The organism is Paenibacillus sp. 4624 (genome assembly GCF_050435065.1).
Classification (GTDB): domain Bacteria; phylum Bacillota; class Bacilli; order Paenibacillales; family Paenibacillaceae; genus Paenibacillus; species Paenibacillus amylolyticus_D.
Genome location: NZ_JBNDJR010000011.1, coordinates 1 through 57671 on the forward strand (window position 1 = coordinate 1; position 57671 = coordinate 57671).

Sequence of the window (57671 nt, forward strand, 5' to 3'; positions counted from 1 at the left end):
AAATCTCCACACCCTTAGGTTTCCCTGTCGAACCTGATGTGTACAAAATATAGGCTAATCCTTCTGGCTCAGAACGATCCACGATGGCACTCCCTTCGGTCATCGCGGATGATGCCAACCGAGTCTGTACATTCAAGCTTGGAATGTCATGGGATTCCCACGTTCCCGATGTTGTATTATCAACAAGTAACAACTGGGCGTCCGAATCGGCCAACATATACGCTAAACGTTCTTGCGGGAAATACGGATCTAGAGGCACATAGGCAGCCCCGGTTTTCCAGATAGCCAGAAGTGATACAACCAGATTAGCAGAGTTCCGCATACTGACAGCTACCTTTGATCCTCGGTTCATACCTTTGGCACACAAAGCAGACGCACACTGATCGACTTTTTGGGCAAGTTCCTGATAACTAAACTGCTCCTGATGATGCTCTACCGCAATGCGGCTTGGATAGTGCTCAACCATCTCTTCAAAACGCCGGATTGCAGTATACCTGCCTGAATTTTTTCGCTCAGTTTGATTCCATTGATAAAGCTGTAGATCTCGTTCTTCACCAGTAACTAAAGGAATATGATCAATTTTGGTCGTTGGAGTTGTCAAAACAAATTCAACGATATGTGTAAAATAATTCATCCATCGACTTACCGTAGCTTCATTAAAGATATCCGTTCTATATTGCAACTCTAGTTTGAGTCCCTCCTTGACCTCAGTTGCCAATAAAGAGAGATCTACATCCATGTAATAATTTTTAGTCGAACGTAATTGGATGTTCATTTGATCCGTCAGAAGACCATCTTCTAATGGGATAAGTTGAAATTGACTATTGTATAGTGTAGGTCGATTAAAATCCCGCTCTAATTTCAGATCCTCAACCAATAAATTAAAAGGATATTCACTGTTTGAATAAGCCTCTATTGTCATATCTCTATTTTTCTTTAATACATCCAAAAATGACGGATCACCTTCAAAGTTCATTCGAAGGATTAAATTATTTACGAAAAATCCCACAACGTCTTCAAATTGCATTTGATGTCTTCCCGCCTCTGGTGTGCCAATAATCAAATCCTTCTGTTGGCTAAGCCTAGTTAGTAACACACCATATAGAGATAAAAGGGTCACAAATAAACTAGTGTTATGTTGTAATGACATTTTTTTAAATTTCTCTAGTTGAGCGTTAGGAATAAAGCCGTCTACCTGACTAGCGCTAAAATTGGAAGTAACCGAACTTGCGTAGTCAATAGGCATATTTAAAGTAGGTAGTTCCCCTGTCAATTGATTAAGCCAGTAGGTTCTCATACCTTGCAATTCTCCATTTTCAAATCGCTTATTCTGCCAATTCGCATATTCTTTATAATGGTACACAGTTGCATTCTTTACAGAAGGGAACTTATTATTCTTTTCATAAGACTCATACAACTCCATTAAGTCCTTAACGATAATCTGCCAAGACCAGTAATCACTTATGATATGGTGCATACTCATCCAAATAATAAAATGATTAACGGACACTTCGGTGACTTGTACTTTGAATAAAGGTCCTTGTTCTAAATCAAATGAAAAGCTCTTCTCTTCGCGTTCAATTTGATCAATCTTCTTCATCTGAGCAGTCTGATTCAGTCCTGAGATGTCTTCGAACTTCACCTCTATGTTCGCTTGGGCAGTAATCCGTTGAGCCGGAACCCCATCGTTGAGCACAAAGGTTGTGCGAAGCGATTCATGTTTATCTACCAAGGCTACAACCGCTTTTTGGAAAATAGCTTGGTTCATTTCCCTTTTAAAATCTAAAGAAACTAACATATTATATGAATGATTGTGTGGTTCTAACAAATTTAAAAAGTAGAGCCGATGTTGCGCGTTCGACATCGCATAGGATGTAGCTGGCTCTAGTTTCTCTATGCTTTGTTGCTCATGACCCTCAGTGGTGGAAGTTTGATTAAGAAAGATAGCAAGCTTCCGGATCGTCTGATGTTCAAAAAGAGACTTAATTGATACATCAATCCCTAAATGTTGTTTAAAACGCGAGCGAACTTGAATCGTTTTTAGTGAGTTTCCACCCAATGAGAAGAAGGGTGCCTCAACGCTGATTCTTTCTAGACCCAATACATCGAACCATATTTTTGTAACCGTATTTTCCCAATATCCCTCCGGGGCAACATAATGTTCCTCCGAAAATGAGTTATCCCCAATGAGAGGCAAGGCTTTCCTATCAATTTTTCCATTTTGGTTAAGAGGCATTTCCTCCAGTATCATCATTCGTTGCGGTATCATATAGACGGGTAATAATGCTCCCATGTAGTCTCTTAATTCTTTTTCACTAATATTGGAGTTTAAAACAAGATACGCTGCAATCTCATGTTCCCCATGATCCCTTGCTTCGGCAACCACAATGACTTGTCTTACCTCATCATGTTTCAGTAACACCGACTCAATCTCACCTAATTCAATGCGCAAGCCTCTAATTTTGACTTGAAAATCACTTCTTGAAATAAACATAAGCCTGCCTTCTGGCGTATATCTTCCCAAGTCTCCCGTTTTATAAAATTTTTGCATATCCTCTCCGTGCAGTTTATAACTAAAAAAGGCAGCACCTGTACGTTCGATGTCATTTAAATATCCTCTGCCTACTCCGATTCCGCTGATATATATTTCGCCGTTACATCCGATAGGAACCATCCGTTTCCATGAATCCAATACGTAATGCTTCATATTGGGGATCGGCTTGCCTAATTCAACATAATGGTCATTATGGTGATAATTCTTGTCAATAACGATATGGGACGTATCATCTGAACATTCAGTAGCCCCATATGTATTAACAACTTTCACATCCGGGTAGCTACTCTGCCAGCGTTGCAACAATGGAACCGAAAGGCCTTCTCCTGTTGAAATCATATAATGCAGATGTTCAAGCTTGAATTGGTTCTCTGTTGCACTTTGAAGAAATAATTCACTAATTGCAGGCACCATCTCAAGTACATTAACTTGGTATGTGCATACCGATTCCAACAAACGGAGAGGATCCATTGCAACCTCATTTGGATATATAATAACCTGTCCCCCAACCATAAGAGGGGCTAAAAATTGCCACACAGAGATATCAAAGCAGTGGGAAGCATTCTGCGCAACAATACTCTCTTCATTCAAACCCAACAAGTTGATTTTGGCATATAAATGGTTAAGCATGCCCTCATGTTCTATCATGGCTCCTTTGGGCTGACCTGTAGAACCCGATGTAAAAAACACATTTGCTAGATTGTTGTTGGTATGAATAACATTTAAATTATCCGTTGGAAAACGATAAAGGGGATGATCCCCCTCTATGGTTTCGACTACTGTTTGAATGGTAAGAAACTTTGGCCGTTCGCTCGAATCCTGAAAAACATCAAAATACCGGCTTTTCGCTTGATGATCAATAAGCATAATAGAAATATTTCCATTTTCCACAATATGCTGCAAACGCTTATCAGGATAAGAGATATCTAGTGGTACATACGCTCCTCCTGCCTTCATCACAGCAACTATACTTGTTAGCATTTCTATACTTCGATCAGCCCATATGCCTACTAGATCATCTGGCTTGAGATGTTGATCTCGAAGCCAACCTGCCAATCGGTTTGCTCTATCGTTTATCTCCTGATATGTCAGTGACTTCTCATTACATACGACCGCAATTTTATCTGGATATCTTCTTACTTGCTCTTCAATAATCTCATTTACCGTATGGCTAACTGAAAACGGAGCAATATTACTTTGATTAAAGTCATGCACTAAGCGTTTACGCTCAGTCTCTGGCAGTAAAGTTAACGTATCAAGACAATGATTCATTCCTACAACCACACTTCTCAGGATGGTTTGAAAATGAAGCATGATATGTTCTAGTTGTTCCAGTGATGCTCCGCTTGAATTATGAAATTCAATATTCCATTTCGTCCCCATGGTAATGAAGATTTCCAAAAAGGACTGGCTCTCCTTAAACAAAACACCATGTGATTTCTCTATAGATCGGTCATGATTAATCGTTAAATTTGTATCAAATAACAATCTGTCCTGTTGAGAAGAAGTATTATTTTTGACCATCGTAACTGTTGTACTACCGAAAGTTCTTATCGATTTCAATTGGTATTCCACATCTTGAATTACATCGATACACTTCTGACTGGAGTCCAATCTGACTTGTATAGGTAAAGAATGACTAAATGACCCTATCATCCCATCGGTGGTGGGGAATGTTTCTAAATCTGCTGTCAGAGTCGAGCCGCAAGCGACGTTTACATCTCCTGTATACACATGTAATGCGAGCAACCAGGCAGAGTACACTATGCTATTCAAAGAAGTGTTATGTTGACGGCTACACTCTTTAATCAAATCAACCAGATCTTCCGGAAGGTCTGCATTCATTTTTTTATATATACTTTGGTTTTCAGAACTTGATTGAGTCTCAGGCACTTGGAGAGCTGAAAAGGAGTATTGCCCCATCTTATCGGACCAATAATCCTGAGCAGGCTTCCCATCTTGCTCTGCTTCCCATTGAAGATAACTTTTTATATCCCCGTAACGTAAGTCCTTATCTTGAATCGCCTTCGCTTGCACCATCCATTTGTCAAATAAAAGCTCACAACTATACATATCTATGCTGAGAACATTAAATGTCCATATTAAAACCGTTCTCGCTTGTCCAAAGGTAAGGATAGCTACTCTATGCAAGGGTTCTTCGCTTATAAGAAACTCACCTCTGTACTCTTTTGCAACAAGTTCAATCTCAACCTGTTGATCTGCCAAAGATACAGCCTCTCTATCCATCCAATGCAATTCAATAGGTATCGATTTGAGTACAACTTGTACCGTTCTATTTTTTAAAGAACGAAAAATGGTTCGTAGTGCAGGTGAATCTTCAACCAATGTATCCCATGTCCTTTGGATTTGGCTTCTGTCTATATTCAAGGGGAGTTCGAATACAAGCTGGTTTACAGCATGTTGTTGTAAATACTCTTTTTGAATGTGAGATAATTCCAGAACTTCTGAAACATTTTCTTTCGATAGATAGTTCATGAAATAGATACACCCTCTGCCGGTAAATTTTTTAGTTGAACAGTTCCTGCAACAACGTATCATCATTTAACTTAACTTGTGATAACCTCATGCTCGGGGAATTCACCATTTGATCGAGAACTTGCTCCATCTGCTCAAAAAAATTCTGGATCGTATCTGTACAAAATTTAGTGTGGTTATAATAGATTTCAAACAAGAGTTGATCATCATTATCAAACAAATAAATCAACAAATCTAATTTTGTTTTTTCATTGTGATCCATTTCATAATTACCAACCGTGATATCCATTCCCTTGGTCTGAAACTCATCCAAGTTGCAGAATCGAATATCAATCTCATCGTTCTGAAGTTTCGTCGTATGGGCATTTTGTCCGATCAGACATACGGAGTATAACGACTTAATCTGGTCATGCATAACATACTGATCCTGCATAACCAAATCAAAAGGATACTCTTGGTTCGTGTATGCTCCAACACATGTATCTGCGACTCTTTGTAGAACATCTTGCATTGTTGGATTTCCAGATAACTCAGTACGCATAGCAACCGGATTAATGCATAAACCGATCATGCCTTCCAAGTCTGGATGTGTACGGCCAGAAAGAGTCGATCCTATCGTTATGAGAGTTTCATCCGTTACATGAGCCATCCAGATTTTCAAAGCAGCGAGGACTGTAATAAAATTGGTAGTTCTCCCACTTGAAACGTTTAAATCATATATTTTTTTAGTCAATTCGGGTGTGAGGGTGTATCTGCATATCTCTGAGATCGTTTCCTGTTCTTTTATCTTCTCCTCAGAATCGCCTGGCAATTGAAGGACAGGGGCAGATCTCTGCAACTTTTCTTTCCAATATTCCCTCTGTTTCTCAACTCGTTTAGTTGTAATTTGCTTATGCTGCCATAACGAAAAATCTGCATATTGACGAGGTTGAGCTATTTTATGAGGATCTTCTCCTCGAATTAAAGAGGAATATATTTTGAACAAGTCATTCAAAAAGGCATAATGGGACCAGCCATCATGACCAATATGATGTACTGATAGCAAAAATATAAATTGTTGATCAGCTAAATGATATAATTTCATACGGTAAAAGGATTCCACGGTTAAATCAAATTCTGTAATTTTCTGTCTCTGTGCGTCTTCAGCAATACGCTCACGCTGTTCCTCATCTGAATAATGAGCCAGATCTGCGTACTCAAAGGGAACCTTCAAAAGATGATGAACTTTTTGATAGAATACTCCACCTACTTCGGAAATTGTGGTTCTCATGATTTCATGCCGCTCAATTAAGATGTTTACAGCCTGCTGAAAAATCTCGATATGCAATCCATTTTTAAATTCATACAGATATACGTCGCCGTATGCATGCCCAGTAAACTGTGCCCTAAACCACACTCTTTCTTGAGCGTTCGAGAGAGGATAACAATGGGGTTCAAGTAATTTATTTTCATTTTCCGCCAAAAGTATATCTCTACTAGGGATAGGTGTATATTCTGTTCGATCGGAGCCTTCGCAGTTTTCAATATATCTACTCATTGCACGAATGGTTGTAGAAATAAACAATTCACTTAAAGGAATAGATATATTAAATTCTTTATGAATTCGAGAGAAAATCGTTGTGGCTTGTAATGAATTCCCCCCGAGTTCAAAAAAACTATCGTGTACTCCAATCTTTCTAATGGATAAAATCTCTTTCCAAATTGCAGTTAATTTTTCTTCAGTAATCGATATATTTTCCGAGTTTGATTCAACTGCTTGAACGGAATCATCCTGTTGTGATATGCAGCTATTTAACGTGTGCTCCTTAGAAACTAACGCCTTCATCCTGTGCTCTAACTCGTGGTCAATGATAATGTTTTCTAAATGCGAATCTTCGTTTTCCGTGATTTTGGAAACAAGTTCATTAAAATAACTCACCCACAGATCTATCTCATGCTCCTGAACAAGCTGTGTATTTACATCTAATTCACACCAAAGCTCTCCGTTTACGTCCATCACATTCATGAAGAGATCATATTTGGAGTACTGAATTGGAGTTGGAATGAGTTTAACATCCAGATCATGCAATTTTGTTTTTGAAATCGGCCTGTCCATGTTAAATAAAACATTTAATTCAGGTACATGATTAAAGTTTAATGAGTCAATAAACATAGAGAATGGGAACTTCTTCACGTCTTCTAGTTCCTTTATCGCTTCTTTGAGGGATGCTAAATAATCCCTAAAAGAGCCTCCCTTGTTTACTTTACTGACCACCGGTAGAACGCTTGCGCAATTCCCAATCAAATTGTAATTTTGCATTTGTGCCTGACCAGACACAGGGATACCTATAACAAGTTTTGAATAGCCTGTTAAACGATGGACAAAGACTTTATATACAGCAAATAAAGTAACAAAAAGACTGTTCTGAGAGTGAATACTCAATTTTCTGAGTTTGTCAGTTACCGATTTTTCCAATTTGAAATGAATCCTTTTACCCTGAAATTCTCTCTTTAACATGTCTTCGGTAATCGACGGAATGACAATATTCTTAACCGGTTCTGCAAAAATTGATTTCCAATACTGTACTGCCTTTGTATGTTCTAAAGTATTAAACTGCTTCTCACGCCAATCTAGATATTCTCTAAATTGACCCGGCGCAGGTAATTCAATAAGATCATGTTCATGGCTGCAATACGCGCTATACAACTTATGAAGTTCGTCTACAACGACAGAAATGGACCAGCCATCGGCAATAATATGATGAAAAGACATAACAAAAATATGATAATTTTTTTCCATTTTAAGCAAGTGGTATTTCGTCAGCGTAGAGTCTGGACTAAGTTCCATCTGGTTCTCACTCTCTTTAGCCATCCATTCCTTAAATACGAGATCTTTCGCTGTTCTTAGGTCTGCTGTAAGATCTGTGGTATTAATCTCTACATTTTTATCTGTTAAGACCATTTGTTGCTCTCCACTGTGGTCTATAACGGTTCGAAGCGCTTCATGTCTACCCGTGATGGTCTGGAGGGCCTTCGTTAACTTCTCCACATCTATAGAACCCTTCAATTCCAGAGCTACTCGTTCAGTAAACGCAGCAGACTGGTGCTGCCTTGCTTTGGATGCAAACCATAATTGTTTTTGTTCACTTGTAACGGGGTAAACTTCACTTGTTTTTTCCACTTCCCTTAGTGGACTGTCTAGGTCAGGCTGGTGTTGAAAGAACGTATTTCTTTTTAGCTCATATATACTCATATATACAGCTCGCACAATTTTATTTATATCCTCTTCAGTATGTGCTGTTGATAAAAAGCAGTTACGCCCCTCCCAAATGTATACGCCGTTTTTGATCATTAGATAATAGAACAGTTCAATATCCACAAACGATACAAACCTGAAGAGTGATCCACAGTTGACCATATGAATAGGAACGTTTTCTTGTTTAAAGAACTCGTTCAAGGTATGCATAAGTTTATTGGTGCGTTCGTTTAATTCCCTTTGCAGACCCGGCCCTCTGTCCTTTAAGTACTCTAACGTTTTCAATGCCGCCTTCATTGTTATCGGATGAGTACAGAATGTCCCGCCTACAAATGTTTTGATCTCAGCATGAGGCGGATAGGAATCATCCCCAAATTCCCAATATCCTCCATCTACTGCATCCAAATATTTTGATTTTCCCGCAACGACACCGATTGGCATCCCACCACCAACAACTTTTCCATAGACAGCGATATCAGCTTCGATATCATACCATCCTTGGGACCCCCTAATATCAATCCGAAAACCCGTGATAACTTCATCAAAAATCAAGGCTATACCAGACTGCTCTGTTAAGGTTCTTATCTCTTGGATAAAGGCCTTAGGTTGTAGATCGGGTCTGCGGCTCTGGATTGGTTCTACTACCACTGCAGCAATTTCATCTTTATATCGCTCTAAAACTTCTAACGCATGGGGGCTATTATAGTTTAGGATGAGAACATCCTTTAAGTAACTTTCAGGGATACCCGGGGCCATCGGCAACGCCTCTCCATCATCTGCATTCATATCGGCAACGCCAAGAACTCCGTCAAAGGTTCCATGATATGATCCAGAGAATAGCACTATTTTGGAACGTCCACTCTGTGCTCTAGCCAATCGGATAGCCACCATAATCGCTTCAGTTCCAGAATTATAGAAAGCAACCCTTTCACATCCTGTTATCTCTCGTATTAGCTCGGATACCTGACCAGCTATATTAGACATAGGCCCAAGAGGAGCGGGTTGGCTGCTAATTTCAATTTTCAACTCATCTGTTATAAATGAGGGATTATGACCAAACAAATTCACGCCAAACCCCATCGTAAGATCAATGTATTCATTACCATCCAGATCCCATAGTCTCGAACCCATTGATTTTTCTGCAATCACGGGGTATACCATTTCTTTCATATATGAACGAAAACCTGAGGCATTACGATTATTAGCATGTACTTTTCTATAAGTCTGTGTATATTTTTTAGACTGCTTTGTTTTCTTGGTATATTCTTCGATGAAAGAATCCATAAAGTGCTGCTGCTCTTTAGACAGACCACTTTCGGAACGAATAACAATAGGTTGGAATGGTACAAATACCTTTTGTTTGGGTTGCAGATCAGCATGAAGCGTAGTATCTCTATGCTCCTTAATATGTTCAATGCTTATTTCTCCGCGATCACTGTTGCTGTTCATCGAAACAGATGTTGAAACCTGTTCTACAGCACCACCCTGTTCCATTCTCATTAGATCTAATTGTTGAGTGAAAATCTCATTTAAATTTTTCTGGTGATTATTTAACAGATTAATTTGCTGTTCCATAATACTTAAGAAGCTTGAATCAGTTGAGCGACTTGCCGGTGCTGATCTAATAACATTTTTCGGAGTTATGATTTGAGATGCTTCTTTTGAGTGTTGAACATCATCTGATTCCATCAATGGAGCATGCTCCATAATATATTTATTTAACTTGTTCAAACTAGTAACGGATTCAAATAACAAATTTACGGGAATATCTACTGAGAATTGTTTCATGATACTGATTTTGACTTGATTCAACATAATAGAGTCGATACCCATCTCTAAGAAATGGGAGTCTGTGTTGATCTCATCCCTGGAGAATCCAGTTATTTTTTGAAATATATCTTTAAGAAGCTCTCTATGATCCGCAGTATTTTTTAATGTTTTTTTCACACTTCGATCCTCCTCCACCACGGCCTCATTACGAACCATCTTCTCTCTTGAAGTTTCAGTTCGTTCTACCCAGCATCTCTTTTTCATGAACGGATACACAGGCAGCGGCACTTTGTTTGGTTTGGAATCTCCTTTAGACAAGTCGAAATTTGCACCTTGGATATAGCATTCACGTAAGATTTCTATATCTTTTTTGTTTATTGGAGTCCGGGTGTCATATTTGCCTAAGATCTCGCTTGCTTGTTTAGAAAAATCCTGAATAAGTGATTGCTCATCCACATGTTCTTTTGGAATGAGTCCTCCTGCAATTAGAACTTCTGTTAGTTTCGATCTCAACTCTTCAAGTGTGCGCGCGACAATACCGATCCGCAGTGGGAAATGAGTTCTACCTATATTAGCCGTATAACAAATTTCTTTTAGTGTGTAATTAACATTACACCAAAGAAATTCCGTGTATTTTTTCACCAATTCGTACAACGAGTCATGAGTCTTAGCTGACAAGGTAAATAATTGATAGTCGTCTACTTCAGTGGGAACAGGCTGCTCCAGGCGGTTGTATTCTTCCAAAACAACATGACAATTCGTACCACTGAACCCAAACGAACTTACTCCACTGCGTCTAGGGATGTTATTCGTTTGCCAATTTGTTAAATTTGTCGGAACGTACAATGGAGTACCCAAGAAATGAATGTTCCGGTTAGGTTTTTTAAAATGGGTTAGTGGCGGTATTTCTGTATGCTGCAAACAAAGGATGGTTTTAATTAGACTGGCAATACCCGCTGCTTCATAAAGATGTCCAATGTTGGCCTTGACTGATCCAATTCCACAGAACTGTTTGTTGGAAGTATGTTTCTGGAACGCATGACTTATCGCGTTAATCTCTATAGGATCACCTAAAGGAGTACCTGTACCATGCGTTTCAATATATGAAATGGTCTCTGGTTCAATCTCAGCGTTCTGCCACGCTTTTAAAATAAGATTGGTCTGAGATTCTGTATTAGGAGCGGTCATACCTACGGTTGCTCCGTCCTGATTAATTGCACTTCCTTTGATCACTGCGTGGATATAGTCCCCATCCGCAACGGCTTGCTCCAACGACTTTAACAAAATAGAGGCTACTCCTTCTCCAGTTCCCGTACCATCTGAATCATCATCGAAGCTTCTAGCTCGATCGTCTGAGGACTCCATACCAATCCCTGACTTGATTGGGAGGAGAAGTGTCCTTACACCTCCAGCAATAGCCAGTTCACTCTCGCCTCGTATAATGCTTTCACATGCCATATGCACAGCTACTAGTGAAGAAGAGCAGGCCGTGTCGATTGTTATTGCTGGCCCTTTAAAATTCAGTAAATATGAAATTCGACCTGATATGATGGAAGAAAGGTTACCAACAGCATATTGTGCTATGGAGGCGTTATCACCTTCCATTACTAATTGCTCATAGGTTTGGCCGATTTTTGACGCCCCAACAAAGACACCGACTTGACGTCCGGATAGCTGTCCTCCTCCATATCCCGCATTTTCAAGGGTGTGCCAGGCCGTTTGTAAAAATAATCGTTGATTAGGGTCCATAAGTTCTGCTTCTTTGGGTGTCATTCCAAAAAATGAATAATCAAATTTATCGATTTCTTTGAGAAATCCTCCCTCAACAAATGTGAAATCGTTGTTCTTTCTATTAATGAACTGACGCGCATCCTTAGCTCTCTCCTCACTCAATGGACCGATCGCATCTTGCCCTGTAGCAACTATTCTCCAATATTCATCTAAATCAGCCGCTCCAGCAAACTCACCTGACATTCCAATGATCGCAATATCACTTTTCTTAAAGTGCGGGAGGTCATTAACTTCCTTTTGTCGCTTTGTTTTCGATTTAACATCTATTTCCTGACTTTCAGTACCTAAGAGGTAATTCGCTAACTGATTAATCGTTGGATACGAGAAAAAGTCAGATGTCGGAATAACGATGTTCAATTCATCTTCTACTTGAGTAGCAATTTCCGTTAATTGGATAGAAGTTGCTCCTATTTCAAAGAAACGATCATGTTTGTTTACATCATGGATCGACAATACATCTTTAAAAATCTTTACAAGTTTATTTTCGAATTCTTCAACTTGTTCTTTGGGACTTTTTTTGGCTGCTCGAGTTTCCTCATCGACTGCTTCATTGCTGGGTACAGATTGGGATTTGTACATACCACTAGAGTATTCGTCAGCTAATTTGTATCGCTGCACTTTCCCACTGGTCGTTTTAGGTAACTGCCGAACAGGTACCACATCTGTAATTTTCCATCCGGTCTGTTCATTGATATAGCCCTTTAATCGTGCAGCATATGCTGAGAAATCTTTGGAAGAATCTTTATGCACCACGAAAAGAATGATTTGATCTTCATTTGTCGTTGTGTCGTAAACACCACATGCAGCCACTTTCCCGAGCTCAATATTCTCGAATCCTTCAGCGACTCTTTCTATATCATGTGGGTATACATTCTGACCATTAACAAAAATAATATCTTTATATCTTCCAATCACATACAATTTCCTATCTACAAAAAATCCCAAATCCCCTGTTCTAGTCCAGCCATCTAACGTTTTGAGTTTGGCGGTAGCTTCCTCATTATGATAGTAACCCTGGGTCACATTTTTTCCTTTTATTTGAACATGTCCGTAGAACCGATCGGGGACTACAACATCGTTATCATCTGTGATCCGTAAATCGCAGTTCTCAAAAACAGTGCCCACATGAACCACTGATAAGCCTTCTTCTTGATCGTCAGTTACATGTATTGCGTTACCGATAGTTAGTAATTTTCTATGAAGTAACAACGGCTCGGACGTTAATTTCCCTGCTGAAACTCCCACCGAGGCTTCAGCTAGTCCATACGCTGCAAACATAGCGTCTGCTCTCAACTGATACGGGGCTAAACATTGCATAAAATTCATACTAACTTGATGCGCTATCGGCTCCGCTCCATTTAGAATAATTCTTAAACTTGAGAGATCCCAATGCTCTGCATTTTCTTTTTTGAATTTTGAAAACAAATACTTTAAACCAAAATTAGGAGATCCTGTAAAGGTTATTTTATGATCGCTAATTTTTTTCATCCATAACATAGGACGGCGAATAAACGTCGAAGTAGCAATCAGATGCTGATTCAGGCCACTAACTAAGGGCAAGAGATGATATACGATTAATCCCATATCATGTGTTAACGGCATCCATGATAACGTCGAATCTTTTGCTGTAATACCTAATTGGGTCGTAATATCTCTGATGTTATACATTAAATTCTGATGGGTTAAAACGACACCTTTAGGTGTCCCTGTTGATCCAGAAGAGAATTGAATAAACGCAATTTCTTCGCTTGTTCGGGATATACCAGAATGATGTGGCTCATGAGCTCTTGAATCTTTGTGCTCATAAAACAACACCCTCTCATGCATGCTCAGAGTATACGGATCAATAACCGATTTGGACAATAGTCTGTCCCATATCGATTGATCTGTGATTATGTACGGATTTTTGAGAGTCACCCAGACCTCGAATAATTTTTTTCTATGCTCGTTATTATTTCCTGTCGCCAAGGGAACAGGAATGATACCTCCAAGAATACATGCCCAGTAGTAGGTTACAAATCTGTTCATGTCCTTCTCTTCGAAATAAAGAACCAATTCATCATCAACGCTTACCCCTTTGCTATTGAGGAAGTCCAACGTATGAAGTGCTTCGAAATACAGTTGTTTATAAGAAATGAATGTTGTATCGCTGTCCCCATTGATGAAGTTAATACCGCGATCTTCGATCTCACTAACTCTTTTAAAAGCCTCTATTAAAGAAGTAGGAAAATTCATTTCAACAACTCCCACTGGAATTTTATTTTATGCATATTCTCTCAGCCATTTATTTTTGAAGTTCTCTTGTTCTTCCGAAGGAATATTTTTCAAAGCAAATACCTTCAATATATATTGGATAATTTGTCTATCACGATTTGAATTAAGGGGATCATTGTTCTTCAAATCATTTATCTTTTGATAGATTTTATGAATTTCATTATAATTCGCATCAGAAGAGTTATAGTTTTTCATCACCACACTGTGATCTAGTAATTGATTAATAGAAGAAAAATCAGGTCTAGTCCTCCCAAAATGATCATTCTGATTTTCCATCATCATTTTCACCTGATCAACGTCTTTACTTGTACAAAAGGATACATATGGGAAATGTTTCTTATCATCATCTATCATATTACCCAGCACTTTCCTCGGACCGATTTCGACAAATGCTTTCGCACCATATTTAATTATATTATCCATTGTTTCCTTCCAACGGACTGGTTTGGTAATTTGTAGAACAAGCATTTTTTTCAACGTATTCACCGTATGAGGAAGAGCGTCTATATTTGATAGAACTGGGAAATTCCCTTTGTTCACTTTTATATTACTTAATACATCAAACATATTATTCGCCGCATTTTGCATCGTATCGTTATGAAATGCGCCTGAGTTATTAATCACTTTATAGTGGATATTTTTATCTTTAAGATGGTCTATAAACATCTCTGTAGCTTCGATCGTTCCTGAAAAAACCTTATTTGATTTTGAATTATGACATGCGAGAGTTAAATTTTTCCAAAGTTTCTTTGTACGATCATAAATTTCTTCTAAATCTGAGTCATCGGAATGCATCACCGCAATCATTCGCCCAGGAAATTGTTCTGCAGCTGCTTGCATTAATTCGCCTCGTACTTTTACAATGTTTAAAGCTTCTTTGAAAGAGATGCATCCACTGCTTACCAGAGCGGCATATTCTCCTAAACTGTGACCAGCAGCTACAGAGGGACTCCATCCGATTTCTTGATGAAAAACTCGAAATGCTGCAATGCTGACAGCAAGAATCATGGGTTGTGCATCCCGAGTATTATCCAGGTTATAATCCGGCCTCCAGCATTTTGTTATATCCATCTTGATGATTTCACTTGCCTCATCAAGTGTCTGGTTCGCCAGGGAAAATGATGAGCACAGTTCCTTTCCCATACCTATATATTGAGAGCCTTGACCTGGGAAAATTAAAGCTACTGACATCGTATCCTCCCTCTTTCCTAGAAATCTATTTCCTACGTTTTATCCTGCCAATATAGAATGTATGATTTTAAGCGCTTTTTTGATATCCGTAGAGTTGATCCCTGAATGAGTAACCATTCGTATTCTGTTCGTGCCTAGTTCTGCTAAATTTAATCCCCTTTTTGTCGCTTCTTCGATAAAAATCTCTGTTGTGAGTTTAGATGCGTCAACACGAAAGAAGACAATATTAGTATCAACGTTTTCCGCTTCTAAGATCACTCCAGGTATACTGGCCAAGCCTTCGACCAACATCCTCGCATGTTCATGATCCACAGTTAATCTGTCCATGTATTCATCTAACGCAATTAACGCAGGAGCTGCTATGATTCCTGCTTGCCTCATACCTCCTCCCAACATTTTTCGAATTCGGTACACTTTATTGATAAACTCTTTTGAACCGGCAACCATAGAACCGATCGGAGAAGATAATCCTTTAGATAAACAAATTTGTACTGTATCTGCAAATTTTGTAATTTCTCTTGGTGCTACTCCTAATGAAATTGCTGCGTTAAATAGTCTTGCTCCATCCATATGGATTGGTATCTTTTTCTTGATCGAAAAAGCTTTCAACTCTTCAAGATACGATAGGGGCAAAACCTTTCCCCCCATTCGATTATGCGAGTTTTCAATACAAATTAGGGATGGAAGCGCGAATTGAGGATCGTCTACATCCTTAGGAAACGTTTCTTCCAAGTCTTGGATACGAAGTGTTCCATCGGACATGGTGGGAATTTTTTCGTACATAATACCGCCACATACGGATGCCCCTGCAGCTTCATAGATATAGATATCACTTTCATCCCCTACAAGGATTTTTGACCCCCTCACACAATGTGCCATAATCGATGACAAATTTGCCATAGTACCACTAGGCATCAATATGGAAGCTTCTTTTCCTAAGATTAAAGCAGTCTTCTCCTCCAGTTCTTTGACTGTAGGATCTTCACCGTACACATCGTCTCCGAGAGCTGCAGTTTGTATCGCTTCCATCATCCTTGATGTAGGCAGGGTAAAGGTATCACTTCTAAATTCAATCATATTCTGCTCCTTATCCATTCGAGATTAATGTTCTTTGGTCAGCGGGTAGTGGATCGACGGAATACGTTATCAACTGTTCGATTTGCTTTAACAATTGCTTTACTTCTTCATAAGAATTGCCGGCAACAATAACATGTCCAATTCTATGCGAGAAATTTTCAGGTACCTGTACAGCATCCCCTTCATTTACATAGACAGAGATACTTTTCACTTCGACCATCCCTTGAATTGCCTTCAGGTTATTAATGCTGCGCAAGATACCGGATTCCTTCACTGTTAGAAAATAGATTCCTGAGACTCCCAGATTCTCGTTCTTAAATTCTGGTTTTATACCCACAGAACAGAGAATCTGGCTATTCAGCAAATCTATGCCAGTAGAGTTTCTGACAAGCTCAGGTATCATACCTCCAGGCAATCGAGCATTCGTTTCGATAATATATGCCCCTCGATCGGTTAGTTTTATCTCAGTATGTGAGGCACCATATGTGAATTTAACGGCTTGAAGTGTGGAAGTGACCATATCTATAATGTGATGTTCCGTTTCTTTAGACATTTTGGCTGGGAATATATGCGCATGTTCGACAAAGTAAGGGCTTCCAGTTACCGTTTTCTCCGTAATCCCAATACACTCCGCGACACCATCCCATGAAAACATCTCAACACTAAATTCAGGCCCTTCGATATACTCTTCCACGAGTACAGTTTGTACCGTTCTTTGACCACGTCCATTGAACTCCATTTTCAAAATTTTCAGAGCATGTTCCTCTAATTCTTCCCATGAAGAACAGAGAAGTACATTATTGGATCCACTGTCATCTGCAACTTTACATACACAGGGAAATTCAATTTTCGATTGAAGTGAATACAACTCAAATTCTGATGTTATGATGTCGTATTTAGGTTGTTTCAAGCTGTAAGCATTGAGTTTTTCTCGAAAAAGAGCTTTATTCCGGCAAATATGTATTGAATCACGACTATTACTCTTCAGTTCAAAATATCCAGCCATTTCAGCAGCCGTTTCTAAGTAAAAATCACTTGTTGTCATAATTCCTACTATGGATGGGATATTCTCTTTCATCAGAGCCTGATACAAACTCGCTTTATCATTTGTCTCAGCCGTTATAACAGCACAAAGATCATGATTTAAATTACGATACATATCTGGATTTCTAGCCATTAATACAGGTTCGTAATTTAAATCCCTTGCCTTTTGCAATGCCTGCATTCCCGTTCCTGTTGTATTCGATTCAATAAAGACAAGACATTTACTAGCCTGATTCTTTGGAAGAGAAGCATAAGACCATGAATCGGCAACCGTATTTAACTCGATACATTTAGGCTCCGTTTGTATTCTACCTATAAGTAAGTTATTTTTTCCATAGTATTCTTGGTTATAGATACTGTTGGCATATCGGTCGCCCCGATCAGGAAAAATCGCAACGACATTACAGGATTCCTCCGCTTGTGCTGCTAACCACTTGGCGACATGATAAGCAGAGCCAGAACTGTTTCCTGCAAAAATTTGCTCTTGATACGCAAGTTGCAGAGTTGCATTAAATGCTTCCTCATCATTCAGCCAATGGACTTCATCAATGATATTAAAATTGACATTTGGAGCTATTAAGCTGTTCCCTAATCCGCCCTGCAGCCGTCCTGGATGATCCGGTTGACCGAAGATTACACTGCCAACCGCATCGACTGCAACTACCTTCAGATTCGGATTATATTTTTTTAACGTTTGAGCAGTTCCGGACAGTGAACCCCCACTTCCTACAGAACCTACCAGAATATCTACTTTGCCAATATCCTTTACGATCTCCATCGCCATATCTTCATAAGCGTTAGGGTTCTCGGGATTTTCATATTGCCGTGGCCAAAAAGCATCAGGGTATTGCAACAGTAAAGAATTTAACATCTCCAGACGTGCTGATTGCCAACCTCCCTCTGCCCCCATTTTCGATACAATATGAATCTTGCAACCCAAAGATTCTAATTTCGCATGGGTGACCCTATCTATACGAGGGTCAGTAACAATATGCACAGGATGTCCCATACAACGTCCGACCAGTGCAAGCCCGCAAGCCATTGTTCCTGATGAACTCTCAATAATAGGGGCACCTTCTTTTAAAACGCCTGATTTCTTAGCACACTCTATGACTCTTTTGGCAACGCGATCTTTCATTCCAAATGGATTCATCAGTTCCAGTTTTGCAAAACATTTTCCTGGATGCACCGGGGAGGCGTTCACTTTCAATTGAATTAGAGGTGTGTTACCAATCATACCTACCGTATTCTCAATCATAATTTTCCCCCTGCTATTTTATTTTTTCACAAAAAACGTGCTAATTGTTCTTCCCGTTCCATTTGGGAATTTGAGAGATTCGCCACTCTGGATTCCAAGCTATTTTTACATTGCGTCATCTCTTCCAATTGATGGTCAATTCTTGTTTTCACCATGGATGGATTAGTAGAGCCATAAGACGTTTTTAGATTCAAATTATTTTCCACATCAAAAGACAAGGAAAGTATTTCTGCTGGATTTTGAATACTATATCCCTCTTCGGCGCATTTTTGTTCAAGGATGTGCGCATTGTACTCTTGGGGTGAAAGATTCAATCGCATGGCTTCCATAATATATCGACCAGCTATAACTTGAGATTTTCTATAAGGAATGTTATCTCTGATTGTCAAAAAGTTAGCTAAACTGAACCCGCCAAAATAATCTTTTTTACAGATGGATAACATTCTTTCTTCTTTAAAATTCAAATGTTGAATAACGAGTGTTAAGAGAGTGAGTATGGATTGACTTGTGTGGGAGAGGTCTATGAAGTAAGTGCTACTTTCTTTTGAGGTTTCGACCAAATTAGAATAAGGCGTATTTTTCTGTCCTAAAATAAAGTTGTTATGAAAAGCGGCTAAATGTGAACACTTCCCTCTTATACGTTCCAAAATAGGGAAATTTTTCTTCTGAGGCATGGCAGAGGAAATACCTGATAGGCTTCCAGGCAAGTCAATAAACTGAAATTCGCTGCTCCCCCATAACATAAGATCCGTAAGAAATCTTGAAATCAAAACGGAGAACACGGATAACTCAGCAGATATTTGGAGAACCCATTGTCTTGAAGCCACGGATCGTAAAGCATTGTTGTTTGTATCACTGAAGCCAAGTAGGCGTGCAAGTGAATCACGATCCCAGTTCAATTCCACCCCGGCCATTGCACCAGCTGCCAGTGGAGATTTATTGATATTGTCATACGTATGTATCCAATTTTTATGTATTTGTATCAGTTCATCCAGCATAGCAGAGAGGTAAAAACCTGGAGTAATAATCTGTGCAGATTGGAAATGAGTATATCCTGGCATCGGGGTGTTTGTATATTGCTTCGCTAAATTCAATATTTCATCAATTAGGAAACCCAGTTTTGTGATCATTTGCAACAATTCCTGCCTAGCAAACATCAGTTGAGCGCATGCCTGAACGTCATTTCGACTTCGATCGGCATGCCAATAAGGAACTGAATCACTCAAAGAGCTTTCAACATTTTTTTCGATTGCGAACAGAATATCAGACATATTATTTTCAGGACTAGCAACTAATAGATCCTTCGTGATTGACGTTAAAATGCTGTTGATTTCAGCACCCTGATCTTTACTTACACATTGCATTTTCACATATTCTAACAACATAACTTGTTCAATTTGAATGTAGTACTCCAACAGATGTTCTACTTCATAATTAAATTGCGGCTCTAAAATTTCGTCATGCAATATTTCTTTAGGAAAATTGTCAATTCTACCCGTAAATGCACTGGACATCTCAAGCACCCCTTTGAATTTTTGGTTTCTATCCATTTTGGGACGTAGATTAAATTCACAATTTCACCTAATATGCAAATGAACATTCAAAATTAGTAGGGTTGTAAATCTATAGAACAGAGGCGGCTTCACAGAATGGGGGACCGTTTCATTTTTTTAATATATACATCAAAAGATACTATTCATACAAATAAAACTAATAATTTTATAATATAGATTAAATATACATTATTGATAGTTAGTTTTCAACGAAATTCCCCAAATTATTCTATTTAATAACAATTAATCCCTTAATACTGCTTAAGTTTTCTACAATAAAAATGATATTGGAAATAAAAAATTATCATGTACCAGCGCAAAATGTAACATAATATTACATATAAGTAATATATATACTTTATTAGTTTTCAACTTATCGTTAACACTTCACTCCTTCATACTACGAAAAATTATAATGTGGACATATGAAATAGCCGCTTATCTACTCTTACAGATAGCGGCTATTTCCTGATATTATATGTTATTTCACAATTAGGGCATATAGATTATGGAAACCCCAACTAGTATTATTCGCTTACAGGATCGATCCTTCTGCCCTTGACCCACACCGTATCAATCTCCAAATCCTCATTCAACAAAACGATATCCGCCTGTTTCCCCTTCACCAGGGAACCCGTTCGGTCGTCAATCCCCAGCAAACGAGCTGGCGTCAAGCTGGCTGCTCTAGAAGCAACGATCAAACTTAGCCCTACTTCCTGCACAAGATAGCGGAACCCCCGAACCATGGTCAACGTGCTTCCTGCCAGAGCGCCGCCGTCCTTTAACCGCGCCTCACCGTTCTTCACAATAACAGGCAAATCACCGATTTTGTATTCGCCATCGTCCAGTCCTGCAGCAGACATCGCATCGGTAATCAGCACCAGCTGATCGTTCCCCTGTTTCAATTGAGCAAGGATTGAAATCGCCGCAGGATGCACATGAATGCCATCGGCAATGACTTCAGCACTGATACGTGGATCACTTAGCACGGCTCCTGCTGTTCCCGGCTCACGGTGGTGCAGCGGAGTCATGGCATTAAACGTATGCACGGCATGATGCAATCCGGCCTCCACTGCGCGCTGCACGTCGTCGTAAGTTGCGTCAGTATGACCAAGCGCAGCCGTTATCCGCTGTTCCCGCAGCCAGGAGATGACCTCCAGTGCACCATCACGTTCTGGTGCCAGCGTCACCTGACGAATAAGACCAGGATATTGCTTTTCCCATCCCTGCAGCCAAGTAACATCAGGAAGCACGATATGATCGGGATTTTGCGCGCCAGGCCACTTCGGACTAAAAAAGGGGCCCTCCAAATGCACGCCTTCCAGCTGAGCATAAGGCATTTCCTCCGATCGGTAGCGATCTACTTCAGCCAAAACATGATCCAGACGTTCCTTCGGAGCCGTCATCGATGTGGCGAGCATCGCCGTTGTTCCCTGTGAACTATGAAATGAAGTGATCTTGTCCAATACGTCAGGACTGGCATCCATGAAATCTTCCCCGTTACCGCCATGTACGTGGATATCTATAAATCCAGGTACAATAAGGCCCGCCGCTTTTGCAGGAAGTGATCCTGCTTCTTGCCTAATTCGTTCAGGCAGGCCTTCCGGTATACCGGCATAAACGATTTTTCCAGCGCGCCAGACGATCAGGCCGTCTTCGAGCAATTCATCAGCAAGCAGTAGTCTGGCGCGGAGCAGCGTTAACTTTTTTCCCAACTCACCGCCACTGACTTTAGGATTCGCTTCGGTCATCTAACCAGCCTCCCTGCCGCTCGATCCAGCAATACAACCACATTCGGATGACATTGCAGCAAAGATGCCGGGCAGGATGTGGTAATCGGACCCATGAACGCTTCGCGGATAATCTCCGCTTTTTCCTCTCCACGAGCAATGAGCAGGATCTGTTTCGCTTTTAAAATGGAACCTACCCCCATCGTAATCGCTTGCGCTGGAACTTCGTCGATGCTGTCAAAAAAGCGGGCATTCGCCTTTCTCGTTTCTTCCTTCAGATCCACCACATGGGTGCGACCCGTCAACTCCGTTCCAGGTTCATTAAAACCAATATGACCATTATGCCCGATCCCGAGCAATTGTAGATCTACAGGCCCACGATCCTCTAAACGCCGCTCATAACCAGTACATTCCTCTTCCAAATTTACTGCCTCGCCATTCGGCACATTCGTGCGGGACAGGTCGATGTCGATATGATTAAACAGCTGCTCATTCATAAAACTGCGGTAGCTTTCACGATGCTCCGTAGGCAACCCTACATATTCATCCAGATTAAACGAAGAGGCCTGCGCAAAGCTTACGAGACCTTTTTGATACATTGTAATTAACTGTTTATAAATACCGACAGGCGAACTACCTGTTGCAAGTCCGAGTACGGCACGGGGTTTCGTTTGCAGCAAGCTGGTGATCAGGCCTGCACCTGTCGCGTTCAAATCTTCTTCATTTTCAAAAATACGAATATTCATCTGTCAAGCACCTCCGGTGTGATGGAAACGATAGGACTGCACATTGTGATACGACTGCTCAAGTTTAGGTATAAATTGATCAAAATCTGCACTCACCATGCCTGTGAACAAAATATCAATCACATGCAGCAGCGCAATGCGTGATGCCATATCTCCACGCCGCATCCCTTCTTCAAGAGATGAGGTGAAGAGTGGAATATCGGATACCGAGGCCAGTGAGTTACTGCCATATGACGTCAGCGAGATGGTGGAAGCTCCAGCTTGTTTGGCACAAGTCAGGGCATCAATGGTCTCCGGTGTTTCACCCGAGTAGGACACGGCCATGGCCACATCTCCTTGACCCAGCGAGGAAGCGGATGTGATCTGCATATGGGAGTCCGAAAAGGCAGTACAGCTTTTGCCGATCCGCACCAGCTTCTGATAGAAATCCTGCGTAACAATGGACGACGTCGCGACTCCGTACAAGTCAATACGCCGGGCCTGACATAACAGCTGTACCGTTTGTTCCAGCCTGCCCAAATCCAGCAAACGTGTGGTATCTGCAATGGAGGCGAGATGATTCGCTTCAATAGCCTCAACGATTTTGGATAACGGGTTGCCTGCAACGATATCTTGATAGGCCGTTTCATTCGGCGAGTGTGACAGCTCGGCAGCGAGTTTCATTTTGAGATCGGGGAAACCTTTGAAATGAAATGATTTGCAAAAACGAGTCACGGTCGCCGCGCTTGTCCCGCTCTGTTCAGCCAACTGGTTGATGGTCATCCCCGGTACGTCCGATGGCGATTGGATAATAACCTCGGCAATTCGTCTCTCCTGAGACGGCAAATTGTGCAATTCTTGCTTCAATGCATGTAAGATGGCTGCCATAAGCACCTCTTTAATATGAAAATAATTTTTATTATTTTTGCTATAAATAAGAAAATAGTTTTTACACCCTTATTTTAATCAAGGTGCTCTGGCAAAGCAAGAGGATTTTCGCTGTATTGTTGTGGTCCAGTTCGCTTAATCAAATGGACTTGGTCAAACCTTCAATTGATTTGAAGTTTTCACACAGTCTGCTAAAGTTAATCGTATGTAATTTAACAACAGCAGAACAAATGACACATCTATATATGATGATACATTCGGGGATCAAAAAAAGGAGCACTGCTTATGAACCGCAGACAGCGTAATAAAATCGTTCCAAACATTTGGATCATTTCCACCAAGCGTAGTGACACCGCCGGCAATTATTTTGCCCTCTATGCCATTGACTGGAGACGTGGAGCCAGGTTGAGCTGGGAAGGTTGGAAACGTTACGAAGACGTTTTGCAATTTCATGTGCCGATCAAACGAAAAGTAGAAGGACGCGCCCACTCATCACAGCCTGCCGCTAAAATCGCCAAAAAGGCATTGTACTTACAGTTAAATGAGGCACAGTATGGGGAATTGGAGCAGTTATTTTATCAACCATTTTCGAGAAAAAGATGGAAGGTTTTTATGAAGGAACATAAGCGCAAAGAGGAGGCTTCATTAAAGTGACCAAGAGGTGGATTTGAATTGTTGCTCCAAAATACAAACATAAAAGCCTTTCCCCATGCTTCATACTGAAGGATAGAGAAAGGCTTTTGTGTTACCCTCATTTTAACTGCAGTTCGCAGGCTAAATCTTCAGTTCTCCGAGCTTGATTAACTCTACAACTGCCTGCGAACGACCCTTAACATGGAGTTTCTTCATCACATTGGAGATATGGTTTGAAATACGTCGGAAATATCTAACTTAGTAATAATAACTGAAATTCGTTTAATAATGCCTTCGTAATAAACTAATCCCAATATGACAATTCCTTATACAAAACAACAATTCTATTTCTCCATGTAATTTTTTAAAGTATCATGATTTATGAAAAAGTATTCCCCAAAACATTTACGAATAATTACCAGATTTTCTCTGTAGCATCTTTCTATATCTTCTAAACCACTTTTAGTGTGTTGAATATATTCATCTATCATCATGTTATAGACCCAATTCTCCTTACAATATAATAAAACCTTTTGATTTTCTTTCAGATCTTGTATCCAACTCATTAAAAATTCGTTATGAGATTCTAAACTCCAGATAAATTGTCTATGAATGCTAGTATCATCATCAACAATAACCTTACCTTCTTCATTCAGCTTTAATTCACCGAAAAAATCTTTTATGTTTTTTTGAGTAGGGCTAAAATCATCACTCTTATTCGAACACAAACCCATCTTTTTATCTTTTATAGAACTATAAGAATAACTATAAGTATAGTAATCATTCGGATAATAAAATTGATATCTATCTGTACTCCATCCTCTTATAGGCCTATAATTGATCGCTTTTAATAATAATCTATCATCATTAAGACCTAATTTCATTTTCATGCCACCTGTGAGCCAGCCGCAAATTACCTGTCTGAACTTGCTGTCAATAAATAAATCATTCAGAGCAATAGGTAATACATTGCCCTGTTGAAAACAAGGATTACCTGTATATGCTCTCCACCGTATTGTTAATTCTTCAAAATATAGAGGTTTCAATTCATATCCCAGATCACTTAATTTACAAAATAATTCCCCTAAAATTTCTTTCTTGCCGGTTTTGTCTCGAAGAACATTTAATATAAAGTTTTCATAGCTTATTAGAAGCCTGTTTTGAGAGTCAAATAAATTATTCATTACTCCATTAACATAAGGAAGGTTTTCAAAAGCTTCGATCTGTTCCTTTTCATTTGAATAATATATTATCTGTTCATCTTCCAAAACTTTGTTTAACTCAGCATGGTCAGAACGCATTTGCCTAGTATTACATTCATCGAAATCTTTATTAAGTTTTATTGTTGAATAGAGATATACTAGTTTACTATTGCTGAAATTATTGCTAAAACTATCTATACGTGAATAATATTTCGGGATACAAAAGGAACTATACTTTGTAAACCAGATGCTCTTATCGCCATGAAAATGAGCAACCTTATTCTCTATCAAATTTTTATTTAATAACTTTTTCACAAATCTTAGATAGGGAAACAATCGTTCGGTGGACTTCTCACAATTCGAAATGTATGCCCAGATAACTACATCCGTTTTTACCGAATCTATATATTCAGGCTTATGAAAGTTAAATAAAAACTCTCGCAGCATTGCTTCATAATTAATATCTGCTAAATTCCAGAATACACCTTCTACATAATCTATGTCCTTATTTTTACCTCGGTCTGTTCGATTCTCGAATGAATAATTAATACAATTCAAATTCGAATCACTCAAATCCAGTTTAATCATATTATTAATAATCTTTTCTATACTCTCAATATGTTTTCTTTCTATCCAGTCCACGCTACCTTTTTTATACCCCTCGTCTGTGCCTTTTTCTTCAATCCACATCATTCTAAAACAAAATTGAACAAAGGCTATTTCTATTTCTTCCCCTTCAGGCGTTCGAGTTTCATGGGTATCTTCAATTTTCTTTCGAATACTTGTTTTGTATGTAATGAAGAATCTAAGCCATTTATTTTCCATCATTAGTGCGAAATTTTTAAAACCTTCTTTATAACATTCATTTACCCGATGAAAAAGTTCTGATTTGAATATTTCATATTCTTCCAAAACTAAACCATCATTTAAATCAATAAAAAATTGCTCAGCATCCGATGCCTTGTCCACAGTAACTAAATTAAATATAACCTGCTCAAATAAATACTTAAACCCAATTTCGTTCTCAAAGCTTGAATTTCCATAGTTATTTATCCATCTATACTTTCTAAATTGGCTAAGTAAATTGTGAAGAGAAAAGGTTGTAAAATCAACAACGTTAGGGGATTTTTCTGTTTTATGAATTAAGTCATTCAAAAAAACATTGGCATCCTCACGTTCTCTAAATTCAAACTTATTTAAAAGTTTATCTTTACCTACTGCATCAGTATAAGAAGCACATAAATACATAAGTGTTACTAATCTTTGTTGTCCATCATATACATAGAATATATCCGTTGCATCATCAACATATCCCATAACCGCACTAAATGGAAACGGTATTTCTTTATACTTATGATCACATATTGACTGGAATAACGATTTTAACTTTTCCCCACCGCTCCCCATTACATAATCTCTTTGAATGTCTGGAATAACGATTTTATCGTATTCTGAGAGAAGTGTTGCTAAACTATGCTTAACCATCTTTAATTCTCCTGTCCACTATATTTCTCATGAATGTACTCTTTATAAAAATTCTTAAAATCATCAAATTCATTTTTTGATGAGTATAGCCAGTTCACTTGATCATTCTTCCATTCATGAGGCAACATTAACTTTTGCAATTCATTCATATCCATTTTTCCAAACTGAAGTTGTGATTGAATAAAACAGTTTTGAAAATATGATGATTTTTTTGTAATGAAGTCCAATAGAACTTGTTCTAGATTTTTTCTTTGTACTTCCTCTTTATAGTCTTTACCGAATAAATCAAAAAATCTTTGACCGTTAATAGAATGTATACAGTTAAACCCATTGTATGAATTCCAATTGTCAGATTTTAAGTCTTTACAGATATTATTTATTATCTCTTTATAATATTTTAACCTGTTATACTCAGGGATGGATTCATAGCCCAGTTTACTCGTTTCCTCATAACGATCACAAAATAAAACCTTTAGTCTATTTTCAAATCCATTCCCATCAACATCTTCTTTAATGTCATATCCTTGTTTGACTAAATTCCAGATATTTTCTTGTGCAAACAAATTATTCGATAAATTCTTAAACAGGTGCAATATAGCTTGTCTTGAATAATTAACTATCTCTTCAGTAGCATCAATCATTAAGTTTGCTTTTATATGATCATTAATACCAAATACAGTTTTATTTTTGTTGATGTTTAGGAATTCCTCAATTGGTTCTGCTTCACTAAAGTGAATAAGAATATAAGTTTGATTCAATATGTAATTGATAAATCTTTCTTTGTGTTCAGGTGTAAAACGATATTGTTCTAAATCCTCTCCTTTTTCATCTTTCTTAGTCAATTTACATTTAATAGCTTCAAAATTTTCTTCAAATCTTCGTAAGTCTGTGTAAACCCTATTCTCATCTCTATCGCTAGTGCCAATGTTACTTAAATACCACGATCTTGTAATATCACTTTCATCAATTCCCTCATCTCTTTCAAAAGAAAAGTTAAAATATTTTTTTTCAGGAGCCAAGTATTTTAATATCAATGTCAGAGTAATTATCCTTTGCTGACCATCAATTAATTGGAATGTATTATACTTTTCCTTTTCTTCATATAAGGTAATCATTCCCATTGTAAATTTACTCTTTCCATCTATGTAGCTTTTAAATAAATCACTTGCTAACTTTTCAGCAGTTTTTCTACTCCACTTATAATTTCTCTGGATTATTGGGATATAGATGTTGTTCTCTTCATTGAAACAGTTATAAATTAGGTCATGCAAACTGACCATTTTGTTATTTTTTATTTTCACCACAAATCCTCCGATACTTTCATTAAATAATTATGCAAAAAACCTTTAAAGTTTGTAATCATACTATTCGTAAATTCGAATTTATAAATTGATTCAGTGTCTTTTTCCAGGTTCAAATTTTCTTTGCTCCAATCAATAAAATTAAATATTAAATCTACCTTTTTATCATGCGCTTCATTTCCACCTAAACATAATTTAAATCGTTCAATATATGCTTTTAGAATTTTTAGTTGCTGAGTATTGTTCTCTCCATGATTGTCAGATAATTGTTTCTCAAATTCTTCATTCAAATATGTAGTTACCTTTTCGAATTCATGCCTGAATTTATCACCATTATCATTGTTACGCACTTCATAGTACTTCTTGTAGTATCTATACAACAAATAAATTAATTCTTCCTCATTAAAACTATTCGATATTTCCTGATTAAGGATGCGTGATGCAACTACTTCTTGATCGGAAACAGGAGAATGTATTTTCTGTATTTCAATAGATCGTTCACCCAGAAAATTTTTCATCCAAACTGCAAGATTATCTCTTTTCCCACTTCTAACACTACTCATATCTATACAATAATCCGTTTTAGAAGCTTTATACTCATCCATTATGAATTGTTGCAAGGACATTACTGTGTCATTATTATAAATCACATTAATATTTTGATTAGGCAGTATCCGAAGTTCTACAGAATCTTTATCTTGTTCAATAGACAAATATTTAAATAGTACTATCCCGAAGCATTTGGAATAGGAGTAAAGCCTGACCTTATCTTTTCCTTTATTGATATGCTCACGGCACTGGTTAAATATTAATTTAACCGTTTCTAGATTGCTTGACATACCATGAATAACGGGAGTGTTTCTATCTCCACCATTACTTCTAAACAATACCGCTTGACTCTTCTTAAATTTTGCATTGTAGTAATGTCCTAATCCTAAATAATATAATTCTTCTAAACGATTATCGAACAAGTAATAATCTATAATTTTTCCTTTTTCATCTTCAGAAAGTTCAGAATATTCATTTAACAATTCTTTAATTAATATACAGTATCGTTGATATGCTATTTTTAATTTAAGATTTGTATCACATTTCTGTATATTAGACAATTCTTTACCTTTAAATGCTTTACTCATTATTTCTTCATCCAAATGGTAACTATCATCTTTAATTCCTAGATACATTTTCTCTAATATCTCAAAAGCAACTACACTTATTTCCCCTTTATAATCCAAGTGTAACTTTTGCATATTGCACCTCCACTATTCTTTAACTCTATACAGTTTTCTTCTAATAACGTCGATATCGCTTCAATGTACCATATAATTACAATCCCCGCACCTGCTTTCCCCATCCTTGAACAACTTTTATGATACATCCCAGCGAAATGAATCCAATGATATAGGAGGAGGACATTACTCACACTCAGTGTTTTTTTGGGGTAGCACGGTAACTATTTTTGATATCGATGCTATAGGTATACATATTGATTTTATGATAAGAGCTAAATGTAAAGTTGATTTTGAATTCATGATTATAGCGTTTGAAAAGTAGCTGTATTTGTTAAAATACAAACATAAAAGCCTTTCCCCATGCTTCATACTGAAGGATAGAGAAAGGCTTTTGTGTTGCCTTCATTTTTAACTGCGGTTCGCAGGCTAAATCTTCAGTTCTCCGAGCTTGATTAGCTCTACAACTGCCTGCGAACGACCCTTAACATTGAGTTTCTGCATCACATTTGTGGTGCGTTTTCAAGCACACAACATCGGGTAAAAAATTAAATATACGTTTCGACTGTGATTTCACCATCCACAGATACGTATATCCTCTTCACTACTTGTGTCAGTAAGGAGCGGGTTTTCTCCACATTATCATTGTATGCAGTAATGTCTGTTAGTTCTTGCACCGTTTTTTTGGCATTCTTGATTAACCTCTCACGGTCAAGCATTCTCTTTTCCTCAGCAACGATCCTTGATAAACGCTGTTCGCTTGCTTCAATTTCTTTCTCATACTGCTCTTTTTCAAAATCGTACTGAGCAGTATCAATTTCGTGTAACATATGTTGCCGCCGTATTTCGAACATTAACTTACGGTTATCTTCGATCCGTTTTTCCAGTTTCCGCTTTTCTTTATCGTTGTTGTTTTGAGGAAGGAAGACTTCAAGTTCCTTCATTCCGTTCTTCTCTAACTTAGAAATAGCTTTTCTCATTCTGGTTAATATCTCTTCAATGAGTTCGTCTCTCGCATCTTCATAAGGTATCCATTTGTCATTTGAACATCCAGTAGCCCCTACCCTACGCCTCCGACTACACATAAGATATCTATATCTCTTTCCGTCTCGACCAGTTGAAGTCATGGAAACCATGGCTGATTCACAGTGTGAACAAAAAATCATTTTGGAGAACACATTTACGAAGCTTCTACGCCCACCTCTAGTACCGCCTTTACTCAACCTGATTTCTTGTGCGTAATCGAATCGTTCTTTTGAAATAATCGCTGGATGAGTGGGTAATTTAGACCATTCCCATTCACTTGGAGGTTTTTTAACGAGCTTCTTCCTTCTATTCATGAGGTCGTTCAGATCGTCATAAACCAGTTCAGAAGTGTATCTTCCAGTAACATTGTACCCTGTGTAAGTAGGGTTTTGAAGGATACTTTGAACCGTTGAAAGTGACCAAAGTTTCCCTGTGTATGATTCGTAAACCTTTTCTGCCGGATTGTCTCCGTTGAGATATTTTACAATTGCTTTGTCTCCCATTCCCTCATCGCAGTATAGATCATAAATGAGCACCACAATTTCGGCTTGATGTGTGACAATTTCATACGTCTTCCGCTTCTCGATTGTGATTTTCCTATACCCAAATGCAGGTTTTGAGGCAATGATATTACCTTTTTCTAAAGCAGATTCGCGTATACCTCTTCTAGATGCTGTACTTATATCGCCGCTGGTGTTTTGGTTTACTACTGCTTTTATACCAAACAGCAACTCGTCATCTTTTTGGGCCGAATCATATCCATCTTCAAGCGATACGACTCTGATCTTTAAGGCATTGACCAGTATGCGTTTCAATGATAAAGCGTCCAATGTGTCTCTACTGAAACGGGAAAGTGATGCAAACCATATAGAGCGAATCTCTCCATTCTTCGCATCTGCTATCATTCGCTGTACGTCTTCTCGGGCAATTATGTTTGTCCCGGTATCCCGATCCTCATAGATGTAATCCAATTCAATTCCTTCACGCCTAGCATTTTCGCGAATAAATGATTCCTGGTTTTCTGGACTGTCTCTTTGCGAGTCTTTTTGTGTGGAAACCCGTACATAACCTCTATCCTTTTTGCTCATAACGCATATCCCCTGTAATATATTTGGACAAAACATCATCCAAATTGTACGATACCACTCCATGAGAATCCAGCATCTTTTTCAATTCACTCTTAACTATTTTTTTTACTATATCGTTTGAGTTGTCGCCAACGCTCACAAATGTTATCTTAAATGACTTCTCTTTTTTGCCCATATCATCACCCACTCTTATGCTATGAACAAGGGCAAGTACAACTTGCCCTTTATCTGCTCATGCTTCTGACGGCTTCTCCACAACGATCCTTAAATCCAGAGCCAGCTTGTAAAATGCCCTCCAGCGAATCTCGATGTATTTAGGTGCACTGATCGGAGGTTTGAATTCAAAACTGTACACTTTCTGGTCTGTGATGTAATCATGCTCGGTTGTCATGTAACGCGCCTCAATCAAGAATCTCTCCATGCGCGGCATACGTTTTACAGCGCGTTCCACTCGGTCGCAGTAGTCCTGTCGGTATATTTCCTGATCCGCATTGTATATGGCGATACTTGCTGTCTGGTCACTCGTCTGGTTTGTCGGGCCGTGAAACCGCTCGGTATAACCGGCTGTCGTGCTGGCCTCGCGTGCCTCGAACGTCATGTATTTGAATATCCGGTATTTCTCCAGCGCAGCCTCTACTGCAGCCTGTGTCAATTTACGGTCAATCTCCGGTAAAAAGCTTTGTTGACCCACCTTTGTATCACCTCAATGTAAGGATGGTTCCCCGACCGGAGCCGGGGATTGGAACTATTTAGTACGGCAGATCGTCGTCTGAAATGGGTACCTTCACACCGTCTTGAGTGGTTGCTATAATTTCAGCGGCAGCGTCCTCTTCTGTAAGAGACATTTCAGCCTGATTCGGGTCAACATCAACAGTTCCGTCTTGATTGATCTTACCTTTAATACCTTCGCGGTACTCTGCCTGTTGCTCTCTGAATTCGTCCAGGTCCATTTGTGATTCAGTAATTGATAATTCAACATCCGTACCAGCCAGCTTGTAAAACTCAAACGTCTGAGCAGCAGAGGAATCACCTTTAACCTCAAACTCAAGAATTGTTTTCTTGGAGTCCTTGGCAGATTTCTTGAACTCTGCTGTAAGCTCAATTCCATCCAGACCAGCAATGGCTAGGATTACGACCTCACGAGTCATTTGGTTAAGTTCCGGGCGACGCTCGTCTTCACCAGTTACGTAGAACTGAACCAGCTCTTTCTTGGAATCTTTCGTTTGCTTATTGAAGTGAGCTTTTACTGTAATGTTCATAGTTTGTTTCCCCTCTCAATTTGGTTTTATTAGATTAATAGAATAAGGACGTGTCTATGCTTGCTCGGGATCTACTGCCGGTTCTTGCTCATCTTCTGGGACCCACTCGACCAAGCCCTCGAATATCTCAGGATCGATACCGTACAATGTAGCTGCCATCACCAATCCGTCCGCAAAGTCCCGGCTTTTTGCGCCAATATAAGCAGTTCTCAAATGATCCTCAAGCGAAGGTTCTACCGTTACCAAGTCTGGATTGTACAGCAGTAGGGCCATTTGCTCGTTTGACAGATCGTTCAGACCTGCTATTCCCCAAAACTTCGTAATTCCTTTTGCCTTCGCCTCTGTATGTTTGTTCAGGATTGTTTCCCTTGTTTGAGTTTTAAGCAGAGTTTGCACACCTTCGAATTGTTCTTGCGTCACCATCACTGTTTTCATTTCTCCATTCCTCCCAATTATTGAATTGGTAATATTAGTTCGTTGTCTCACTATTGAATGAATGATATAAATTAATAAGGGCCGCACACGCCTACATTCCGTTGTTAGTAGGGCTATTCTAGATAACCTGAACACGTTACATTAATTAGTATGGGACAAGTGGCGGTCCTTTCGCATGCCTACAGACAGTGTTGTATATCCTCCTTAGTAGGGAGAGGCCCGAACCTCAACCCTTGATATTTTGCTTTATATCCGTCAACGCCCGGGAAGCCAAACGTTTTACATCCACTCGGTCGAAACAATCACCTAACTCAATAACGCATGCTGGGATCGTGATCACCATGTCGGATTGTTCATACGTTTTGTAGTTATTCGTCTTTTTCCCGCAAACCACACAGCGCTTACTTTCACTGGATGAAGCGTGTCCTACTTGCATTGGTTCCCCTCTCCTTCCTGACCCAAAACGGTCTCCAGAGCAAGTAAAACAGCTTCTATAGTCTCGGTATCTGCCGGATATTCCGTATCATTTGAAATCATGACATCATCAACCCGATCCAAGAATTTGCAGTCTATCTCCCATCCACCTTCGCCGCCCGGCTGTCGTGGGAAGGTTATCTTACGTGCCTTTTCAAGCTCCTTGCGGAGCCGATCACGTTCGAACTCAACTTCATACTGCTTTCGTCTTGCTTGCCGTACATCTGATACCAGTTTAAGAACGTCTGAACGTACTACCATGCTGTTATATTCAGGCTCATATGACCGACCTTCTTCATCGACCAGGATCGTCCTGTAATCTTTGCTCATGACTTCAAGTTGTTCATTCGTGAAATATGGATTTTGATTAAATGTTGGTTCACTCATGACTGTTCTTCCTCCCCTAATCCATTTGGCGATACGCAAGCACGTCATAACCTCTGCGTTCCATTTCAGCTACAAACACCGTCACAGCCTTTGTATTTACGTCTCCCTGCCCCTTGCTGACCGTCAGCATATATCCGTCACCGATCCAACGCCGCTTTGCTCTGCAATACAGTCCAGCGTTTCTGATAGCTTCCAAAACCTTAGCCTCATGTGCTCGTGGCAGGGTTAGAAACACTTTGTCCAAGTTCGCTGTTCCTCCGTCTTCCATTTCGCCTGTAACAAGCCACACTTCACGCTGTGCCGCTTTCAGATCGTCCGTTAGCTTTGAGTAGTCCATCTGTATATCCCTCCTTGGTAAGAGGCCGTAGCCTCAAAGTTATTACCAAACAACATCCTCTATGGATGTCGCATAGACATCGCCTCTTTTTATTAAGTGCTTTGCATTGCATATTCCACATACATAACCGTTGTAATCATTCGGGTCACCATCGTAATGCACGAATCTAGGTGGGTGTGAACAGCGCATATGAAGGTCAATCATCCTGAAAGACCTATCCTCTTCCTTGTACTTGCAACGTGGGCAGTAATGCCATTCAACAGCCCCAAAACCCTCATCGTCGTTGTAATATCGGCGGTCTTTCCAGTAACAGTCACCCTTGAAAATCTTTTTGTTACAGATAGCGCACGGAAGCTTTATCTTGCGTTTAGCAATCAAAAGTATCATGTGTTATCTCTCCTTTGGTGGGCCTAAACCCACCTGTGATTTATAGTTTCTTGCCGCCGTGTCTGATTGGACGAGTTGCGTTGTATGCCATCTTTTCCGTGACGGCTGCGTCCAGGTCGATACCATTGATTTCAGCAAGCTTGTATACGCTATTAACTACTTCCACTGAGTGTCCAACCAAATCAAAAAGGATGATATTTGAAATACTGACGTGCAACCATCCCATGTTGTCGCCAAAGCTTGTATCAGGACGAATGACATGAGATGCGTCATCAAATGCCGAAGCGAACTGTTCAACCGCTTCATATTTGCCCACAAGATCGTAAACCCGGATAACGATGTCGGCCAACTCGGATGGGATACCGCATGGCTTCCAATCATCGAATGGTTGCAAAGCTAACGTTTTAATCTGACCCGTTGAAGCATCTTTTTTCTCGTACCAAACGTCTGTCGGTTCATAACCATTACGGAAGTCCTCTAGCGCTTCTGATGCCTCTGAATGGATCAATGCTACCAACTCACCCAAACTGCGTTCTTCTTGCCACCAGCCTTTATCTACGGCGTTACCGTGTGCTACATTAACCCGATCAATGATTGTTTGTTTATCCATGTTCACTCGCTCCTCTAAATTTATAGTGTGGTATGTGGTGGGAAGAGGCTATGCCCCTTCCTCTTTGGTATCCCTCAACCTGTTATTTGATCGTGTATCGCTTTTATCGCTGCCATGATCGGATAGATCTGCAACGGATCTACTGCATTACCCAGCGCTTTCAGGCGGCCTGTTCTGTCCTGTACCCCTGTTGCCACCCGTGGAGGCTCCCAATCGTACTGAGGTATGCCCATAAGTGCTGGTTGCGGGTATGAGTGTATAAAGTCGATCAGATCATCCAGTGAATCTATTCCACTTCCGTCCAGCCCAGCGGAAAGTTCATCAACGTTTCCACCCATTCTGGATTGAGTTGCCCCCCCGCTCTTGTACTCAACGCTGTCCCTCCCTGTGCATATTTGTTCTTCCTGTAACTCGTGTCGTCTGCAACAGGAGTAGGCCACATATCTCCCATCACAACCATCGAGAGATTCAGCTGCTTCCCGTTCGCAATCCGTTTCTGAATTGACGGGTCTGAAAGGTTTCCCCTGTCCCTGTTGTCCGATGCTTGTGGCGTAGGCCACATCTTCACCGCTGCATGTAAATCCGGTGTTCTCCGTTCTCTCTCCGATGGACAATCGCCCCTCAGTGTTGCCTTTGGAGTAGGCCAAAGTTTCACCTGATCGTTCAAGTTCTGCGACCACCCCTGTTCCTGTTTCCTTTGTGCCCTCGGACTGTCTGGATTGTCTCCGCTCCTGAAATCCCGGGATTGTGGTGTCGCCCATAATTCGACCGTCCTTGGGTCTACTTGCTCCCTCAGATTCGCCGGTCGTGATCTGCCTTTGCGCGATGTTGTCGCTTGCCTGATTAGAGCTTCGTCCGATCTCTGTCCCATATGATCCATCGTGTTCGGTGTAGCCCACAATGAATACTCGGTCTCTTCGATGGCCGGCGTAGACGGCACTAGCCGGAATAACAAACGCTTGTGTGATGTAGCCGAGCCCCTCCAAGTCAGTAAGCACCTCGTCGAGCCCCAAAGTGATGTGCCCAGCAACATTTTCGCCAAGGAACCAAGTGGGCCTGACTTCTTGTAAAATTCGAGCAACTTCTGGCCAGAGGTGGCGGTCATCTTCCTTGCCTCTTCGCTTCCCGGCATGACTGAATGGCTGGCATGGGTATCCAGCGGAAATAATGTCAATTGTTCTACCGTTTCCAATGATTCCATCCTCCTTTAATCGATCTGCAGTAAGCGTGCATACATCGTCGTATATGGGTACTCCCGGAAAATTCTTTTGCAACACTTTCTGCGGAAACGGCTCCCGTTCGCAGAAAGCCACCGTCTCCATGCCTGCCCAATGGGCTGCCAAATCGATTCCGCCCACTCCCGAAAACAGGCTAAGTTTTCTCATGTGTGTCTGTACTCCCTTCTACTCTGTCAAAAAAGTGTTAATTGCTCTATTGGTTCTTTTTCTATAACTGGTGTTGCTTCTGCTAGCTGATCGGTGAGCCTTTCTTCTCTTTTCCAAGTGTGATTTCTTGCTTTCCACTTTTCTTTTGTCCAGCCGTAGAAATGATCAGCATGCCATTCCATGAATTCTTTCTTTATTTCGTCATTCTTCCAGATCCACGGTCTCCATTGACCGTATGGGTCTTTTAATGGCTTATTCAGCATCCACCATCCGGGATTGCCTAACTGATATTCGCGGTCAATGGCATCGTACAAACCGCCAGTTAAGGTATGATGAATATTGCCGTAATGGAATGGATTTTTCTTTTTCCCTTTATCTCTACTGATGCAGTCATAAACCAAAACTCGATTTTGATCGTTGTAGCAAGGCATGATTTTATAAGCGATCAACTCTCCAATTGCAAAGCTAGGATGCTTTTGCAAAGCCAATACTTTCTCGTCTGCCCCGATCCAAACGAATTGTTTGGAAACGATCGATTTATCTATTAGTTCCAGTTGACTCAATGCGTTCACCGTCCTTAATTTGGATCAGTCTTGCATTTGAACTGCCGCAGTGTGGGCATGCCGGTTCTTCAATTTCGTTGTTCACTTCCTGACGGATCGCATAGCCTAGTCCGCATTCGCATTCGTAAATATCCCAGCGTGTCTTCATGTCTGTACTCCCTTCCTGGGGATGATCCCCCACCTTACTCGGCGTCAGCTTTATAAAAAATTGTTGTCCATTCATCCGCTGCATTCTCATAGCCATAGACCGCAAAGTGTGTTGAGATGATGTCTTCCGCTGGTATACTGTTCAGGAACTCATTGATTTCTTCATCCGAGGAATTTATGAATACCTTTCTCTGAACCTTCCGCATATGTTCTCCCCCTCAATATCCGTTTTCTTGTCGTTCATGGTTGACCTTGTTCTTTTCCAGGTAAGCAGCCTCGATCTGTTCCAGAGTGAATCCGAAACGTTGTTGACCAAGTGCAAATAACATATTGAACGCCATACGGAATGACGTAATGCTTGAATGTGGGCTGTACTCCATACCGATGCCGCCAGCGTGATAAATCAATCGGGTGAGCACATTCGTTGTGCTACCTTCCAGGTAATCGTCAATGATGGTGAGGTCTGCTTCATGCAGGCCAAGCTGACGGGCGATGCTCAGAAAGAAGTGAAGGCAATCAATGTATTCTTCAAGCAAAGGGTTAATAGTCACTTCGTAATTTTCATCGCATTCAAGACAATCAATCTCTATCAATCCAAGTTTGTCTCCTATTGCTCCGTGTGTGCCCTCGCCGTGACACTCAGGACACTGAATTTTCATCTCTCCCCTCGGTTCCTGATCGTTGCTCCAATGCTTGAACCCGCGCCATTCGTTCGACATCTCGCCCAGCTCTACTTGCAGGGCCAGGATCGTGTTCGGGAGCAGGTCTTGACCTTGCAGGTTCTTTTCCTCGATGATCCGAGCGTCAAGTGCCTTCTGCATTTCGTACAATTTAGCTATGTTCATACTGTTTCAGCCTCCTGAATCTCAGCCTCTGTCGCAGGCCGGACAACAAATTTTTTATCTCCAATGTGCAAAATGTGTGGCTCGGTTAGTTTGTAAATTGCAGCTTCCGTAGAGTCGAAACCTTGTGCGATTTGATCAGCCGTTTTAAACTCCGTTCCCTCAGTACCATCGACCGTGACCATCTTCAATCCGTCCCACTCTTCACGGATCTGTTCAGCTTTACGGAGCACCTGATTGATCATAGGTTTGCTGATTCTCTTGTGGCAGCTCATAGCATCTGTCATATGATTAATACCGAGCGCATAAGCACGGGTGTGTAACTGGTTCATCCACGACCAAAACGTATCCTTTGACATCGTTTTGACCTTCTGAAACGTCCGGCGCTTTTGGTCATCATCCATACTCGCTATTCCTCCTTAATGTCCATGCCTACATACAAGGCGTTTATTAAATCCCCGAGCGGCATTCCGTTCAAGGCTGTAGCTTCATCCTGCCAGCCATTCGGAGCATTCGAGTGCTCTCCAATCAGTTCATCCTCTTTCCAACCGCCTTCAATGGGCTGCAGAAGAAACATGATTGCTTTAGCCTGCTTTGCCGTCAGAGTGACCATCTTACCGACCGGGGAATGCTTGATCATAGGTTCTTCTTTGATCTTCCGGCCTTGCTGCCTTTGACCTGGTATATAGTCTCGATTCCCGAGTCCAATCTGCTTTTTACGTTTGCTTTTCATTGGTGGAGTATGGGGTAATGCAGCCAGTTCTTCAGGAGTCAATTTGTACGGTCTGACCTCACTAGACCCCGATGACATAGCTTCAATTCTTCGGTTTGGTATCGGAGTACCCACAAGGAATTCGCTCCTTTCTGGCTAAAATACGCACGTCCGTTCCGTATTTTGGGCGTGACTGTCCGCCGCAGGACCGCACAAGCCCCGGGTGTTATTCTTTATTCAGAATCGTTTCAATGACTTCGACTTGGTAAGGCTCGTTGTCCAGCAGCGGCATATATTCACGCATTCGATAAAGATTTACCGCTGCTCTGGCGATAATGTACGCGTCCGTGACGTTATCGCTTTTGTGGCTGAACCCGAACATTGACTTAGCTGCCTCCGCGACTGCTGCTTTCTTCTCTTTATCCTTCAAACGTCGCTTGTTTCCGACCTCTCCAGTCCATCCGGTTACAGAAACATATTTCTTGGTGCTGTTTGGGTTGATCTCATTAAATGCCATGCCTTTTCGATGTATCATTGTCCTGAGCCCGCCGTGGATCATACCTGTTGTAACTCCCTTTTGAGTACCCATTGCTGGTTGCTCGATCATGATTTCATCGCCAGGCTCCAAAATCCCAAATAATTGATTTTCAAGTGACACAAGCTGCTCTACCGATATGCCGCCTTTCGCGGCTGGCCCCTTACCTTTCAGCTCGATTTGTTCCAAAATATTTCCGTCAATGTCCAGTGCTACGAGTCCTGTTTTGGTAGCAGGGTCTATCCCCAAAAATCTCATCGGTTCCCCTCCTTAATCGTCAAGCCATGACGACACTTTCGATGCCGTCTTTGGCGGCTCTGTCGTCAGTTTTGGTGCCTCTTCTTTCCTAGGTGCTGCACTTGTATCAGATTCAGCTTGAGGCGGTTCAGCAAGCGCTGAGAAGTCCTGATAAGTCCAGTTCATTTGATCGTAATAATCGGCCCTTGATGGTTCCTCCTGCACTACCTTCCCCCGGCTGTATTGCTGCACCAATTTCGCTGTCACGATCAACACATTCTTGTTCTTCTCGTGTTTTTCATAGTTAAGAGGATCAGGTGTTTCTTCGAAGTCTTCTATTTCATCAGATAGCCGTTGCATTCCCTGAATAGCCTTCGCCAGTTGTTCGTCATTCTCTATGCGCCGACTCATGATGCCAAGTCCTTTTCTCGCCGTTGCTTCCTGATTTCTTCCGTAATGTTCAGGAATTTCATAAACGGTTTGTCGAAGACCATGCTTACAGTCCCAGTACCAGCGTTTCTACCTTTAGCAACAATCAGATCTATCAGCCCTTTCCTGCGGCTTGAAGCATCGTAGTAATCTTCTCTGTGCAGAAGGATAATGACATCGCCGTCAGACTCGATATTTCCGCAATCTCGGATGTCGCTCATGCTTGGTCGCTTATCTTGCTTCTTCTCAACCTCACGGTTCATAGCAGCGAGGGCCACAACCGGGATATCAAAGTCACGAGCAATCTTTTTAAGCTCTGCGGAAATGTGCGCATACTTTTCGGCGTTGCTTCTGAATTTCTCGTTTGTGGTCAGGTGTTGCAAATAATCCACGTAAAGTATCATTCTCGGGTATGTCTTCACCATCTCAGCAACCATTGCCCGGATCGACTCAATCTTAGGTGAAACTGTATCGTCAATGAAAATTCTACGCTTCCCTATTTCCTCAAGAGCCAGGATGTATCTGTTCCAATCAGACTCACGCATCTGACCGGATTTCATTCGAGACAGCTCTATTCGTCCAACAGCAGAAATCATTCGTTCAAGCATATTAATCGACTTGTCTTCACCGGATATCATCAGTGCTGCTGTTCCATCTTCCGTACTAGCAAAGACGTCATTGCACATCCATGCCGACTTACCCATTGAAGGCCGTGCGGCGACTATAATTAAGTCCTGTTTCTGATGACCTTTACTTAGGCGGTTAAAATCGTCAGAACAACTCTTTATGCCAGTAACCTCACCCTTGATCATTTCGCGTCTGCGCAGCTCTTTCTTGTGTTCCGCGAACAGAGAAGCGATATCCGCAGCAGGATTTCCTCTTGCTGTCCTTTGTGCTATATCCTCAATCCGATCAAGTTCCTCCCGGATTTCCTTGGCACTCATTCCGCTATTGGCAATTTCCATTCGAGCTCTTTCCATTTCGCGTCCTGCGTGAGCTGTATTGATAATTTGCTCAAAGCGCCTAAAGGTGGTGATGTCATCAGTCACTACAGATGCATGAATTTTTGCGAAGTAACTGACGCCACCTGCCTCACGAATTTTCTCTCCCCAATGATCTACCATCACAGCTAAATTGAAGGGGTCAGGCTCTTTCCCAAATTTCTTGTATGCAAACTTGAGCATTTGAAAGATCGTCCCATGATTCCAAGCAGGACTGAAAGATTGACTTGTTAACCTCACATCTTCCATACGGTTCTTGTTCTTTAGGATAGCGCCCAGATACTGCATCTCCGCTTCGTATAGTGGGTTGTATTCTGGTATGATGGGCTCTTTTCGATCTTCGTCAAAGGGGTTATTCATCTAATTCATCACCACCGAATCGCCCTACTGACATTCGACTCCCTAACTGATCAATGGCCCTTTCCACAGCATCCGGCATAGGCACGCACTCATTTTCAGGCGTTTCAATAGATAACATCAGTTCTTTTTGTTCAAGGGCCTGCTGGTCATAGACAGACATTTCTGACTTATTGAAGTAGTCACCTACGATGCTGGCGGGCTTTGGAGGATAATCACTCTTGCGAAGATGCTCCTTCAAGTTCGCTTGGGCTACCTCAAAAGGAACTTCGCTCACCAATTCAAACCAAATACCAAAAGTGAATTCATCTTCAACCGAGAAGCTTGGGTGTACTCGCTTTGCTACTGTCAGGAGTAACGTCAATTCTGCCTCCGTCACCGATCATCCCTCCCAACTTTTGTTCCAAGAATGAAGGTTGTTTCTTTCCTTTGTTCTGTTCAACCAGATGTTTTTCGTATTTCATACGCAGCCATCCACCTTTCTTGAAGACTGCGTAATCACTTGCGTAAAATTTATCAACGGAAAGTTTATAAGAGCTGAGTACATCAATCATCCATGTCAAACCGTCTTGACCAAACTCGTTGAAAAGCTTTGTGTGTTCCTCCGGTTTAAGCCACACTTCATCTGCGTACTCCTGCTTGCCTTCACGACTCTTTGCCAGTTTGGTTTTAGAAGCCATTTCTTTAGCAGCTCCTTTATTGTTTTTATTATCTTTCTTTATACTTTCTTTCTTTTCTTTCTTAGGTGTACAGTTGTCCACCAGATCCGGTGTATAATCGTCCACCTCATAGGTGGTCAGTTGTCCACCAGTAGATTTATTTTCTTGCGGTGGACAATTATCACCCACTAGCCATTGGTCCGTGTATTTGTTGAAGCCGATATAACGCCCATACTTCCCTATGGCTGGCCTGTGAACCACCAGCACTTTTATATCCAACAAGTGATTAAGTTCCTTCTTTACACCCCGTAGGTCGCTCTGCAAGGCAGTAGCAAGAAATGTGGCTGACAACTCGGCAGATTTCCGGCGCCACCCGTATGTCTGGCGCCAGACGATCAAGAGAATTCGAAGTTGAGTACCATTAAACTTGTGCCTGGCAACCTCTTCAATGACCTCATGTGCCACTCGGGTGAATCCATCGGAAAGTTCCGGTCCTGCCATTCAATTCACCCGCTTACTGTACTGTTTGCCGTTCTGCAATACATCCTTTTAGTCGATCCACCAAGTTATCTAAGTCATTTGTATTGGCATCAATGCAACGGTCTTCCCACCATTGCATGACTGTCTCTGCTATATCTGACGACCCTTCCAACTCAGGCTCAACCACGTATCCGTTGACCATGCCGTTAATGAGTTTCCATCCATTTTCTTTTGCATAATTGATGAGTGTTAAGATTTGATCTCTCATTGTGATATCTGTTTGCAATGGCGACACCATCCATCGGATAACAGTTTCCAAAATGTCGCCATTACGCTTGAATGATTCCAGCGCCTGAACTACACTGCGGGGCAATGCCTGAATTTCGTTATGAGTTACAGCACGTTCAATGGTGTTAAGAAGCGAAAGCCTTTCATCCTGCAACTCAACGATTGTCTGACCGTGCTTTGCTAGATCTGATAATGATGAGTCCAATTGCGCCAGCGCTTCATCCCGTTGAGCAAGGATTTCGTCATACTGCTTCTGGGTGTATGTTTTTTCATCCCTGATGACAATAGCGTTTTTAAAAGGAATTTCGCTGCCGGATCGGTTTCCCTCAACAATTTGGAAAGGTGTTTTAATATCGAGCATCCCGAGAGTCAATCGGCGTGCAGTATATTTCTCACCTGCACGGAACCATATACCACCCTTTGCTTTATGATCCGAAACCATTTTTATTTGAACTGTATTCATTTGCTGACCACCTCGATTTCATAATGTGTCCCTGCGATAAAACCTTTCTGCCGGAGTGCCGCTTTCACGGTCATCTCCGCTAGGATCGGGCTGTTATTGTTACTGGATAAGTGAGTAAGATAAATGCGTTCTCCCTTGCCCTTGATTAGCTTCTGGAGCGCTTCGGCTGTCTGCTGGTTACTTAGGTGACCCAAGTCGCTTAGGATGCGAGACTGCACGCTGATGGGGTAATTAGATGCTTCCACCATGTCCGGGTCGTGATTGGCTTCAATGATGATGTAGATACTGCCCTCCATCATGTCGAGCATGTCTTGATCGTATTTGCCTGTATCGAACACCACACAGGCTCGTGAACCGCTGTCTGCTTCTATGGCATACCCAATCGGTTCGTATGCGTCATGGTGCGTTTTGAAAGGGTAGACCCATATATCTCCCAGCCGGATTGATTCGTACTTGCTGTATCTGGTTTCAACCACCCGGCGAAGATCATCATCTACACCGGATATGCCTTTCCACTCTCCGTCTGTCGCCCAAACATCGATGCGGTATTGATTCGCCAGCGGAAGCCCTTTGATGTGGTCTCCGTGACTATGTGTAATGAAAATGTCTGTTACCTGGTCTGGTCTGATGTTGCACTCAAGTAGCCGTTTGGCAATTTTGGTCTTGGCAATGCCTGCGTCTATCAGGATCGTGCGGCCTTCGTATGTGAGTGCGATGCAGTTACCGCCTGATCCAGATGCAATAATGTCAACCTTCATGATTCGGACTGACCTTCGAACAAGGCGGCCTTTTCTTGAAGGCTCTTGAGCATACTCGGAATGTTCAAACGATTGATCATATCGGCAGATAGTTGGTCACGCAGGTTCTTCTCAAGCGTATTGATAACACTCTGTTCTGCCTTTTGGCGCGCTTCTGATATTAGTGTGGATACTTTGCTTTCAAGCTCTTTGCCGAGCATGTCTTTGACGAAGTACTCATGAATAGTGAATTTCGCGTCCCTGTCGTAGTTTGCAGTTCTACCATGTTCGTCAAATACTTTCCGTTTAAGGAATTCGTCATATTTCTCACCCACAAACTCACTAAACGATAAATCCTTGGTTTCAGAGCTCCAGGTACCTGTTTTGACTGGGATGGTGATGTCCTTAATCCGTTCTTCAAACACCTTCACAAGGAATTCATCCGATACTTTATCAGCAGCTTCTTTAATTTTTGCTTCAATAGTTTCACGAGTCTGAGTCTCCACTTTCCGTATGAGACGATCTTGTAACCCGCTTATCACTTGATTTCTAATCTCATCAGAGACAGTTCCACTTTCCTCATCAAACCAATCTAATTCCAATTCAATTTTCAATTTAGCCATTTATATAGCACGCTCCCTTTTTATTCGTTCCTGCCACGCCTTGGGGTGTTTGCACCCCCGGGCAGGTTCTTCGTAATGACGTTTACCCAGCATGTAGGACACGAACTTGTCAGTTGCCTTTTCGTAGTACATGCCGTTTAATACCGGGGCCGGAGGCGGCCCCTTTGGTTCGTTCAAGCTGCTGAACAAGTCGAGTTGCACGGGCTTCTCGTCTGGCACGATCATTCGCCTCCAATCCATCCTTGCACTGATTGCACACTCTCCGGCCCCTGTTGTACTGTTCGCGTCCTGCTGATATCTCCTTGCCGCATATTTGGCAGTCAGGGCATAGTCGGTAAATCTCGACTTTGTACCCCATGGCTTACACTGGCAGATCGTCGGCGGCAGCTTGGATTTGAAGGTCCATAATTTTCAGATAGCCCTTGATCTCTGCAATTGTCGGTTCTGAACCTTTCGTCTTGCAGAATTCCTGCATGTGTTTTCCCATAGCTGCCTTGTCAGTAATCCCGAGTTGTTTATATTTCTGCTTCATTTCAGCTTTGAGTTGTTGTATCTCCGATTCTTCTGTATCAGGTTCAATAATTTCAGGTTGTGTAATAGCTGGTGGGGGTGGAGTCTCTGGTGTGATATCTCTGCGCTCATATGGTGAGTTTTCAGCAGGTGCTGCAGTTGGTTCATCCTCCGATACCTCGATTCCATATTGACGTTTAAAGGCTCTTTTGATGGCGTGCTTTACGATCATGTCGTCAAAATAGTCCTTCCACATCTGACCGTTACGGCCTTTGACAAGATGCTCGATCTGATCCCTGCGGACGATGACCAGAATATTAGGTGCATCCTCTCTGTACGCAATGCAGTAGGCGCCGATTGTCTCGCCTGGATTCATTACGTCTGGCTCATGCTCAACTTCGCCCGTGTGCATTTTGGCTTTGAAATGATCGTTCGCTCGAATCTCAGAAGCAATAAAGCCTTTATACTGCGGGTGCTTCTTCGCAAGGGCTACAATCCCCTCAACTGCAATTTGCATACTCATTACAGGGCCGTCTTTGCCGTTGTATACGATGCAGAAGATTTGATTAAGGAAGGGGTCCAACCCTGTTCTGACGCAAGTCTGGACGAATAGGGCGAATTGCTCATTGCTCGTTCCTTTTGCAATGGTTGATTTCAATGTGTCCAGGTGTTTTTGTGTGTAGCTGCCTACAACCACTTCTTCATTAATGGCTTGCAGTTGGTTATTTGAATTTGTCATGGGCTTGTAGCCTCCTAAGATTTAATTAATTTGAAATGCTATTTTGCAGTAAAACCAATGATTCTCGCCTTGGTGTCCTTGATCTCAATAGTGTCGATGCTATGAACAATGATCTTTTCGGAGTTTGGAAATTGAAGTTCTTTGCCAACCTGAATTTTCACTACTCCAAGCAGAGGTACTTCTACCATGAACGGATGTCCTTTTCTCATCGCAACGCGACCTCCGCTTCTATTTTCAGTTCCTGGTCTTCAACAACTCGGCCCGTAATCAACTGGTCGTATACTGCCACACGTCCCGTGTAACTCTCTATGTTGTCAATGAAGGTAGGACATATTAATTCGGATTGTTTAAAGAGCACTTCTGTCAGTTCCAGCCCTGCCGAGATTCGTTCACCTGTGGACAATGCAAGATAGTCCTTGCCGTCCATCTGGATACTAAAATCAGGCTCATATTCACCTTTTGACTTCACGTATTTGAATAGCCGGATTGAAATGCTGGTGAACAGTGACTGAACCTTGCTGGCTTGCAGCTCTGCTTCCTTGGCCTTATATGACTTGATTGCATCCAAGATAAAGACCGATTCTTTCAGGCTGGCAAGCGTATCTGTCTCGGCCTGCTTCGCTGCTGCAACATCTGCCTCAAGCTGCGCTCTTGCATTCTGGTTTCGAATATCAGTCATAACAACTTCCAACTGGTCCTCGAACTCACGAACCTGTTTAGGTAGGTCACCAACATCGATGGGAACAATGGCGGCGAGCTCTGTTTCCAGTTCATTGCGTTTGTCTATTAATGCTTGATGTGCTTCTCGGGCTTTGGCTACACGAGCATCCTTAGTTTCCTGAGCAGCAGATACCGCCTTTTCATCCAAAGGTTGCTTGCATGTTGGGCACTGATCCTCAATCAACTCTCCGTGAAGCACCAAGAACCGTTCCTTGCTTTGTGCGATTTGATCTTGTTGTGATGCAATGCGGCTTTTTAGTTCGTATTGCATTCTCTGAATCTCATTCGCTTTAGCAGGCAGTTCATCGGCTATTCGGATCTGCTCCCGCAACTCTTTTTCTAAAGCTTGCAATGACTCAATATTCTCACCTGAACTTGCTGGCAGTTTATCGAGTTGTTCCTGCAGCGTCTTTGTCCGACTCTGAGCGGCAATGTGCTGTTTCTCAAGCTTCGACTTCTGCCCTCCAGTACCGCCGTGGATCTTCTGCAGATCGTCCAGGGAGTGTTTCTTCATCAGTTCATCCAGCTTGACGGCAGCAGGGTTAAGCGTGATTTCCTTCGGCTTTTGTTCTGGATCAGTGCGACTCATTTCCTGAAAGACTTCTTTTTTGGCAGGCGGCGTGGTGTACTTCATAATCTGTTCCCGCTGTTTGGTCCAGTGCCGTCCGAAAAAGTAAATCGGGTTATAGAAAGACAAGAATTCATCTTTGTCAAATAGTTCAGCTACCGCCGCTTCATACTCTTTAGCCTTCGTTGGAACATCGTTGATGTAAAATGAGTTGGTTCCCTTTTCGATCTCCCGAGCGAACTTCATTGGAACGCCGTCCAACTGTAGGATCGTAGAGGCAAACACTCGGTCAAACTCATAGTTAGTTGGCGATGGATTGTATTTGTTACCGAACATATCCGTGCCATATAGCACCCATACCGGAGCAGTTCCGATTGTCGTTTTCCCCTGACCGTTTCTCCCTGACAGGCGAGTTACATCCCCGTACTCTACTTTCTTGGACTGTAGTCCCGCGAAGTTGATGACCTCTGTTTCCAATAATCGAACATGGTTTGCCACTTGCTTTCCTCGCTTCCTGTGATATGATGATTGCGAATAGTTTTCTTATGGACCGCTCTCTATTGGGCGGCTTTTTTTGTTTGTTGTGGTCCCTCGAACTTTTCCATTTCCCACGGATCAAGTCTGCGGACTGGTATTGCTATGGTGCAATTCACTGCGTCCAGCATGCATTTCTGACAATGTGGTTTTGCTGATTCATACACTGCGTAAACCGCTGCCCTTTTTCCGCACCCACATTTAACGATCACTGCTCCCCTCACCCCCTCTCAGTTCCTTTCTGATTCGGTTGTACTTAATGCGATTTGCTTCACTGGGAAAAGCAAACTTCGGATGCTTAAGATTGAATAAGTGCTGCCCTCCAGATTGAGCCAGTGCTTTCAAGTCCAACGGATCATCGCTTGCCTTTATGCGGATTGACAGGTGCATTGGATTGGATGGACTGCTCATCATCACCACTTACTTGTGAGCTGCCGGTTATACTTGTTGTACTGCCCCCGTGCATGCAGGGCGATTAGCAGGCGGCCTTGCTGGTACATCTTGCCTTCGAAGGTTTCAAAGAATGAGCACAATTCCTTTAACTGTTGTTCCGTTTTCATTTGGTGGAAACCGCCTTTCTCTTAGGTACTGGAGCCGACATCATCCCTAGACTGATATTCAAAGGTACTTCTGCTCGTTTAAGTAAATCCGGTGTGAGTCTGCCCACCTTGTCATCCAGCCGAGTTTTATCAATCGTCCTCAATTGTTCAAACATCACGACTGATGGCTTACTCATGCCTGATTCTGTTCCGATCGGAAAGTGTGTTGGCATCAAGCGTTTGTCCTTAGCGTCTGAAATTGCCGCGACGATGACTGTCGGTGAGTATTTGTTGCCTATATCGTTTTGAATGACTAGCCCCGGGCGGTATCCCTTTTGCTCACTGCCTTCGCCGTCTCCGTACTCAATCATGTAGATGTCACCACGCTTGATCATGTTAGCTGCGCCTCCAGTTCGTCGAGTCTTTCACAGACATGTTGCACAAGGTCCATTTGATCGAGTGTCTGAGCAGCAAAGGCGATTTCTTTCAGGCCGTCAATCTCGTACACCAGTTCAAGGTTTCTTCTGAGCAATCCGAAAATCAATTTCAGTTCCAGTTCTCCGAGGATTAGGTTACCTTGCTTATCCGTGTTCATCATTGTGATTTGTGCCATTGTCCGGTGAATCTTGTGAATTGCGATAGACATGTGTGTGTGCCCCTTTCAATTCAATTGTTATTTCTCGAATTTCAGCATTGTTTCGACCACTTCGTTCACGATCTGTTCAGCTACTGCAGCCTGATCCTCTGTCATAACCAAGATTGTTTTTATTCCAAGTGTTGCGCGGACAATGGTTGAAAGAATGATTTTAACTTGATGCCTAAGGGGTGAGTCATCGAGATTGAGTCGGTTGATTGCTCTTCTCCTTATTCCAGTCCATAACGCACCTTTTCCTGACGACGGTTCATCACTCTCACATTCTTCCTCTTCGCCAAGTTCTAGACTGTTGAGCATATTGCGTAGGGAGACAATCCCCTGTGTATCAGTGATGCTGAAAGATTTAGCAGGTAACGCGAATCCAAGTTCTAAATCTTTTTCCTCTTCTTGTAGAAGTGTTAGAATGTTCGAATCACCCCGTTGCACAAAGGTTGCAACCTGCCAATCATTCAATGCTTCTGCTGTTCGGTTCACTTAACCACCAACTTTCATCAAAATAAGTAACATATCTATTGACGGTTATACGGTTTTACCGTATACTTTCTCTAGTATCAATTCTCTATTTCAGAGAATTTATTCTCAAAAAAATATGAGGGTTCGACGGACAAACCTCCGAAGCAAATTTTTTCAAGATCGTCTGCAGTAAGTCTGCTTTTACCAGTCATGATTTTGTAAAATCTTTTTTCGTCGATTCCAGACTTTTCAGCAATAACTCTTATTACATAACCTTTAGACTTGATGTATTTTCTAACTCTTAGGTGAACAGGCAAGTCGATAAACTGATCGTTGTTAACTACTGAGGAATCATTTACTTGGCTCATACTTCTGCTCCTTTCTCTATTTTGGGGTAGATAATTCTCTGCATCAGAGAAATTTCGTATCCCCAATATAATTCTCTGTATCGAAGAAGTCAACACCTTTTTCGAAAATAATTCTCTGTATCGTATAATAATTTTTCTTAAAGTGGACAATATGCTAATATCGATTAGGAGAGGTGGACTGGAAAATGACAGCAATTTACGCTGAAAGATTGAGAAAGATTAGAAAAGACTTGAAGCTCTCACAACTTCAAGTTAGGGACCATACGGGGATAAACAATAAGACCCTGAGTGGTTACGAGGCCGGAAGAAACAAACCTGATTATGAAACTCTAAAGGTACTGTGTGATTACTATGGAGTTACAATGGATTGGGTTTTAGGACACACAAATAATCCCCACAGCCAGTTAACCGAGGCTGAAAGGGATATGGTTGAGAAAGTGGAATTGAACGATGATTCTTTCATCAAGGGAGATTTTACGTTTGATGGGGTTGAACTAACAGAGGATCAGAAGCGCAAGCTGCAGGCTATGGCTCGTCTACTTCTGAGTCAGGATCAATCAGGGAAGTAAGAAATTCTTCAATCAACTTTCGGTTTTCTGGTGTATCGGCTGCAATGGATTTCAAGAACTGCTCGGCATCAATGCTATTCATAAGGCAAGACCCCCGGTATGTAGTATAGTAATTATATACGAACGAACGTTTGCATGGAAGAGTTAAAACTTAATATGGAGGCATACATAATATGGCGCTTACCTTCGGGAAGTGCCTGTTGCGCGATATCCGCATTAAAGCCGGTTACACTCAGGAAGAACTATCTGAGGCGCTGCTTGAGAGATGCGGATTGACTGTATCCACCACTCTGCTATCCTTTTACGAAACCGACAAGAGAAAGATTCCAGCCCTTAATATGCGCGGGATCTGCATTATTCTTGGTTGCGATGAAAAGGACATATACGAGTGGTTGATGTAGCGTAACAGGCCGGAGCATTTACTGCTCCACCGGAGGTTTTATTTTACACCATTGTAAAGTTTCTAACCAGCAAGAAGAATTCTTGTTCCCCTGTGATTACCATTAAACCCCATCCCACAACATTTGTAAATTAAAATCGGGCGTCCGAATTTATCGTGTTCGACAACGTGATTCGACAACATATTACATACACATGTGATATAGTGTATGATCGAACGCAAAAAAGAGGGACCACCGCACATTGACGGTGGTCCCTCTTTTCATTGGAATATCGGTACTAATTTATTTGGTTGTTCGTATCCTACTGACAGTACTTCCATCAGATCATTATAACCTCTGGCGGACATGGAACACTTTAATTCTCTCACTGTCCGGAACTTCTCAAAACAGGCGTAGTAAGGCTTCGTTTCAGTCCTCTTCACCTTCGAAACATTGACCGAGTTATGCCGATCAACATCGAGAAAGTTCCCCCCGCTGTTATTAAGAACTTCTGTCCAGTGCTCTTTGCTCCCTGTAAAATAATAGGTGGCATCGGCGGTGTAAAATGCAACCTTCCTATATGCTTTGATATAAGACAGGTACAGTATGTCGGTGATCTTCACAGGGGTTACACCATTCTTACCCTTGTGATCGACCAGAAGTGTGACGTGTTCCATCTATGTGTACCCCCGTATTATTTTTTGAGCAAGTGTTGTGGTGGTTTAGGGTTGTTGACGAAGATCAGACTTGCTGGCATTACAGTCAATGCTGCGATTGCTCCAAGTCCAGTTGCGATTGCGGAATAGATTGCTACTTTAAACATGTGTTTCACCTCCCTTCATGAAATGATCGTTAGCTACCAAAGTGAGCGCCTGTACAAAGAACGCTATTGCAGCCATAGACGATAGAAACCATAGATTTGATGCAACGATCAGGAAAGAAATCACTTTTAGAGCCGGATAGAACCGTTCAGGTATTCGTGTCTGGTTCTCAATTCCGGAAGGTGCAAAGTGAATCATGATATACATACTGATAACTGTAAGCACAACACTCCATGCATCATTGATATTCAGCATTGATAGAGCAGTTGTGGCCCCCGCAGTAACAACGGCGCACTTCATACTTGATTCCAGATGTAGTCCGCCTGAGAACATTCTGAGAAGGGCAAAACATTTAAGCAACAGTACTGCCTGTTCAAACCTTCCAGTAATAATAGTGCCCAGTAGTGTTAGGGCGACCACAGTAGCAAAATTAATAATAGCGATCAGCGAGTGACGCATGCTGTCCTCAGGCACTGGATGATTAGGGACAACTGACTTGATGTGTTTGGCAATACGTCCTGCAGCCACTTCAATCAACGAGCTTCACGATCCTTTCTATTAGCGTAATACAAGAATAGTGCGGATGCTCCTCCAAAAAACAAGATATTAGCCCACGACTCTTGTATGTACATCGTGACTGCTGTTAATGCGAATGCTGTGATAATTACAGTCACGACAATAGCTTTCTCACGCGGTAATTTGAGTGCTTCATATGGCGCCTCAAACCCCAGACCGAATTTATAAAGAAGGTATGAAAGTAACAAGAATAACGCGCTTGTTACGAGCTGCAATAGTTCCCCGCCTATTACTCCGAGCAGCAACGCTTGTGCAATACCGTAGAGGAAGAAACCACTACCGGATATAATGATTGCCCAAAGGATCGGCAACCGGACAATTGTTGTAAGGATCAGAACATAAACCATAAGATTTATCACTACTGCCACGAAACCTAAATCCAACCCACGCAAGAAGTGACTCTGTATACCCATCAGCAATGATACCGAGAGAGCTTGCCAAATGTAATCCATGGGATTCTCCCGGTACAGAACCATCATAAAAACAAACACTGCCAATACTTCTATCGTTGAAAACAACATGAATGTGACCAGTTCCATCGCTACGCGTCCCCTTTATTTTGACTTCTCCATTCTTCTACCTTCTCCAGATATTCATCTATCGTCGGCTTAAACCAGAAAGGCCTTGTGCCAACCATGACATCCGGTTCCGGGAACAACTTTGTCTTGCGGACATGGTGCATGTTCTTGGGGTCTACTCCTATAATCTCCGCAACCTCTTTGCTGCCAAGGAGCGGCGGGTATTTCTTTCCGCGTATGATCTTTCGGGCATCTTCAAGTTCGTTGACCAATTCTCGTATGCTTGCCCCAACTTCTCCCCCTAACTGATCAGCGATGTCACGGTATCGATTCAAGGTCAATATCCCTCACTCCTTATATTTCCTGATGACTTGTCTGCAATAAACATACGGTAAAACCGTATGAATTACAAGAAGTATTTTCCTAACTTACAGGGAATTTATAGAAATAGCCCTATAGGTCTGTTAGACTAGACGTACAAAAATAATATTAGGAGGCCGACTATTTTGAAGCTGATGAAACTTGGAAGATCAATAGTTCGTATGTTTATTCTTATAACCCTTCGCCCAGTCTACACTCCAAGCCTTGCGCTTCCATATTAATAACGTGCCTAAGGAAAGGTGATGAACATTGAAAAAGTGTCCGTATTGCGCCGAAGAAATTCAAAATGAAGCAATCAAGTGCAAGCATTGCGGTAGCATGCTGTCTGAGAATGTAGATACAAAATCAGAACAACCATCAACGCCAGAAATCACTGCTATACCTGAACCGGCTCAACAAGAGAAAAAACCTAACACATTGCTTATAGGAAGTATTGGTATAGTTGTTCTAATATTCTTCTTCGGCTTAACTTTCTGTAATAGCAACACTTCAAGCTCCAAAACAACAACATCAACTAAAACTGTCACTGCCGGTGATCGTGCATACATAAATGCAAATTCTTATGCTGCTTCTACCAAGGATAATCTCGACCTGATGCTTAATTATATGGATGCCAAGAATGAGAGTGGATTAAATGAAATGATCTTGACTGGCAAAGTGTTTGCTGTTAACAAAGGCACTGAAGTCAATATCGTTGAAAGAACATTCGCCACTGTCCAGGTCAGTTACTCCGGTGGAACAGGCTGGCTGCCTTATGAGTTAGTCACAAAGAAATAAACCAATATAAAAGAGCAGGGGAACATTCCGCCTGCTCTTTTTGTCTTTAGTTTGCCGCCAAGATATCCGCTAGATAAATGTATTTCCAATCTCCATCGGGAAACACTAGCTTAATCTCTTTTCGGAATGTGTTAACCACAGTCACGATGCCCTCATGTACTTTATCCTCAATCGGATCGAATTCAGTTACACGTACACGAATATGCTGGTGAAAAGAATCATTCAGTTTGCCGTGTATCAACTCCAACTCTTGCTCATCCAGAATAGGCTTTTCTTTCTCCAGCGCCTTCGCTTCTTGCTCAAGCCAAGCCTCTCTATGCTCCGGCAAGATCATCCGTGACGACTCAAACAATCCATTGTCAAATAGTTTACCTGCCATATGTATCCCTCCTGAATAAGAACAACTGTTTGTATTATATGCGAACAATCGTTCTGTATTCAAGAAGAAAAAAACTCCACCATTTAGTATCAAGGTAGAGCTAAACTATCTAATCCTTTGTCGTGCCTGGTCGCTTACTAAATGCTAATTCAAACAATCCTGTTGCCGACAAACCAGCCAAACCACCAGCCCACAACCTCAATGTTAAGTCTAATGAAGTGAACGGATAGGATGCCATTCCAATTAAGAGACCCAGTACAAGACCAACTGCTGGCACAATATTTGCTGGGATGTTAACAGTCTTCTTCACGAATTGCACGCCCGCTAGCACGAATACAGCCAGCACAGATGCGAATGTAAGCACAACTTCCAATGTTTGATTATCCATCACTTCCCTGCCTCCTTGTTGACCTTAAATCCTTTTTCTTTACGGTAGTTAATTACAAGCAAACGCCAGAATTCATAGCTTCCTGTCTCATCGGAAATGTAGTCCTTGTAATGCTCGTATGCTGCCTTAGCCCAGTCAGGACAAGGCATGTCCGCCTTAGCCTTTTCAGCCTTGATCCATTCCGCCTGTGCTTTTGATGTGGCTTCTAGATCCTCAACCCGTTTCTTCTCTTCCGCCGTCATCGGCCCTTCCCCCTTATCAACAACAGGCTGCTGTTGTCCGTAATAATTAATCAGGTACTGAGTCGGCTCCACAACTCCAGATTCATCAACCGTAAAGCCAAATGATGGACTTGTGTTCTTCCGGATCTCGTAATGCAAATGTGGACCCGTACTGATTCCGGTACTTCCCTGGTTACCGATCCGGTCGCCACGTTTCACCTTTTGCCCCACAACAACAGCAATAGACGACATATGAGCATATACATGTAGATATCCCTTGTCGTCTTTGATAGCTACTGTGTTGCCGTAATTTCCGAATCCCGAGCCTGTAGCGCCCATTTTAGCGTGTAACACCTCTCCGCCTACAAAAGCGTACAGCGGTCCGTTTGCTGGGCTTATAACGAGGTCTACGCCTTTGTGAAACTTTCGAGTTTTATGCACTGGATGTATACGCCAACCGAACGGACTAGTTAATCTATATCCTTCAAACGGATTCATGCTACGCCTCCCAACTTGATTGCGGCCCATACAGCAGCCACAATACCTCCGGCAATACCCACAATAACCGCGCCGTAAAAAGTCCGTTTAAACCATTTCTGATCCTCTGCCTGAGCCTTTTGAGTAGCTAATGCCGCCTCTGCTTTACGTAGCGCATCGTCTGCGATTTCCTTTGCAGACTGTAGCATATCCACGCGGTGGTGGGCCGACTTAGAAGATTGATCTGCATTCCTAGCGATCTCACGTACTGTCTCTACCGCTGCCGCCAGAGTGGGTACAACCTCCAGCGTTTTTTCAATTCGAGCCAGTTGAATCTGAATGTCTACAAGTAATTTCGAATTTTCGTCTGGCACCTCACTCACCCTCTCGGTCACGTCTTTTCCCCCTCATCTCTATTTTTTCGGGTATACAAAAAGCCCTGTCCACTCCAAGGGCACAAAAAAACACGCTCCGGTTATTAGGGCGTGTCATCTCTATTGATATTCGATGCCTGTAATCTGCTCGTACTGCTCAGGTGTAATTTCTCCGAATGGGTTGCTTTCTGTGAGCACTGCAATTCTCAACGCTTCAGCAGTTACCCATTTCATTCGAAAAGCGAGAGACCAGAATGTCATGCCGTTTCACCTCCCTTCAATTGGATGATTTCAAGTTTGGTTTCGGCTAGTTCCTGCCCTAGTGAAGTGATTGTCTGTTGTTGCTGAATACTTTGCATCTTGACAGCCGTAAGTTCCCCACCGAGACTATTTATTACTGTTTGGTTTTCAATCCCTTGTAGCTTCATTTCTGCCATCTGACCACCTAATGACCCTACTTGTTCTGATAACGCCGGGCGCGGTTCAGTTGGTTTTTCAGGATCGACTGGATTTGGATACGTAAACAGAGGTTCCAACGTATCCAAGTCAATACGAGTAATAACGCCGCCTTCTGCATAATCTGCTGAATATGCTCCGTAATCCAGCTGTACCATACCTACGGTTTGCTGAACTCGTTCAGCAAGCACCTTGTAAGAGTCAAAATCTTGTTCGACTGTTGTCTCTATAACATCACCTGATCGCTGTCCAGTATTTAAGATGACGTTTCCTGTTGACTTTTCATAATATATCCTTGCACCAACATCCATCCTAATCACCCTCTCTATTCAGTTGCGAAATAATTATAACTTCTTCCCTCGTTTATAAGTCCCGCATTTATGGTAAAACCAGATGCATTCGGGGTTATACGATTCTCAGCCCTCCCGCCCGATGATAACGCAATTATCATATTTAACGGTGTGGTTGTTCCTGTGTAAACGTCTTTAGGCGCATCTTCGCTATAAACTCCAAACCAAGTTTCTTGCGACGACGGTACTTTTGATGCATTGGAGAATGTTATATTTTTAGGCCTGAAAGCAAGTCCGGATACCGAACCTTGTCCATTGTTGAAAATTGTAAACTGTCCCGTTGCAAATCTCTTCCCTGTATTAATTGCATTAATCTTTGCCGCGAGCGTCGCCCAATCATCATTCATCGAAGCACTGCCACCCTTGGCGTTGATGGCATTTACGATGCCCTGCTTCGCGTCAACGCCAGATTGAAAAACATCAGGACTCCAAGCGCCCCACACACTGTTTACGCAAGTACGTACATACATGGTAGGACCCGCAACTTCCAATCTGGTTGCCCTCTGCACGATGTACCCGAGTCCAGATGAGTGTACCATTACCTCAACGAAAAACCAGATGCCATCAACCGAACCTAGGGGACCATTACGAAACCCTATACCGTCGTACTGACCTGCGGAGGTTAAGGTGTTGAGGTCTGTGTTTTGTGCGAGACTCTTCACAAACCCGTTATCCTGAGTGAGTCTATATTTTTGCCATGTCTTTTCATCAACATAGTTCTTTGCGTTATTCTCAGCTGCATTTGCTTTTGTATTGACATATTCCGGTGTTGCAAAACCAGATGCCTGTACACTTGCAATAAACGCATCCCATTGTTGTTGGAAGATTGCTGTGTCTACTCTCACCAGTGAGTTAACAAGACCACAAACTGTGTTGTTTAATCGTTCATCTGTAATGTTTGATTGACTGATAATTGTACTGTTGGCATTAACTCGAACTTGGGCGATTGATAAATCATACATGTCCCCTGATCGTGTAAGAGCCGGTGCTGTCGGGTTCGTTGCAGGTGTACCTTGCAAAA

At 41.6% G+C, this 57671-nt stretch carries 60 protein-coding genes and 3 pseudogenes (1 of these 63 running past the window's edge); 4 read left to right on the forward strand and 59 right to left on the reverse strand.

From position 1 onward, the window contains the following. From ABIE27_RS22640 to ABIE27_RS22685, 10 genes and pseudogenes are all read right to left on the reverse strand, one after another. On the reverse strand, nucleotides 1-5050 hold a 5050-nt coding region (locus ABIE27_RS22640), incomplete at its 3' end, for an amino acid adenylation domain-containing protein (RefSeq protein ID WP_429351531.1). Nucleotides 5051-5081: 31 nt separating this feature from the next. Then, nucleotides 5082-14081 (reverse strand): aminotransferase class III-fold pyridoxal phosphate-dependent enzyme, encoded by a 9000-nt coding sequence (locus ABIE27_RS22645; protein ID WP_429351532.1) that lies wholly within the window; start codon nucleotides 14079-14081, stop codon nucleotides 5082-5084. A gap of 27 nt (nucleotides 14082-14108) precedes the next feature. Further along, nucleotides 14109-15311 carry an ACP S-malonyltransferase gene (locus tag ABIE27_RS22650; RefSeq protein WP_123064608.1) on the reverse strand — a complete coding sequence of 401 codons (1203 nt, stop codon included), beginning with the start codon at nucleotides 15309-15311 and terminating at the stop codon, nucleotides 14109-14111. A 39-nt stretch (nucleotides 15312-15350) separates the two neighbouring features. Next, complete coding sequence (locus ABIE27_RS22655) at nucleotides 15351-16388, reverse strand: GntG family PLP-dependent aldolase (RefSeq protein WP_123064609.1); 1038 nt, start codon at nucleotides 16386-16388, stop codon at nucleotides 15351-15353. 10 nt (nucleotides 16389-16398) lie between these two features. Beyond that, nucleotides 16399-17613: an ATP-grasp domain-containing protein gene (locus ABIE27_RS22660; protein WP_205127931.1), complete on the reverse strand. Its 1215-nt coding sequence runs from the start codon at nucleotides 17611-17613 to the stop codon at nucleotides 16399-16401. 60 nt (nucleotides 17614-17673) lie between these two features. Beyond that, nucleotides 17674-18693: pseudogene (locus ABIE27_RS22665) on the reverse strand (cysteine synthase family protein); the annotation flags it as partial. A 23-nt stretch (nucleotides 18694-18716) separates the two neighbouring features. Then, on the reverse strand, nucleotides 18717-20240 hold the full coding sequence (locus tag ABIE27_RS22670) for an argininosuccinate lyase (RefSeq protein ID WP_429351533.1): 1524 nt from the start codon (nucleotides 20238-20240) through the stop codon (nucleotides 18717-18719). Between the two features lie 530 nt (nucleotides 20241-20770). Beyond that, a complete protein-coding gene (nagA, locus tag ABIE27_RS22675; RefSeq protein ID WP_123064612.1) occupies nucleotides 20771-21994 on the reverse strand; it encodes an N-acetylglucosamine-6-phosphate deacetylase in 1224 nt (407 codons plus the stop codon). Beyond that, on the reverse strand, nucleotides 21991-22719 hold the full coding sequence (nagB, locus tag ABIE27_RS22680; RefSeq protein ID WP_123064613.1) for a glucosamine-6-phosphate deaminase: 729 nt from the start codon (nucleotides 22717-22719) through the stop codon (nucleotides 21991-21993). The genes nagA and nagB overlap by 4 nt, the downstream gene beginning before the upstream one ends. Before the next feature lie 3 nt (nucleotides 22720-22722). Continuing rightward, nucleotides 22723-23586, reverse strand: coding sequence for a MurR/RpiR family transcriptional regulator (locus ABIE27_RS22685; RefSeq protein ID WP_123064614.1), 864 nt, complete (start codon nucleotides 23584-23586; stop codon nucleotides 22723-22725). A gap of 285 nt (nucleotides 23587-23871) precedes the next feature. On the opposite strand from ABIE27_RS22685, the gene ABIE27_RS22690 reads away from it, so the two are divergent. Continuing rightward, a complete protein-coding gene (locus ABIE27_RS22690) occupies nucleotides 23872-24240 on the forward strand; it encodes a hypothetical protein (RefSeq protein WP_123064615.1) in 369 nt (122 codons plus the stop codon). A 120-nt stretch (nucleotides 24241-24360) separates the two neighbouring features. Here the strand turns inward: ABIE27_RS22690 and ABIE27_RS22695 are convergent. The 37 genes and pseudogenes from ABIE27_RS22695 to ABIE27_RS22875 form a co-directional block, all read right to left on the reverse strand. Next, nucleotides 24361-24465 (reverse strand): annotated as a pseudogene (locus ABIE27_RS22695) (LuxR C-terminal-related transcriptional regulator); the annotation flags it as partial. 98 nt (nucleotides 24466-24563) lie between these two features. Then, nucleotides 24564-26906 carry a DUF262 domain-containing protein gene (locus ABIE27_RS22700; RefSeq protein ID WP_429351534.1) on the reverse strand — a complete coding sequence of 781 codons (2343 nt, stop codon included), beginning with the start codon at nucleotides 26904-26906 and terminating at the stop codon, nucleotides 24564-24566. A 2-nt stretch (nucleotides 26907-26908) separates the two neighbouring features. After that, the gene (locus ABIE27_RS22705) at nucleotides 26909-28207 is read right to left on the reverse strand and encodes a DUF262 domain-containing protein (protein ID WP_429351535.1); all 1299 of its coding nucleotides are present in this window, start codon (nucleotides 28205-28207) and stop codon (nucleotides 26909-26911) included. Further along, nucleotides 28204-29457 (reverse strand): hypothetical protein, encoded by a 1254-nt coding sequence (locus ABIE27_RS22710; RefSeq protein ID WP_429351536.1) that lies wholly within the window; start codon nucleotides 29455-29457, stop codon nucleotides 28204-28206. Before ABIE27_RS22710 ends, ABIE27_RS22705 begins: the two co-directional genes overlap by 4 nt. A gap of 408 nt (nucleotides 29458-29865) precedes the next feature. Then, nucleotides 29866-29949 (reverse strand): annotated as a pseudogene (locus ABIE27_RS22715) (helix-turn-helix domain-containing protein); the annotation flags it as partial. Between the two features lie 35 nt (nucleotides 29950-29984). Further along, complete coding sequence (locus tag ABIE27_RS22720) at nucleotides 29985-31550, reverse strand: recombinase family protein (RefSeq protein ID WP_429351537.1); 1566 nt, start codon at nucleotides 31548-31550, stop codon at nucleotides 29985-29987. Next, nucleotides 31534-31737 carry a hypothetical protein gene (locus tag ABIE27_RS22725; protein WP_429351538.1) on the reverse strand — a complete coding sequence of 68 codons (204 nt, stop codon included), beginning with the start codon at nucleotides 31735-31737 and terminating at the stop codon, nucleotides 31534-31536. The genes ABIE27_RS22720 and ABIE27_RS22725 overlap by 17 nt, the downstream gene beginning before the upstream one ends. 45 nt (nucleotides 31738-31782) lie before the next feature. After that, a complete protein-coding gene (locus tag ABIE27_RS22730; RefSeq protein WP_429351539.1) occupies nucleotides 31783-32241 on the reverse strand; it encodes an ArpU family phage packaging/lysis transcriptional regulator in 459 nt (152 codons plus the stop codon). A 58-nt stretch (nucleotides 32242-32299) separates the two neighbouring features. Beyond that, a complete protein-coding gene (locus tag ABIE27_RS22735) occupies nucleotides 32300-32809 on the reverse strand; it encodes a hypothetical protein (RefSeq protein WP_429351540.1) in 510 nt (169 codons plus the stop codon). Between the two features lie 54 nt (nucleotides 32810-32863). Continuing rightward, a complete protein-coding gene (locus ABIE27_RS22740; protein WP_429351541.1) occupies nucleotides 32864-33244 on the reverse strand; it encodes a hypothetical protein in 381 nt (126 codons plus the stop codon). A 226-nt stretch (nucleotides 33245-33470) separates the two neighbouring features. After that, the gene (locus ABIE27_RS22745; protein WP_429351542.1) at nucleotides 33471-33680 is read right to left on the reverse strand and encodes a hypothetical protein; all 210 of its coding nucleotides are present in this window, start codon (nucleotides 33678-33680) and stop codon (nucleotides 33471-33473) included. Further along, nucleotides 33671-34105, reverse strand: a complete 435-nt coding sequence (locus ABIE27_RS22750) for a hypothetical protein (protein ID WP_429351543.1) — start codon at nucleotides 34103-34105, stop codon at nucleotides 33671-33673. Before ABIE27_RS22750 ends, ABIE27_RS22745 begins: the two co-directional genes overlap by 10 nt. A 16-nt stretch (nucleotides 34106-34121) precedes the next feature. Next, nucleotides 34122-34442: a hypothetical protein gene (locus ABIE27_RS22755; RefSeq protein WP_429351544.1), complete on the reverse strand. Its 321-nt coding sequence runs from the start codon at nucleotides 34440-34442 to the stop codon at nucleotides 34122-34124. Between the two features lie 427 nt (nucleotides 34443-34869). Further along, on the reverse strand, nucleotides 34870-35439 hold the full coding sequence (locus ABIE27_RS22760) for a hypothetical protein (RefSeq protein ID WP_429351545.1): 570 nt from the start codon (nucleotides 35437-35439) through the stop codon (nucleotides 34870-34872). 74 nt (nucleotides 35440-35513) lie between these two features. Then, nucleotides 35514-36824: a DNA cytosine methyltransferase gene (locus ABIE27_RS22765; protein WP_429351546.1), complete on the reverse strand. Its 1311-nt coding sequence runs from the start codon at nucleotides 36822-36824 to the stop codon at nucleotides 35514-35516. Between the two features lie 26 nt (nucleotides 36825-36850). Further along, nucleotides 36851-37387, reverse strand: a complete 537-nt coding sequence (locus tag ABIE27_RS22770) for a hypothetical protein (RefSeq protein WP_429351547.1) — start codon at nucleotides 37385-37387, stop codon at nucleotides 36851-36853. After that, entirely contained in the window at nucleotides 37362-37535 is a 174-nt protein-coding gene (locus ABIE27_RS22775) for a hypothetical protein (protein ID WP_429351548.1), read from the reverse strand. The genes ABIE27_RS22770 and ABIE27_RS22775 overlap by 26 nt, the downstream gene beginning before the upstream one ends. Before the next feature lie 34 nt (nucleotides 37536-37569). After that, entirely contained in the window at nucleotides 37570-37740 is a 171-nt protein-coding gene (locus ABIE27_RS22780) for a hypothetical protein (RefSeq protein WP_429351549.1), read from the reverse strand. A 12-nt stretch (nucleotides 37741-37752) separates the two neighbouring features. Beyond that, entirely contained in the window at nucleotides 37753-38379 is a 627-nt protein-coding gene (locus ABIE27_RS22785) for a dUTP diphosphatase (RefSeq protein WP_429351550.1), read from the reverse strand. After that, complete coding sequence (locus ABIE27_RS22790) at nucleotides 38376-38780, reverse strand: hypothetical protein (RefSeq protein ID WP_429351551.1); 405 nt, start codon at nucleotides 38778-38780, stop codon at nucleotides 38376-38378. The genes ABIE27_RS22785 and ABIE27_RS22790 overlap by 4 nt, the downstream gene beginning before the upstream one ends. A 5-nt stretch (nucleotides 38781-38785) precedes the next feature. Continuing rightward, the gene (locus tag ABIE27_RS22795) at nucleotides 38786-39223 is read right to left on the reverse strand and encodes a hypothetical protein (protein ID WP_429351552.1); all 438 of its coding nucleotides are present in this window, start codon (nucleotides 39221-39223) and stop codon (nucleotides 38786-38788) included. 91 nt (nucleotides 39224-39314) lie between these two features. Further along, complete coding sequence (locus ABIE27_RS22800) at nucleotides 39315-39881, reverse strand: hypothetical protein (protein WP_429351553.1); 567 nt, start codon at nucleotides 39879-39881, stop codon at nucleotides 39315-39317. A 12-nt stretch (nucleotides 39882-39893) separates the two neighbouring features. After that, entirely contained in the window at nucleotides 39894-40271 is a 378-nt protein-coding gene (locus ABIE27_RS22805; protein WP_429351554.1) for a hypothetical protein, read from the reverse strand. Continuing rightward, a complete protein-coding gene (locus ABIE27_RS22810; protein ID WP_429351555.1) occupies nucleotides 40268-41650 on the reverse strand; it encodes a replicative DNA helicase in 1383 nt (460 codons plus the stop codon). The genes ABIE27_RS22805 and ABIE27_RS22810 overlap by 4 nt, the downstream gene beginning before the upstream one ends. After that, nucleotides 41643-42026, reverse strand: coding sequence for a hypothetical protein (locus ABIE27_RS22815; RefSeq protein WP_429351556.1), 384 nt, complete (start codon nucleotides 42024-42026; stop codon nucleotides 41643-41645). The genes ABIE27_RS22810 and ABIE27_RS22815 overlap by 8 nt, the downstream gene beginning before the upstream one ends. Beyond that, nucleotides 41959-42807, reverse strand: a complete 849-nt coding sequence (locus ABIE27_RS22820) for a replication protein (RefSeq protein ID WP_429351557.1) — start codon at nucleotides 42805-42807, stop codon at nucleotides 41959-41961. The genes ABIE27_RS22815 and ABIE27_RS22820 overlap by 68 nt, the downstream gene beginning before the upstream one ends. A gap of 13 nt (nucleotides 42808-42820) precedes the next feature. After that, a complete protein-coding gene (locus ABIE27_RS22825; RefSeq protein WP_429351558.1) occupies nucleotides 42821-43537 on the reverse strand; it encodes a hypothetical protein in 717 nt (238 codons plus the stop codon). Further along, nucleotides 43534-44295 (reverse strand): MBL fold metallo-hydrolase, encoded by a 762-nt coding sequence (locus ABIE27_RS22830; protein WP_429351559.1) that lies wholly within the window; start codon nucleotides 44293-44295, stop codon nucleotides 43534-43536. The genes ABIE27_RS22825 and ABIE27_RS22830 overlap by 4 nt, the downstream gene beginning before the upstream one ends. Next, nucleotides 44292-44897, reverse strand: a complete 606-nt coding sequence (locus ABIE27_RS22835) for a hypothetical protein (RefSeq protein WP_429351560.1) — start codon at nucleotides 44895-44897, stop codon at nucleotides 44292-44294. Before ABIE27_RS22835 ends, ABIE27_RS22830 begins: the two co-directional genes overlap by 4 nt. Next, the gene (locus ABIE27_RS22840) at nucleotides 44898-45137 is read right to left on the reverse strand and encodes a hypothetical protein (RefSeq protein ID WP_429351561.1); all 240 of its coding nucleotides are present in this window, start codon (nucleotides 45135-45137) and stop codon (nucleotides 44898-44900) included. 121 nt (nucleotides 45138-45258) lie between these two features. Next, nucleotides 45259-46146: a RecT family recombinase gene (locus ABIE27_RS22845; RefSeq protein ID WP_429351562.1), complete on the reverse strand. Its 888-nt coding sequence runs from the start codon at nucleotides 46144-46146 to the stop codon at nucleotides 45259-45261. A 38-nt stretch (nucleotides 46147-46184) separates the two neighbouring features. Further along, nucleotides 46185-46355, reverse strand: coding sequence for a hypothetical protein (locus ABIE27_RS22850; protein ID WP_429351563.1), 171 nt, complete (start codon nucleotides 46353-46355; stop codon nucleotides 46185-46187). After that, a complete protein-coding gene (locus ABIE27_RS22855) occupies nucleotides 46352-47911 on the reverse strand; it encodes an ATPase (RefSeq protein ID WP_429351564.1) in 1560 nt (519 codons plus the stop codon). The genes ABIE27_RS22850 and ABIE27_RS22855 overlap by 4 nt, the downstream gene beginning before the upstream one ends. A 613-nt stretch (nucleotides 47912-48524) precedes the next feature. Continuing rightward, nucleotides 48525-48902: a type II toxin-antitoxin system PemK/MazF family toxin gene (locus ABIE27_RS22860; protein WP_429351565.1), complete on the reverse strand. Its 378-nt coding sequence runs from the start codon at nucleotides 48900-48902 to the stop codon at nucleotides 48525-48527. Beyond that, the gene (locus ABIE27_RS22865; protein WP_429351566.1) at nucleotides 48899-49153 is read right to left on the reverse strand and encodes a DUF7667 family protein; all 255 of its coding nucleotides are present in this window, start codon (nucleotides 49151-49153) and stop codon (nucleotides 48899-48901) included. The genes ABIE27_RS22860 and ABIE27_RS22865 overlap by 4 nt, the downstream gene beginning before the upstream one ends. Before the next feature lie 27 nt (nucleotides 49154-49180). Next, complete coding sequence (locus ABIE27_RS22870) at nucleotides 49181-49636, reverse strand: hypothetical protein (protein WP_429351567.1); 456 nt, start codon at nucleotides 49634-49636, stop codon at nucleotides 49181-49183. A gap of 77 nt (nucleotides 49637-49713) precedes the next feature. Next, nucleotides 49714-49983: a helix-turn-helix domain-containing protein gene (locus tag ABIE27_RS22875; protein WP_429351568.1), complete on the reverse strand. Its 270-nt coding sequence runs from the start codon at nucleotides 49981-49983 to the stop codon at nucleotides 49714-49716. Nucleotides 49984-50168: 185 nt separating this feature from the next. Here ABIE27_RS22875 and ABIE27_RS22880 point away from each other — a divergent pair, with 185 nt between their 5' ends. Both ABIE27_RS22880 and ABIE27_RS22885 read left to right on the forward strand, forming a co-directional pair. Continuing rightward, on the forward strand, nucleotides 50169-50552 hold the full coding sequence (locus tag ABIE27_RS22880) for a helix-turn-helix domain-containing protein (protein ID WP_429351569.1): 384 nt from the start codon (nucleotides 50169-50171) through the stop codon (nucleotides 50550-50552). A gap of 173 nt (nucleotides 50553-50725) precedes the next feature. Next, a complete protein-coding gene (locus ABIE27_RS22885; protein WP_429351570.1) occupies nucleotides 50726-50953 on the forward strand; it encodes a helix-turn-helix domain-containing protein in 228 nt (75 codons plus the stop codon). A 260-nt stretch (nucleotides 50954-51213) separates the two neighbouring features. Here the strand turns inward: ABIE27_RS22885 and ABIE27_RS22890 are convergent, their stop codons facing one another. The 5 genes from ABIE27_RS22890 to ABIE27_RS22910 are packed head-to-tail and all read right to left on the reverse strand — an operon-like array spanning nucleotide 51214 to nucleotide 53188. Then, nucleotides 51214-51609 carry a LytTR family transcriptional regulator DNA-binding domain-containing protein gene (locus ABIE27_RS22890; RefSeq protein ID WP_429351571.1) on the reverse strand — a complete coding sequence of 132 codons (396 nt, stop codon included), beginning with the start codon at nucleotides 51607-51609 and terminating at the stop codon, nucleotides 51214-51216. Nucleotides 51610-51626: 17 nt separating this feature from the next. Beyond that, entirely contained in the window at nucleotides 51627-51755 is a 129-nt protein-coding gene (locus tag ABIE27_RS22895) for a cyclic lactone autoinducer peptide (protein ID WP_429351572.1), read from the reverse strand. Then, nucleotides 51748-52281 (reverse strand): accessory gene regulator B family protein, encoded by a 534-nt coding sequence (locus ABIE27_RS22900; protein ID WP_429351687.1) that lies wholly within the window; start codon nucleotides 52279-52281, stop codon nucleotides 51748-51750. The genes ABIE27_RS22895 and ABIE27_RS22900 overlap by 8 nt, the downstream gene beginning before the upstream one ends. Nucleotides 52282-52286: 5 nt before the next feature. Continuing rightward, nucleotides 52287-52868: a hypothetical protein gene (locus ABIE27_RS22905; protein ID WP_429351573.1), complete on the reverse strand. Its 582-nt coding sequence runs from the start codon at nucleotides 52866-52868 to the stop codon at nucleotides 52287-52289. 2 nt (nucleotides 52869-52870) lie between these two features. Next, nucleotides 52871-53188, reverse strand: coding sequence for a hypothetical protein (locus ABIE27_RS22910; protein ID WP_429351574.1), 318 nt, complete (start codon nucleotides 53186-53188; stop codon nucleotides 52871-52873). A gap of 358 nt (nucleotides 53189-53546) precedes the next feature. Between ABIE27_RS22910 and ABIE27_RS22915 the strand changes: the two genes are divergently transcribed. Continuing rightward, entirely contained in the window at nucleotides 53547-54005 is a 459-nt protein-coding gene (locus ABIE27_RS22915) for a hypothetical protein (RefSeq protein ID WP_429351575.1), read from the forward strand. A gap of 46 nt (nucleotides 54006-54051) precedes the next feature. On the opposite strand, the gene ABIE27_RS22920 is transcribed toward ABIE27_RS22915, so the two are convergent. From ABIE27_RS22920 to ABIE27_RS22950, 7 genes are all read right to left on the reverse strand, one after another. Continuing rightward, entirely contained in the window at nucleotides 54052-54384 is a 333-nt protein-coding gene (locus tag ABIE27_RS22920) for a YolD-like family protein (RefSeq protein ID WP_429351576.1), read from the reverse strand. Between the two features lie 109 nt (nucleotides 54385-54493). Further along, nucleotides 54494-54757: a holin gene (locus ABIE27_RS22925; RefSeq protein ID WP_429351688.1), complete on the reverse strand. Its 264-nt coding sequence runs from the start codon at nucleotides 54755-54757 to the stop codon at nucleotides 54494-54496. A 14-nt stretch (nucleotides 54758-54771) separates the two neighbouring features. Further along, nucleotides 54772-55491, reverse strand: a complete 720-nt coding sequence (locus ABIE27_RS22930; protein WP_429351577.1) for a M23 family metallopeptidase — start codon at nucleotides 55489-55491, stop codon at nucleotides 54772-54774. Beyond that, the gene (locus ABIE27_RS22935) at nucleotides 55488-55865 is read right to left on the reverse strand and encodes a hypothetical protein (RefSeq protein WP_429351578.1); all 378 of its coding nucleotides are present in this window, start codon (nucleotides 55863-55865) and stop codon (nucleotides 55488-55490) included. The genes ABIE27_RS22930 and ABIE27_RS22935 overlap by 4 nt, the downstream gene beginning before the upstream one ends. A gap of 99 nt (nucleotides 55866-55964) precedes the next feature. Continuing rightward, on the reverse strand, nucleotides 55965-56105 hold the full coding sequence (locus tag ABIE27_RS22940) for an XkdX family protein (RefSeq protein WP_429351579.1): 141 nt from the start codon (nucleotides 56103-56105) through the stop codon (nucleotides 55965-55967). Further along, nucleotides 56102-56611, reverse strand: a complete 510-nt coding sequence (locus tag ABIE27_RS22945) for a hypothetical protein (protein WP_429351580.1) — start codon at nucleotides 56609-56611, stop codon at nucleotides 56102-56104. Before ABIE27_RS22945 ends, ABIE27_RS22940 begins: the two co-directional genes overlap by 4 nt. 14 nt (nucleotides 56612-56625) lie before the next feature. Continuing rightward, nucleotides 56626-57671, reverse strand: partial view of a pyocin knob domain-containing protein gene (locus ABIE27_RS22950; RefSeq protein ID WP_429351581.1) — the 3' portion only. Its footprint extends 319 nt past the window's final position; only the last 1046 of its 1365 coding nucleotides appear in the window; the start codon falls outside the window, past its right edge; it ends in the stop codon at nucleotides 56626-56628.

Excerpts from the sequence above, each read along its gene's own strand:
- ABIE27_RS22755 (WP_429351544.1), bottom strand. The coding sequence starts at position 34,442 with ATGGACTACTCAAAGCTAACGGACGATCTGAAAGCGGCACAGCGTGAA.
- nagA (WP_123064612.1), bottom strand. The coding sequence starts at position 21,994 with ATGACCGAAGCGAATCCTAAAGTCAGTGGCGGTGAGTTGGGAAAAAAG.
- ABIE27_RS22805 (WP_429351554.1), bottom strand. The coding sequence starts at position 40,271 with ATGAGTCGGCGCATAGAGAATGACGAACAACTGGCGAAGGCTATTCAG.
- ABIE27_RS22810 (WP_429351555.1), bottom strand. The coding sequence starts at position 41,650 with ATGAATAACCCCTTTGACGAAGATCGAAAAGAGCCCATCATACCAGAA.
- ABIE27_RS22720 (WP_429351537.1), bottom strand. The coding sequence starts at position 31,550 with ATGAGCAAAAAGGATAGAGGTTATGTACGGGTTTCCACACAAAAAGAC.
- ABIE27_RS22915 (WP_429351575.1), top strand. The coding sequence starts at position 53,547 with ATGCTGTCTGAGAATGTAGATACAAAATCAGAACAACCATCAACGCCA.
- ABIE27_RS22835 (WP_429351560.1), bottom strand. The coding sequence starts at position 44,897 with ATGGCTAAATTGAAAATTGAATTGGAATTAGATTGGTTTGATGAGGAA.
- ABIE27_RS22690 (WP_123064615.1), top strand. The coding sequence starts at position 23,872 with ATGAACCGCAGACAGCGTAATAAAATCGTTCCAAACATTTGGATCATT.
- ABIE27_RS22780 (WP_429351549.1), bottom strand. The coding sequence starts at position 37,740 with ATGCGGAAGGTTCAGAGAAAGGTATTCATAAATTCCTCGGATGAAGAA.
- ABIE27_RS22800 (WP_429351553.1), bottom strand. The coding sequence starts at position 39,881 with ATGAGATTTTTGGGGATAGACCCTGCTACCAAAACAGGACTCGTAGCA.
- ABIE27_RS22745 (WP_429351542.1), bottom strand. The coding sequence starts at position 33,680 with ATGCAAGTAGGACACGCTTCATCCAGTGAAAGTAAGCGCTGTGTGGTT.
- ABIE27_RS22845 (WP_429351562.1), bottom strand. The coding sequence starts at position 46,146 with ATGACAAATTCAAATAACCAACTGCAAGCCATTAATGAAGAAGTGGTT.
- ABIE27_RS22895 (WP_429351572.1), bottom strand. The coding sequence starts at position 51,755 with ATGTTTAAAGTAGCAATCTATTCCGCAATCGCAACTGGACTTGGAGCA.
- ABIE27_RS22735 (WP_429351540.1), bottom strand. The coding sequence starts at position 32,809 with ATGAACATTACAGTAAAAGCTCACTTCAATAAGCAAACGAAAGATTCC.
- ABIE27_RS22700 (WP_429351534.1), bottom strand. The coding sequence starts at position 26,906 with ATGGTTAAGCATAGTTTAGCAACACTTCTCTCAGAATACGATAAAATC.
- ABIE27_RS22685 (WP_123064614.1), bottom strand. The coding sequence starts at position 23,586 with ATGGCAGCCATCTTACATGCATTGAAGCAAGAATTGCACAATTTGCCG.
- ABIE27_RS22860 (WP_429351565.1), bottom strand. The coding sequence starts at position 48,902 with ATGATCAAGCGTGGTGACATCTACATGATTGAGTACGGAGACGGCGAA.
- ABIE27_RS22645 (WP_429351532.1), bottom strand. The coding sequence starts at position 14,081 with ATGAATTTTCCTACTTCTTTAATAGAGGCTTTTAAAAGAGTTAGTGAG.
- ABIE27_RS22920 (WP_429351576.1), bottom strand. The coding sequence starts at position 54,384 with ATGGCAGGTAAACTATTTGACAATGGATTGTTTGAGTCGTCACGGATG.
- ABIE27_RS22790 (WP_429351551.1), bottom strand. The coding sequence starts at position 38,780 with ATGGATGATGACCAAAAGCGCCGGACGTTTCAGAAGGTCAAAACGATG.
- ABIE27_RS22765 (WP_429351546.1), bottom strand. The coding sequence starts at position 36,824 with ATGAGAAAACTTAGCCTGTTTTCGGGAGTGGGCGGAATCGATTTGGCA.
- ABIE27_RS22670 (WP_429351533.1), bottom strand. The coding sequence starts at position 20,240 with ATGGATAGAAACCAAAAATTCAAAGGGGTGCTTGAGATGTCCAGTGCA.
- ABIE27_RS22880 (WP_429351569.1), top strand. The coding sequence starts at position 50,169 with ATGACAGCAATTTACGCTGAAAGATTGAGAAAGATTAGAAAAGACTTG.
- ABIE27_RS22825 (WP_429351558.1), bottom strand. The coding sequence starts at position 43,537 with ATGAATACAGTTCAAATAAAAATGGTTTCGGATCATAAAGCAAAGGGT.
- ABIE27_RS22775 (WP_429351548.1), bottom strand. The coding sequence starts at position 37,535 with ATGAAGACACGCTGGGATATTTACGAATGCGAATGCGGACTAGGCTAT.
- ABIE27_RS22940 (WP_429351579.1), bottom strand. The coding sequence starts at position 56,105 with ATGACATTCTGGTCTCTCGCTTTTCGAATGAAATGGGTAACTGCTGAA.
- ABIE27_RS22945 (WP_429351580.1), bottom strand. The coding sequence starts at position 56,611 with ATGGATGTTGGTGCAAGGATATATTATGAAAAGTCAACAGGAAACGTC.
- ABIE27_RS22885 (WP_429351570.1), top strand. The coding sequence starts at position 50,726 with ATGGCGCTTACCTTCGGGAAGTGCCTGTTGCGCGATATCCGCATTAAA.
- ABIE27_RS22865 (WP_429351566.1), bottom strand. The coding sequence starts at position 49,153 with ATGTCTATCGCAATTCACAAGATTCACCGGACAATGGCACAAATCACA.
- ABIE27_RS22655 (WP_123064609.1), bottom strand. The coding sequence starts at position 16,388 with ATGATTGAATTTAGAAGTGATACCTTTACCCTGCCTACATCAAGGATG.
- ABIE27_RS22710 (WP_429351536.1), bottom strand. The coding sequence starts at position 29,457 with ATGCAAAAGTTACACTTGGATTATAAAGGGGAAATAAGTGTAGTTGCT.
- ABIE27_RS22905 (WP_429351573.1), bottom strand. The coding sequence starts at position 52,868 with ATGGAACTGGTCACATTCATGTTGTTTTCAACGATAGAAGTATTGGCA.
- ABIE27_RS22875 (WP_429351568.1), bottom strand. The coding sequence starts at position 49,983 with ATGAGCCAAGTAAATGATTCCTCAGTAGTTAACAACGATCAGTTTATC.
- ABIE27_RS22740 (WP_429351541.1), bottom strand. The coding sequence starts at position 33,244 with ATGAAAACAGTGATGGTGACGCAAGAACAATTCGAAGGTGTGCAAACT.
- ABIE27_RS22660 (WP_205127931.1), bottom strand. The coding sequence starts at position 17,613 with ATGCAGGCATTGCAAAAGGCAAGGGATTTAAATTACGAACCTGTATTA.
- ABIE27_RS22850 (WP_429351563.1), bottom strand. The coding sequence starts at position 46,355 with ATGAGAAAAGGACATCCGTTCATGGTAGAAGTACCTCTGCTTGGAGTA.
- ABIE27_RS22930 (WP_429351577.1), bottom strand. The coding sequence starts at position 55,491 with ATGAATCCGTTTGAAGGATATAGATTAACTAGTCCGTTCGGTTGGCGT.
- nagB (WP_123064613.1), bottom strand. The coding sequence starts at position 22,719 with ATGAATATTCGTATTTTTGAAAATGAAGAAGATTTGAACGCGACAGGT.
- ABIE27_RS22890 (WP_429351571.1), bottom strand. The coding sequence starts at position 51,609 with ATGGAACACGTCACACTTCTGGTCGATCACAAGGGTAAGAATGGTGTA.
- ABIE27_RS22650 (WP_123064608.1), bottom strand. The coding sequence starts at position 15,311 with ATGTCAGTAGCTTTAATTTTCCCAGGTCAAGGCTCTCAATATATAGGT.
- ABIE27_RS22785 (WP_429351550.1), bottom strand. The coding sequence starts at position 38,379 with ATGAACATAGCTAAATTGTACGAAATGCAGAAGGCACTTGACGCTCGG.
- ABIE27_RS22750 (WP_429351543.1), bottom strand. The coding sequence starts at position 34,105 with ATGAGTGAACCAACATTTAATCAAAATCCATATTTCACGAATGAACAA.
- ABIE27_RS22830 (WP_429351559.1), bottom strand. The coding sequence starts at position 44,295 with ATGAAGGTTGACATTATTGCATCTGGATCAGGCGGTAACTGCATCGCA.
- ABIE27_RS22840 (WP_429351561.1), bottom strand. The coding sequence starts at position 45,137 with ATGGATTGGAGGCGAATGATCGTGCCAGACGAGAAGCCCGTGCAACTC.
- ABIE27_RS22760 (WP_429351545.1), bottom strand. The coding sequence starts at position 35,439 with ATGGATAAACAAACAATCATTGATCGGGTTAATGTAGCACACGGTAAC.
- ABIE27_RS22820 (WP_429351557.1), bottom strand. The coding sequence starts at position 42,807 with ATGGCAGGACCGGAACTTTCCGATGGATTCACCCGAGTGGCACATGAG.